Annotated in this window: 58 protein-coding genes, 2 pseudogenes and 1 riboswitch; of the genes and pseudogenes, 24 read left to right on the plus strand and 36 right to left on the minus strand. The window is 35.4% G+C overall.

Going from position 1 to position 57671, the window contains the following annotated elements; translation table 11 throughout:
• From M014_RS0116830 to M014_RS0116845, 4 genes are all read right to left on the minus strand, one after another.
• On the minus strand, positions 1-233 hold a 233-nt coding region (locus tag M014_RS0116830; protein WP_026592777.1), incomplete at its 3' end, for an IS3 family transposase.
• Positions 234-348: 115 nt separating this feature from the next.
• Positions 349-1353, minus strand: coding sequence for an ABC transporter permease (locus M014_RS0116835; protein WP_026592778.1), 1005 nt, complete (start codon positions 1351-1353; stop codon positions 349-351).
• 3 nt (positions 1354-1356) lie between these two features.
• Positions 1357-2217 (minus strand): ABC transporter permease subunit, encoded by an 861-nt coding sequence (locus M014_RS0116840; RefSeq protein WP_026592779.1) that lies wholly within the window; start codon positions 2215-2217, stop codon positions 1357-1359.
• 108 nt (positions 2218-2325) lie between these two features.
• Entirely contained in the window at positions 2326-3060 is a 735-nt protein-coding gene (locus M014_RS0116845) for a YwaF family protein (RefSeq protein ID WP_026592780.1), read from the minus strand.
• A gap of 233 nt (positions 3061-3293) precedes the next feature.
• Here M014_RS0116845 and M014_RS0116850 point away from each other — a divergent pair, with 233 nt between their 5' ends.
• The 3 genes from M014_RS0116850 to M014_RS0116860 are packed head-to-tail and all read left to right on the plus strand — an operon-like array spanning position 3294 to position 6252.
• Positions 3294-4397: an efflux RND transporter periplasmic adaptor subunit gene (locus M014_RS0116850; protein ID WP_026592781.1), complete on the plus strand. Its 1104-nt coding sequence runs from the start codon at positions 3294-3296 to the stop codon at positions 4395-4397.
• Positions 4394-5068, plus strand: a complete 675-nt coding sequence (locus M014_RS0116855; protein ID WP_026592782.1) for an ABC transporter ATP-binding protein — start codon at positions 4394-4396, stop codon at positions 5066-5068. Before M014_RS0116850 ends, M014_RS0116855 begins: the two co-directional genes overlap by 4 nt.
• Positions 5069-5070: 2 nt before the next feature.
• Complete coding sequence (locus M014_RS0116860; protein ID WP_026592783.1) at positions 5071-6252, plus strand: ABC transporter permease; 1182 nt, start codon at positions 5071-5073, stop codon at positions 6250-6252.
• Between the two features lie 67 nt (positions 6253-6319).
• Here M014_RS0116860 and M014_RS0116865 read toward each other — a convergent pair whose 3' ends face one another.
• Positions 6320-7408 carry a DUF871 domain-containing protein gene (locus M014_RS0116865; protein WP_026592784.1) on the minus strand — a complete coding sequence of 363 codons (1089 nt, stop codon included), beginning with the start codon at positions 7406-7408 and terminating at the stop codon, positions 6320-6322.
• A gap of 319 nt (positions 7409-7727) precedes the next feature.
• Here M014_RS0116865 and M014_RS0116870 point away from each other — a divergent pair, with 319 nt between their 5' ends.
• Positions 7728-8930 (plus strand): MFS transporter, encoded by a 1203-nt coding sequence (locus M014_RS0116870; RefSeq protein WP_026592785.1) that lies wholly within the window; start codon positions 7728-7730, stop codon positions 8928-8930.
• 21 nt (positions 8931-8951) lie between these two features.
• On the opposite strand, the gene M014_RS29715 is transcribed toward M014_RS0116870, so the two are convergent.
• Positions 8952-9860, minus strand: a complete 909-nt coding sequence (locus M014_RS29715; RefSeq protein ID WP_197030406.1) for an Ig-like domain-containing protein — start codon at positions 9858-9860, stop codon at positions 8952-8954.
• A 534-nt stretch (positions 9861-10394) separates the two neighbouring features.
• Between M014_RS29715 and M014_RS0116880 the strand changes: the two genes are divergently transcribed.
• Positions 10395-12050, plus strand: coding sequence for a Na/Pi cotransporter family protein (locus tag M014_RS0116880; RefSeq protein ID WP_026592786.1), 1656 nt, complete (start codon positions 10395-10397; stop codon positions 12048-12050).
• Between the two features lie 60 nt (positions 12051-12110).
• Here M014_RS0116880 and M014_RS28560 read toward each other — a convergent pair.
• The 5 genes and pseudogenes from M014_RS28560 to hblC form a co-directional block, all read right to left on the minus strand.
• A pseudogene (locus M014_RS28560) lies at positions 12111-12613 on the minus strand (zinc-binding dehydrogenase); the annotation flags it as partial.
• Positions 12614-12725: 112 nt separating this feature from the next.
• Positions 12726-14126 (minus strand): hemolysin BL regulatory component HblB, encoded by a 1401-nt coding sequence (hblB, locus tag M014_RS0116895; protein WP_026592788.1) that lies wholly within the window; start codon positions 14124-14126, stop codon positions 12726-12728.
• Positions 14127-14357: 231 nt separating this feature from the next.
• Positions 14358-15485, minus strand: coding sequence for a hemolysin BL binding component B (gene hblA / locus M014_RS0116900; protein ID WP_026592789.1), 1128 nt, complete (start codon positions 15483-15485; stop codon positions 14358-14360).
• A gap of 30 nt (positions 15486-15515) precedes the next feature.
• Positions 15516-16745, minus strand: a complete 1230-nt coding sequence (hblD, locus tag M014_RS0116905) for a hemolysin BL lytic component L1 (RefSeq protein ID WP_026592790.1) — start codon at positions 16743-16745, stop codon at positions 15516-15518.
• A gap of 70 nt (positions 16746-16815) precedes the next feature.
• Positions 16816-18135 (minus strand): hemolysin BL lytic component L2, encoded by a 1320-nt coding sequence (gene hblC, locus M014_RS0116910; RefSeq protein ID WP_026592791.1) that lies wholly within the window; start codon positions 18133-18135, stop codon positions 16816-16818.
• A gap of 835 nt (positions 18136-18970) precedes the next feature.
• Between hblC and M014_RS30675 the strand changes: the two are divergent.
• The 3 genes and pseudogenes from M014_RS30675 to M014_RS0116930 all read left to right on the plus strand — a co-directional run.
• Positions 18971-19057: pseudogene (locus tag M014_RS30675) on the plus strand (IS6 family transposase); the annotation flags it as partial.
• 252 nt (positions 19058-19309) lie between these two features.
• Positions 19310-20512, plus strand: coding sequence for an LCP family protein (locus M014_RS0116925; protein WP_026592792.1), 1203 nt, complete (start codon positions 19310-19312; stop codon positions 20510-20512).
• A 229-nt stretch (positions 20513-20741) separates the two neighbouring features.
• Positions 20742-21182, plus strand: a complete 441-nt coding sequence (locus M014_RS0116930; protein ID WP_026592793.1) for a hypothetical protein — start codon at positions 20742-20744, stop codon at positions 21180-21182.
• A gap of 64 nt (positions 21183-21246) precedes the next feature.
• On the opposite strand, the gene M014_RS0116935 is transcribed toward M014_RS0116930, so the two are convergent.
• The 9 genes from M014_RS0116935 to M014_RS0116975 form a co-directional block, all read right to left on the minus strand.
• Positions 21247-21726, minus strand: a complete 480-nt coding sequence (locus tag M014_RS0116935) for a DsrE/DsrF/DrsH-like family protein (protein WP_026592794.1) — start codon at positions 21724-21726, stop codon at positions 21247-21249.
• Between the two features lie 90 nt (positions 21727-21816).
• Positions 21817-22113 carry a rhodanese-like domain-containing protein gene (locus tag M014_RS0116940; RefSeq protein WP_026592795.1) on the minus strand — a complete coding sequence of 99 codons (297 nt, stop codon included), beginning with the start codon at positions 22111-22113 and terminating at the stop codon, positions 21817-21819.
• A 14-nt stretch (positions 22114-22127) separates the two neighbouring features.
• The gene (locus M014_RS0116945) at positions 22128-22496 is read right to left on the minus strand and encodes a rhodanese-like domain-containing protein (protein WP_026592796.1); all 369 of its coding nucleotides are present in this window, start codon (positions 22494-22496) and stop codon (positions 22128-22130) included.
• Positions 22497-22551: 55 nt separating this feature from the next.
• Positions 22552-22779: a sulfurtransferase TusA family protein gene (locus tag M014_RS0116950; protein ID WP_026592797.1), complete on the minus strand. Its 228-nt coding sequence runs from the start codon at positions 22777-22779 to the stop codon at positions 22552-22554.
• A gap of 228 nt (positions 22780-23007) precedes the next feature.
• On the minus strand, positions 23008-23271 hold the full coding sequence (locus tag M014_RS0116955) for a metal-sensitive transcriptional regulator (protein WP_026592798.1): 264 nt from the start codon (positions 23269-23271) through the stop codon (positions 23008-23010).
• A gap of 158 nt (positions 23272-23429) precedes the next feature.
• Positions 23430-25103, minus strand: a complete 1674-nt coding sequence (cdr, locus tag M014_RS0116960) for a CoA-disulfide reductase (RefSeq protein WP_026592799.1) — start codon at positions 25101-25103, stop codon at positions 23430-23432.
• A 345-nt stretch (positions 25104-25448) separates the two neighbouring features.
• Positions 25449-25868 (minus strand): hypothetical protein, encoded by a 420-nt coding sequence (locus M014_RS27595; protein ID WP_155924339.1) that lies wholly within the window; start codon positions 25866-25868, stop codon positions 25449-25451.
• Between the two features lie 174 nt (positions 25869-26042).
• Positions 26043-27458, minus strand: a complete 1416-nt coding sequence (spoVR, locus tag M014_RS0116970; protein ID WP_026592800.1) for a stage V sporulation protein SpoVR — start codon at positions 27456-27458, stop codon at positions 26043-26045.
• Positions 27459-27662: 204 nt separating this feature from the next.
• Complete coding sequence (locus tag M014_RS0116975; protein ID WP_026592801.1) at positions 27663-28223, minus strand: nitroreductase family protein; 561 nt, start codon at positions 28221-28223, stop codon at positions 27663-27665.
• Positions 28224-28470: 247 nt separating this feature from the next.
• Between M014_RS0116975 and M014_RS0116980 the strand changes: the two genes are divergently transcribed.
• Positions 28471-29067 carry a hypothetical protein gene (locus M014_RS0116980; protein ID WP_026592802.1) on the plus strand — a complete coding sequence of 199 codons (597 nt, stop codon included), beginning with the start codon at positions 28471-28473 and terminating at the stop codon, positions 29065-29067.
• Between the two features lie 36 nt (positions 29068-29103).
• Here the strand turns inward: M014_RS0116980 and M014_RS0116985 are convergent, their stop codons facing one another.
• From M014_RS0116985 to M014_RS0116995, 3 genes are all read right to left on the minus strand, one after another.
• Positions 29104-30033, minus strand: coding sequence for a proline racemase family protein (locus M014_RS0116985; RefSeq protein ID WP_026592803.1), 930 nt, complete (start codon positions 30031-30033; stop codon positions 29104-29106).
• An 85-nt stretch (positions 30034-30118) separates the two neighbouring features.
• On the minus strand, positions 30119-31141 hold the full coding sequence (locus M014_RS0116990; RefSeq protein ID WP_026592804.1) for a proline racemase family protein: 1023 nt from the start codon (positions 31139-31141) through the stop codon (positions 30119-30121).
• Complete coding sequence (locus tag M014_RS0116995) at positions 31138-32313, minus strand: NAD(P)/FAD-dependent oxidoreductase (protein ID WP_026592805.1); 1176 nt, start codon at positions 32311-32313, stop codon at positions 31138-31140. Before M014_RS0116995 ends, M014_RS0116990 begins: the two co-directional genes overlap by 4 nt.
• 390 nt (positions 32314-32703) lie before the next feature.
• Between M014_RS0116995 and M014_RS0117000 the strand changes: the two genes are divergently transcribed.
• The 13 genes from M014_RS0117000 to M014_RS0117060 all read left to right on the plus strand — a co-directional run bounded on the left by M014_RS0117000 (position 32704) and on the right by M014_RS0117060 (position 43543).
• A complete protein-coding gene (locus M014_RS0117000) occupies positions 32704-34401 on the plus strand; it encodes a sigma-54 interaction domain-containing protein (RefSeq protein WP_231503956.1) in 1698 nt (565 codons plus the stop codon).
• 248 nt (positions 34402-34649) lie between these two features.
• Positions 34650-34910 carry a (2Fe-2S)-binding protein gene (locus M014_RS0117005; protein ID WP_026592807.1) on the plus strand — a complete coding sequence of 87 codons (261 nt, stop codon included), beginning with the start codon at positions 34650-34652 and terminating at the stop codon, positions 34908-34910.
• Positions 34907-35239, plus strand: coding sequence for a (2Fe-2S)-binding protein (locus tag M014_RS0117010; RefSeq protein ID WP_026592808.1), 333 nt, complete (start codon positions 34907-34909; stop codon positions 35237-35239). Before M014_RS0117005 ends, M014_RS0117010 begins: the two co-directional genes overlap by 4 nt.
• Entirely contained in the window at positions 35236-36438 is a 1203-nt protein-coding gene (locus M014_RS0117015; protein WP_026592809.1) for an NAD(P)/FAD-dependent oxidoreductase, read from the plus strand. Before M014_RS0117010 ends, M014_RS0117015 begins: the two co-directional genes overlap by 4 nt.
• Positions 36439-36625: 187 nt before the next feature.
• Complete coding sequence (locus tag M014_RS0117020) at positions 36626-38143, plus strand: spore germination protein (RefSeq protein WP_026592810.1); 1518 nt, start codon at positions 36626-36628, stop codon at positions 38141-38143.
• Positions 38140-39222, plus strand: a complete 1083-nt coding sequence (locus M014_RS0117025) for a Ger(x)C family spore germination protein (RefSeq protein WP_026592811.1) — start codon at positions 38140-38142, stop codon at positions 39220-39222. Before M014_RS0117020 ends, M014_RS0117025 begins: the two co-directional genes overlap by 4 nt.
• Before the next feature lie 12 nt (positions 39223-39234).
• Complete coding sequence (locus M014_RS0117030) at positions 39235-40335, plus strand: GerAB/ArcD/ProY family transporter (protein ID WP_026592812.1); 1101 nt, start codon at positions 39235-39237, stop codon at positions 40333-40335.
• A 58-nt stretch (positions 40336-40393) separates the two neighbouring features.
• Entirely contained in the window at positions 40394-40909 is a 516-nt protein-coding gene (locus tag M014_RS0117035; protein WP_026592813.1) for a PCYCGC motif-containing (lipo)protein, read from the plus strand.
• 121 nt (positions 40910-41030) lie between these two features.
• Positions 41031-41279 (plus strand): YhdB family protein, encoded by a 249-nt coding sequence (locus M014_RS0117040; protein WP_026592814.1) that lies wholly within the window; start codon positions 41031-41033, stop codon positions 41277-41279.
• Positions 41280-41382: 103 nt separating this feature from the next.
• Complete coding sequence (locus M014_RS0117045; RefSeq protein ID WP_026592815.1) at positions 41383-42264, plus strand: LCP family protein; 882 nt, start codon at positions 41383-41385, stop codon at positions 42262-42264.
• A 142-nt stretch (positions 42265-42406) separates the two neighbouring features.
• On the plus strand, positions 42407-42826 hold the full coding sequence (locus tag M014_RS0117050) for a disulfide formation protein C (RefSeq protein ID WP_026592816.1): 420 nt from the start codon (positions 42407-42409) through the stop codon (positions 42824-42826).
• Positions 42827-42838: 12 nt separating this feature from the next.
• Positions 42839-43258, plus strand: coding sequence for a thioredoxin family protein (locus M014_RS0117055; RefSeq protein WP_026592817.1), 420 nt, complete (start codon positions 42839-42841; stop codon positions 43256-43258).
• A 72-nt stretch (positions 43259-43330) separates the two neighbouring features.
• Positions 43331-43543 (plus strand): DUF1540 domain-containing protein, encoded by a 213-nt coding sequence (locus M014_RS0117060; RefSeq protein WP_018782370.1) that lies wholly within the window; start codon positions 43331-43333, stop codon positions 43541-43543.
• A gap of 89 nt (positions 43544-43632) precedes the next feature.
• Here M014_RS0117060 and M014_RS0117065 read toward each other — a convergent pair whose 3' ends face one another.
• The 3 genes from M014_RS0117065 to M014_RS0117075 form a co-directional block, all read right to left on the minus strand.
• Positions 43633-43905 carry a hypothetical protein gene (locus M014_RS0117065; protein ID WP_026592818.1) on the minus strand — a complete coding sequence of 91 codons (273 nt, stop codon included), beginning with the start codon at positions 43903-43905 and terminating at the stop codon, positions 43633-43635.
• 269 nt (positions 43906-44174) lie between these two features.
• On the minus strand, positions 44175-44936 hold the full coding sequence (locus M014_RS0117070) for a L,D-transpeptidase (protein WP_026592819.1): 762 nt from the start codon (positions 44934-44936) through the stop codon (positions 44175-44177).
• A gap of 115 nt (positions 44937-45051) precedes the next feature.
• Positions 45052-45918 (minus strand): SDR family oxidoreductase, encoded by an 867-nt coding sequence (locus tag M014_RS0117075; RefSeq protein ID WP_026592820.1) that lies wholly within the window; start codon positions 45916-45918, stop codon positions 45052-45054.
• A 231-nt stretch (positions 45919-46149) separates the two neighbouring features.
• On the opposite strand from M014_RS0117075, the gene M014_RS0117080 reads away from it, so the two are divergent.
• Positions 46150-47451 (plus strand): NCS2 family permease, encoded by a 1302-nt coding sequence (locus M014_RS0117080; protein WP_026592821.1) that lies wholly within the window; start codon positions 46150-46152, stop codon positions 47449-47451.
• A 43-nt stretch (positions 47452-47494) separates the two neighbouring features.
• On the opposite strand, the gene M014_RS0117085 is transcribed toward M014_RS0117080, so the two are convergent.
• The 3 genes from M014_RS0117085 to M014_RS0117095 all read right to left on the minus strand — a co-directional run bounded on the left by M014_RS0117085 (position 47495) and on the right by M014_RS0117095 (position 49254).
• Positions 47495-47728, minus strand: coding sequence for a hypothetical protein (locus M014_RS0117085; protein WP_231503957.1), 234 nt, complete (start codon positions 47726-47728; stop codon positions 47495-47497).
• A gap of 84 nt (positions 47729-47812) precedes the next feature.
• A complete protein-coding gene (locus M014_RS0117090) occupies positions 47813-48667 on the minus strand; it encodes a patatin-like phospholipase family protein (RefSeq protein ID WP_026592823.1) in 855 nt (284 codons plus the stop codon).
• A 125-nt stretch (positions 48668-48792) separates the two neighbouring features.
• Positions 48793-49254 carry a MarR family transcriptional regulator gene (locus tag M014_RS0117095; RefSeq protein ID WP_026592824.1) on the minus strand — a complete coding sequence of 154 codons (462 nt, stop codon included), beginning with the start codon at positions 49252-49254 and terminating at the stop codon, positions 48793-48795.
• Positions 49255-49404: 150 nt separating this feature from the next.
• Between M014_RS0117095 and M014_RS0117100 the strand changes: the two genes are divergently transcribed.
• Positions 49405-50613 (plus strand): MFS transporter, encoded by a 1209-nt coding sequence (locus M014_RS0117100; RefSeq protein ID WP_026592825.1) that lies wholly within the window; start codon positions 49405-49407, stop codon positions 50611-50613.
• A 213-nt stretch (positions 50614-50826) separates the two neighbouring features.
• Here M014_RS0117100 and M014_RS0117105 read toward each other — a convergent pair whose 3' ends face one another.
• The 7 genes from M014_RS0117105 to M014_RS0117135 all read right to left on the minus strand — a co-directional run bounded on the left by M014_RS0117105 (position 50827) and on the right by M014_RS0117135 (position 57254).
• Positions 50827-51351 carry a cupin domain-containing protein gene (locus tag M014_RS0117105; RefSeq protein ID WP_026592826.1) on the minus strand — a complete coding sequence of 175 codons (525 nt, stop codon included), beginning with the start codon at positions 51349-51351 and terminating at the stop codon, positions 50827-50829.
• A 119-nt stretch (positions 51352-51470) separates the two neighbouring features.
• Complete coding sequence (gene kdpDN, locus M014_RS0117110) at positions 51471-52625, minus strand: KdpD-like non-kinase potassium sensor (RefSeq protein ID WP_170833698.1); 1155 nt, start codon at positions 52623-52625, stop codon at positions 51471-51473.
• Positions 52626-52681: 56 nt separating this feature from the next.
• Positions 52682-53263 carry a K(+)-transporting ATPase subunit C gene (gene kdpC, locus M014_RS0117115; RefSeq protein ID WP_026592828.1) on the minus strand — a complete coding sequence of 194 codons (582 nt, stop codon included), beginning with the start codon at positions 53261-53263 and terminating at the stop codon, positions 52682-52684.
• An 18-nt stretch (positions 53264-53281) separates the two neighbouring features.
• On the minus strand, positions 53282-55372 hold the full coding sequence (kdpB, locus tag M014_RS0117120) for a potassium-transporting ATPase subunit KdpB (RefSeq protein ID WP_026592829.1): 2091 nt from the start codon (positions 55370-55372) through the stop codon (positions 53282-53284).
• 13 nt (positions 55373-55385) lie between these two features.
• On the minus strand, positions 55386-57053 hold the full coding sequence (kdpA, locus tag M014_RS0117125) for a potassium-transporting ATPase subunit KdpA (protein ID WP_026592830.1): 1668 nt from the start codon (positions 57051-57053) through the stop codon (positions 55386-55388).
• A 19-nt stretch (positions 57054-57072) separates the two neighbouring features.
• Positions 57073-57153: a K(+)-transporting ATPase subunit F gene (kdpF, locus tag M014_RS27135; RefSeq protein WP_000972378.1), complete on the minus strand. Its 81-nt coding sequence runs from the start codon at positions 57151-57153 to the stop codon at positions 57073-57075.
• Positions 57150-57254, minus strand: coding sequence for a hypothetical protein (locus M014_RS0117135; protein WP_026592831.1), 105 nt, complete (start codon positions 57252-57254; stop codon positions 57150-57152). The genes kdpF and M014_RS0117135 overlap by 4 nt, the downstream gene beginning before the upstream one ends.
• A 101-nt stretch (positions 57255-57355) precedes the next feature.
• Positions 57356-57501: riboswitch (cyclic di-AMP (ydaO/yuaA leader) on the minus strand.
• Positions 57502-57671 lie beyond the last annotated feature (170 nt).

The raw sequence follows: 57671 nt of genomic DNA on the forward strand, positions 1-57671 counted from the left end.
GCATTTTCTTCTTCTATACTATTAAAATGCTTTCGCTTCCATATGCCACGTTGATCTTCAAACGATTGTCCTTTTTCGTAACGTTTCACCCATTCAACAATTTGAGCGTCACTTTTAATTCCTAACTGTGCTCGAATGAATTGTAATGTTTTTCCTTCCTCTAATCGAAGTCGAACGGCTTCTTGTTTTACTTCTTCTGTATATGTTTGAAATGATTGTCCTTTTTTCGCCATAAAAAAATCCCCTCCAGATAAACAATATTAAGTCCATCATACCAGATGGACTCTTTTTTACTGTCTACCTAAATGGGATAATACCACATTCTAACAAGTGCTTGCTTCTTTTCTTTTACATCGTATGTTTAAATGTAAATAACTCTTCTTTAGGAAGTGAAACCTGCTGCACCTCTTTTACTCCTTCTTGTTTTTTCCTTTCACCTACTCTTACTTTCGCGATTGCATCCTCTATACTTCGTGCAATCATATTCCCTGAAAAAATAGTAAGTCCAAAGAAAGTAATCGGTACGAGTGGAATCCACGGATGCACTGTTAGGGATCTAAAATAGACACCTATTAAACCTGACCATTCATGTGTATAAGAATCTAGTTCTTTATCCATTCCACCAAACTGTACCGTCCCTCCAAAAAATACTTCAAGTAATCCTAAATGAAGAAAAAGAATCAGTGTTTGAATAAACTGCTGCATAAACACAAGTACAAACGTCATATATAAGTGCGGAAAAACATGTTTCATAACAATATGCCGCTTACTTCCTCCTAGTATACGAGCAGCATCTATAAACTCTTCCTTTTGTAATTTCCGCACTTCATTCGCAATATAGAGAGAAATTGTAGGAATTGCAAGCACAATAAACAGTATGACTTGAAATGATGCTCTCTCAAAAAAACTTGATGTTTCTGCTCCATTTTCAAAGCTAGTCGCAAACCGAAGTAAAAAATATGCAATCATGACCGTTGGAATTACTGTAAAACTATCAAAAAAAGCTTCAATTTTTGAAAAGCCTCTTTTTATATAAGTTCCTAATATTATGCCAAAAAACACACCTATTATCATACGCATGATAGCAATAAAAGCAGATATACCAATCGTCCATTTTGCACCCTCAATAACTAAATTTAAAAGATCATAACCTTTTCGATCTGTTCCAAGTAAAAACTGCAATGAAGGCGAAAATGGTGGCACTTCTGGATTTCCTTGTGCATCATACTGCAAAGATACTTGCCGAATCTGTCCATCATTCCATATCGTATTTCCAATGCTTACGAGAACTAATACAATGAGAAATAAACTACTGATCCAAAACCTTCTATCACGCTTTATATATTTCCACATCTCTTACGCCCTCTCTTTCATCGCATCCGGAACGAAGTAATGAAACGACTTAAATAAAATAAAAATTGGGATGTAAATAAGTAAAACACCGATTGTAAACATCTCAATCGCTGGATAGTCTTTAATGAATATAAAAATACCGTGCGTATTAAAAAGCCATTCGATAATATATAAATTCGATAACATGAACCAAATATTCGTTTTCGCAAAAAACAGTGTACTAAGCAATACGTTTCGTACAACATGATGATTTAAAATATAAAAACGTTCCAATCCTTTTGCCTTCGCAAATAAAACATAGTCTTTTTCTAATTCTGTTTCAAAGCGAAGCAATAATAACTTGATAAACATAATCGTAGTTGGGATACTTAAACAAATAATCGGTAAGCCCCGAATTGATTCTCCCCCTAGTGCGGCAATTTTCACCGGTAAAAAACCTGTCTTTTGAAAAAACCATACGACAATAATTTGTGATCCAATAATAAGAAGAATGTCTGGAATAGACTCAAGAAAAAGAAGAAATGATTTGATACGATTTTGTATGTGCGAACGACTTCTAATTATGATATAAACAATACCAAAAGCCATACATAGAGAAATAAAAAATGAAGCTAAAAAAATAACCATTGTTTCTTTATAATGGATGAATAGTTGCGGAAATAACGGTTTATTCATCCCATATGTTAAGTTTGGAAGATCTATCAGTTTCATAGCTAACATCTTTACGGCCTGTACATACTGTGAAAAGTTAATATGCAATCCTTCAAATAATTTTGGAAGAGCACCTAAACAAATGATTCCTATAATGGAAAGGATCAATTGCACTGTAATATCTACCCCATTTGAAACGACCTTTCTTACCATTTTTCCCCTTCTCTCTATACAAATTTCCATTCTATTTATATTCTGTTCTATTTTATAAATAATTTTCAGAATTGTAAATATTTTCTACACAAAAAAAGAATCGCTAGATTAAGATTCTAGTGATTCTTTTTGTATCCGTTTTTCATTGCTAGCAAATGGCATATACAAAAGTAAACAGCCTATAAACGCAACAATTTCTAATGAAATAATATAGTATGGATGCGGTCCTAACATATCAAGTAATGAAGCTGTTTCAGGTTTATGTGCTAAAAACATATAATTGCCACCGGTTTCATAATTCACAAACGAAACGATTGGAATTAATAGATTTAAAAAAATCATCGTACGCTTGATTGAGTGAAAAGTCGGCCTATATCCTTCTACCCATGTCATAAAGAGCGGTGCCCATATTAATAATACATGTGCAATGAAAAATTCTATGAAGCGAAAATGCGGGAAAGCATACTGTAAGTTTGGCGTTAAGATTGCTTGTGATGCACCAATGATCCCCGTAAAAAAGACGATTTCGTATATTTTATAACTTTTTGTAATAACCATCATTGTTGCTAATAGTAAGCTAATCGTGCATAGTTCAAATGGTAATGATGTACTCGACTGAAAAATCCCAGCCTTCACTTGCCATACATCAAGCCCGATTTCACTTCCAATGAATAAAAAAGCTATCGCATAGCGAACCATCTTATTCCATTTCTCTTGACGAAGTAGATCTTGAAAATGATATAGAAAATACACTCCTATACCGATAAGAAGAAGTATCATAACATGTTGTTTTGAGTATGGAACAAACGGTTCTAATGGAGCTGCTCGAAAATAAGTTTCCATTTTTCTCCCTCCTTTCCTTCATAAAATATTATTGTAAGAAAGAAAAGGCTCGTCAATGAATTTGCTTACTTACAAAACAAACCTCGCTTATCCCATACAATCTCAGCCTAATTTTTATTAATCTGTAAACCTTACAAAACTGTAATGTTATTGTAAGCTAAAAAGATTTGTCATATTTTCCTTCTCTTCTATACTAAAAGTAGATACCAAAACGAGCGAAAGGTGATAAATAAATGAAAAAGAAAAATAAAGTAATCATTACTGGTTTAATAACAATTGGAATTGCCGCAGGTTCATATTTTGCTTTTGCTGGCGGTAGTTCTGATGTAGCTATGGCATACAGCAGTTATAAAGTAACAGAAAAGCAGATTGAAAATGCACAAAAATTTGGCGGCGAAGTCATTCCGAATGGAATAGAAACAATCGCATTTGATCCATCAAAAGGTACGTATGAGCTATCTGTTAAAAAGGGCGATGAAGTAAAAAAAGGGCAGCTACTCTTTAAATATAATGATCCTGCTATGAAATTAGGTGTAACAGAAGCAGAAATGCAAAAAAAAATGGCTAATAAAGAAGTGGAATTACTAAACAAACAACTAAATGCAGCAAAACAAAAGCTGCAAAAAGATAAAAATGCCGGTTCACCAGGGGAATTGTTAAAAGCAACTGAAACTGAAATCGGGCAACTTGAATCTCAGCTTGAAATGAAAAAATTTGAAGTTGAAAAAGCAACGCAAATGATTCAAGCAAGCAATGAAAAACTAAATACTCTTTCTGTAACAAGTCCTGCCGATGGCGTAATTGAAGATATTACAAAAAATGCAGATGAAAAAACTGGTATGAGCGGCATTACCCTTCGCACTGCTGGTCCTCTAAAAGTAAAAGGTCAGCTATCAGAATACGAATTAGCTCACGTTAAAGTTGGGCAAGAAGTAACCGTTACATCAAAAACTGTCCCTGGAAAAACATGGACTGGTAAAGTCACTGAAATCGGTACAACACCAGTAAAGAGCATGGATGAAAACAAGACAGTATCTAACTATCAATTTATTGTTACATTAGATAATAATGAAGAATTGCAAACTGGATTCCACGTATACGTAACAAGTAAATCAGGTGAAGCAACAGGTACAGTTGTTCCAAAAAGCAGCATTGTGAAAAAAGGCGATAAAAATGTTGTATTCATCGTGAAAGATGGAAAAGCAAAAGAACAAGCAGTAACTGTTGAATTCGAAACAGATAGCGAAGCAAAAGTGTCCGGCGTGAAAACAGGTGACCAAATCATCTCTAAACCAGAAAAAGACTTAAAGGATGGTATGGAGGTTAATGCCCAATGATTGATTTAAGAGGCATCACGAAATCCTTTCAAAACGGTGAAGAAACAGTTGAAATTCTGCATGGTATTGATGTAACGCTAAACCAGGGAGAATTCACTTCTATCATGGGGCCATCTGGGTCTGGTAAATCGACATTAATGAATATTATCGGGTGCTTAGATAAGCCGACAAACGGAACTTATTCATTAGCTGGACAAAACATTTCAAACATGTCTGAAACGGAGCTAGCTCATATTCGGAATAAAGAAATCGGATTTGTATTCCAAAACTTTATGCTGCTTCCTCGTCTCAATGCACTGCAAAATGTAGAGTTACCACTTATCTACGCTGGAGTAGACAAAAAGGAACGCCGCGAGCGTGCGTTAGCTGCACTAACAAAAGTAGGTCTAGCAGATCGTGCAACCCATTTACCAAATGAACTATCTGGTGGGCAAAAGCAGCGTGTTGCCGTTGCTCGCGCAATTGTAAATAATCCAAAATTCATTTTAGCCGACGAACCAACTGGTGCACTTGATACAAAGACAAGTAAACAAATTATGGACCTCTTTTACGAATTAAACAAACAAGGCTCAACAATCATTATGATTACCCATGATCGAGAAATTGGGGAAGCGGCAGCACGCCAAATTGTAATTCGTGACGGAAATATCGTCCAAGATTGGAGAGGTTAATTTTGAACATAAGTGAAAATATACGCATGGCCCTTTCCTCTATCTTCGCTCATAAAATGCGTTCTATTTTAACGATGCTTGGGATTATTATCGGAGTTAGTGCGATTATTACAATCATCTCTATTGGAGACGGAACAAACGCAAAGTTCCGTGAACAAATCGGGAAAGAAAAGACGGATCAATTTTCAGTAAACTATAAAACAGAAGATTATGCTGATATGGATGGAAAAATATCAGCAAGCATGTATGACAATGTCTCAAAAATTCCTGGTGTTCAAGATGTATACCCTGACGTTAGAGGAAAAGAAAAAGTGTATGCCGGAAAAAAAGAATTAGATATTGATATAATTGGTGCGAAAGGTGATTATTTTGAAGATGCTTCTAAATTTAAGCTTGAGCATGGCAGATTTTTAACAGCTGCTGATTTAGATAAACCAAAGCATGCAATTGTACTAAATAAAGATGCATTTGATAAATTGTTCCCTTCTTGGGAGGAAGGCTTATATCTTGATATAAAAGGTACTCCTTATAAAGTAGTGGGTGTATACTCTATCAAAGCAATGATGGGTGGCATGGAGTTTAAAGAAGGTATCATCTCTGCTGAAAACTGGCCTGTTCTATTTGGGAAAAATAATTATGACAGCTTAACAGTAAAAATTGCTCCAGGTCAAGATAAGCAAAATGTGCAAGATGCAGTTGTAAAATCATTAAATGATGCGAAAAAACCAGAGCATACTGGGAAATTCAAAGTACCAAATCCACAAGATGATTTAAAAGAGATTGATAACTTCACAGGTATATTAAAAAGTGTATTCGGTGGTATTGCAGCAATTTCACTTTTAGTTGGTGGTATTGGTGTTATGAATATCATGCTCGTTTCTGTAACAGAACGTACGCGTGAAATTGGTATCCGTAAAGCACTTGGTGCAACGCGCGGAAAAGTATTGATGCAATTCCTAATTGAATCTTGTATTTTAACAGCATTAGGCGGATTCATTGGATTTATGCTCGGTATTTTCTTCGCTTGGATTGTCGCAATTTTCGCGGGATGGCCACTTGTTGTTTCCATAAAATTAGGTTTAATTTCAGTAGCATTATCTATGTTAATTGGTATTCTATTCGGGTTACTGCCAGCTAACAAAGCTGCGAAACTTGATCCGATTGAATGTTTACGATATGAATAAACGAAAAAGGTTGCCTTATGATAGGAGGGCAACCTTTTTTAATTCAAAAAATTCATATTGATAGGGATTATTTTTTTAACACAAATCCAAACTTATCCCAAGCCTGTAAATAATCCAATAAGAAGATTTCCTCCTCTACTACACGGCCAACTACATTTGTCTTCCCTGTGTTTACCATATCTTTTAAAGCAATCTGTAATTCTCCTTTATATTGACCATATTGTTCGTTATCGATAAGAATGTCACCACGTTTAATCGCTCTTGTGTTATGCGGTTTAAACTCTTCTTTTTTATATTTCACACGGCTTTGTGTTGAACGAATCATATATTCAGACACATCCCCGCGGTAAAAATGTGGTTCTTCTAATATGATCTTTCTTTCTAATTCTGTTGTTGTTTCATAAATCTCTATATCAAACGTTTGCTTTTCTTTATTTACTTCTCCGAGCGCTTTTAATTCTTCTTCTGATGCATATGCATTCGCAATGATTACATCATCAATTAATTCTGTTGCAAATAAATGTTTTGCCTGCGTTGTCATCGGCAATTCACGATGTTGTTCAAGTGTACATAAACCTTCTGTTACCGGCCATGGACCATATGTCGCATCAAATGATGTAATAAAAGCAGCAGTTCTCATGCCGTAATCTTTAAATTGTTTTGAGCATTTTATAAAGTGATCATAAGAAATGCCCGAATAACGATGCGGATAAAAATTATGACAACCAATTAAATTTTCACGGTTCGGACGATGGCTCATAATATTATCAACATATTTCGTACCGTTACTCATATTAATCTCAATTTTCAATCCATACGGGTTATATGTCATAATAGATTCTTCTAATCCTGAGAAACCAACATCTAGACGAATACCATATGCACCTAATTTACTGAAGAATGAAAGATCGTTGTAAGAAATATCAAGCTGTTCAAAAACGGCCGGACTAATATCAACAAGTACTTGGAAACCTAATTCATTCGCATGCGAAATCGTTTCTTTAAACTCTTTAACAATTTTCTCTTTTTCCCCATCTACTGATAATAAACATGTAAACACACGTGTAAAACCATATCGATGCGCTAATGTTAAATATTCCTTATCTTTCTCTACTGTAGAATGTTCTGGATAAATAGAAATACCTAATCGTCTCATGCATATACGCCTCTTTCTTCTTCATCATTTTGTAAACCCTTTCAAATATGAATAGTAAAATAGTAGAAACCCCCATCTACTTCACTATTTATTTGAATCCGATTTCTTTTTAGAAAAAACATCTCTATCAATCATAACAACTAGCAGACTATACATCTATACTTTACCTTTTTTGCAGCAATTTGTGTAGTGATTACACAAATTTGTAAATTTTTTGGTCTCAAAATTGTTATTTCATTTCGATTCACCTTTCTTGACTGTTCGATTGGCCACTACATATACTCAAAAGAAGAGAGAAAAATATTTAGGGGATGAATATATGGGAGAAGCAGCACTCGTAAAACGAGAACCCTTATGGACAAAAGAATTTATGGCGCTCATCTTAGCAAACTTATGTATGTTTTTAGGTTTTCAAATGTTAATTCCAACATTACCTGTTTATGTGAAAGAAATTGGTGGTACAAGTTCAAACATCGGATTTGTTGTTGGAATGTTTACTGTGGCAGCTTTAATTATTCGGCCGCTCACTGGAAATGCACTACAAAAATTCAGTAAAAAGCTTATTTTAATGACTGGTACTGCAATTTGTCTACTAGCGATGGGCAGCTACCTATTTGCCTCCACTGTCTTCCTTCTTCTTGCTGTTCGCATTTTACACGGAGCTGGTTTTGGTATTACAACAACCACATATGGGACTGTAGTCTCTTACTTAATTCCTGCAGCACGCCGTGGCGAGGGTATGGGATATTTCGGCCTCTCTGGAACGATCGCGATGGCACTTGGTCCTCTTATCGGACTCTGGCTCATGCAGACTTATAGCTTTACGATTCTTTTTTTATGTGCGCTATCTTGCACAATAATTTCATTAATATTAACAAAGTTACTCAAAATTCAAGCAACTGAAAAACCAATTCCAGAAACACACGAAACGTTTTTAGATGGATTTATCGAAAGGAAAGCTTTACTTCCTTCATTATTAATACTATGTATTACATTAATGTACGGAGGAATTGGGAGCTTTATCACGTTATTCGCAGCGCAAGTCGGTATCGCTGATATTAGCCTTTTCTTCTTATTTAACGCTCTTGCCATCGCAGTAACACGTCCCTTCTCCGGAAGGTTATACGATGTAAAGGGCCATACATTTGTGATTATTCCTGGTGTTATCTTAACATTTGCAGGTATTATCCTATTATCATATACAACAACAATACCAAGTTTAATTATTGCAGCAAGCTGTTACGGAAGTGGATTCGGCGCCATACAGCCCGCCTTACAAGCATGGATGATTGACCGTGTAGCTCCGCATCGCCGCGGCGTTGCTACTGCAACATTCTTTTCTGCATTTGACCTTGGCATTGGAGCAGGTGCTATTATCTTCGGATTCATCGCACACTTTACAGACTATGCAACTGTATATCGTTATTCCTCTGTGTTACTTATCGCGTTTCTGTTTATTTACATTACAAATGTACGAAAGCAAAAACAGATGGATAAAAAAAATGAAAAGGCTGCTGGATGACCCAGCAGCCTTTTCTAACTCTTATTTATCACGATGATACTTTAAATTTGTTGTTACATTGTCTCCAAAATAAGTCTCAGACCCATTTTCTCCAGGAGCCAATATTTTCGTCGTTAACAGTACTTTATTTCCAGCTAATTGAATCGTTCCCTCTTGCAATACATTACTTCTTAGATTTGTAAATGTAAATGTTCCAACGCCATTATTATCAAAGGTAACAATAGCTCCTCCCTTTGCCCCATCCGGTCTCGCATTTGCACAATCTCTCGACTTTTGACCATGCATTTGTGCACCTAAATGAACTCTCGCTACATTTTTTTCACTAAACTGGAGTATAACAAAAATCCCATTTCCACAATAGTCATCTGAATCTGTCCATTTCCCATTGTATGATGTAAAGTCTTTTACTTGTACTACTTCTTTTTGGACATTTCCCTGCGGTTCAGATTCATTTTTCTTTTCAGTTTCCTCAGTTGTATTTTGTTTTTGACTCTCTTTCACGTTAAAAACTACTTTGAGCGGTTTTCCTATTTCTGAACCATCTGCTTTTCTCACTTTACTTGTTACAAATACCGTATATGTACCTTGTTTTTTCTCCTTATCCTTAGATTCAATAATAAGCTTTGTTCCATCTATTTTTAGCTTACTATCTACCTTCGCATTTTCTTCATCCATTACATAAACAGATTCAGGTGTCACCGTACCTGGATCAATTTTATGTTTCAAATCGATTTCCATTGGATCATTAGCAGTAATAGATGCCTGCACCGGAACTTCTTCAAATTGATCTTCCTTTGTAACCTTCTTTTCCTTCTCTTCCTTTTCCTTCTCTATTTTCGTATCAACTTGTTGCTTTTCAGAATTACAGCCTGATAAAATAGTTCCACATAAGATAAACATTATCATTAAAACCGTAGATCCATATTTCATTACTTTTTCCCCCTACTTAATTCTAAGCTAGATTATACAATCTTTATTTAACTATCTATTATTCTACTCCCCTCAACACTCTCACATTATACCAATTTTACAAAAATATAGAAATATCTATATTTATATGTTGTTTTATCACACCGGCTGCTTGTAATTCACAATAGCAGTTATGAAATTCGTAATTGTAAATGGAAATTCTTTCGTCAGGAACAATGCCTACTTTTTACAAATAGTGAAATGAGTTTACTGATACATATTCATGCTATTACTTTGCAAGACATAATTTATGTTTCATATTTCTCTAGCATTAACCCAAAACATATACAAAGGGCCTTTACATCCAATGGTATTCCTTTACAAAAACATCCTAAATACCACATTAAAACCAATTAAATCCAGGAGTTTCTTTAAATAAATGTAAACTTTTAACCCCTTTGTAAATTTAGTGTTAATTTTATCAGTAAATCGTTTACAGTACCTCAAATTTTAGTTGATAATTACACCGTACATGAAATTTAAGGAGTGAAATGTGTGGAATTTAATGTTCAAGACATGATCTTCCAGTTTATTGGTGGATTAGGTATTTTCTTATTCGGGATTAAGTACATGGGGGACGGACTGCAACAAGCAGCTGGTGATCGCCTCCGCGACATACTTGATCGCTTTACAACTAACCCACTTATGGGCGTACTAGCAGGTATGTTAGTTACCGTGCTCATTCAATCTAGTTCAGGAACAACTGCTTTAACAGTTGGACTTGTAAGTGCTGGATTTATGACGCTAAGACAAGCAATTGGTGTTATTATGGGGGCAAATATTGGTACGACCGTTACAGCATTTATTATCGGAATTAAAATCGGAGAATATGCTCTTCCAATTATGGCAGTTGGAGCAATCTTACTATTCTTCTTTAAAAATAAAAAAGTCCAATCTCTCGGACAAGTCGTTTTCGGATTCGGTATGTTATTCTTCGGTTTGGAATTAATGAGCACAGGTATGAAACCTCTTCGTTCTTTAGAATCTTTCCAAGAATTAACTGTTAGTATGAGTAACAGTCCAGTCCTAGGGGTTATCGTAGGTACAGTCTTTACATTAATTGTACAAAGCTCAAGCGCAACAATTGGGATCTTACAAGAATTATTTGGCCAAGGTGCAATCGATTTAAAAGCTGCTCTACCTGTACTATTCGGTGATAATATCGGAACAACAATTACAGCTGTATTAGCAGCGATTGGTACTTCTATTGCAGCAAGACGCGCAGCACTAGTACACGTTATCTTTAACATAGTTGGTACCATCATCTTTACAATTTTATTAGTACCATTTACAAATTTGATTCAATATTTCCAGACATCGTTAAACTTAAATCCAGAAATGACAATTGCTTTTGCTCATGGAACATTTAACGTAACGAATGCGATTATTCAATTCCCATTCATTGCAGTGTTAGCATGGATTGTAACAAAGATTATTCGCGGAGAAGATGCTGCAATTGACTTTAAACCACAGCACTTAAATCCAATCTTTATTGAACAATCTCCTGCCATTGCCTTAACAGAGGCGCAAAAAGAAATTATTCGTATGGCAGAGTTCTCATTACACGGACTAAAAGAAGCAACTCAATTTTTAAATACAAAAGAAAAGAAACATGCTAATACGGCAGCTCAATTAGAAGGTGCTATTAACAACTTAGATAGAAGAATTACCGATTATTTAGTATTACTTTCTGAAAAACCACTTTCACCAATGGATTCCGAAAAACATTCAGCCTTAGCATCTGTTGTCGGAGATATTGAGCGTATTGGAGACCATGTAGAAAACGTTGTGGAGCTTGTAGACTCTCAAATTTCTAATCGCATAACACTATCAGATGAAGCAATGGCAGAACTAAATGAAATGCTTGAACTTACAACTTCAACATTGCAAGATGCAATTGGCGCTTTAACAAACTTTGACACTGCACTCGCACAAACAGTCATTACAAAAGAACGTAAAATTGATCAAATGGAACGTGTGTTGCGTAAACGCCACGTACTACGCTTAAATGAACGTAGTTGCTCTGGTGATGCGAGTATCATCTTTGTTGATATGGTAAGTAATTTAGAGCGTATCGGTGATCACGCTGTCAATATTGCAGATGGAGTTTTAGGAGAACAAGGAAAATTCACATTAAAACAAACACTATAGTACAAAAAAAGACGTCCTGGATAAGGGCGTCTTTTTTCATATATTTAGATAGATCCGATATTATAACGCCTTCACAATTGTTCTTCCCTTTAATTTCCCTTGCAGTATAAGGTCAAATTTATCATTTACTTCTTCTAATGTGCATTCTGTCGTATAAGGTAATAAGTTTTGATTTTTCCACTCATCTCCTAATATTGAGCAAATCTGCTTTCTTAATATCATTGGACATTGTACAGAATCTACTCCGAGCAAATGAATGCCACGCAGGATAAATGGATATACGGAAGTTTTAAATTCATGTCCTGCAACGTTACCACACGTCGTTACACTTCCTCCGTATTGAAAGTGGTTGCTAATGTATTTTGGCCAACTGTGTCAATTACACCCGCATAAATTCCTTTAAACATCAGTTTTCCAGATTGATCATTTATTTCATCTCGATGAATAATTTCTTTCGCACCTAAATGAAGCAACATTTCTTTCTCTTCCACTTTTCCAGTCGCAGCTACTATCTCATATCCTAAGTGCGCTAAAATGCTAACTGCGACACTTCCCATTCCGCCTTTTCGACGTACAATGAACTTAAACAATTACTAGCCTCTTTCTAAACATTTCTCTTCATTTATCAACCTGTTTATACTTTTTTCAAACTTTGCAACTGAACCCTTTTCGGGTTCAGTTCATTATATTTTCTACTTTGTCTTTATATACAACGTATTCTTTCCCATCCACTACTGCTACCACCGCAAATTCATCTTTTGGATTGAATGAAAGCCAGTCAGCCCACATGTTTGTATTTGGTCCTCCACTCCACATATTATGAACAGTATTTTTAGTTAAATTCATAACTTTATAAGACGCATTTGGTGCATTTGTTCCAGTCTTTATTTCAAATGTGTATGCGTTATGAATTTTTTTATAAAAGTAGAAAACGTTTGATGGACGAAGCTGATTCATAAGATCCTGTTCTTTTTTCTCTGCAATTTTCATCCCTTCTTGTAATGTGACAACATCTGTTTTTAATGTTTTCCAGCTCTCTTTAGCTGCATCCAAGTTAGGTTTTAAGAATTTAAATTTATTTTGATCCGCTTTTTCAGATGCCTTATCAATATGTTCCAGCACTCCTGAATATTTAGAATCTAAATCATGCCATTGCGCGGACATATAAGTAAGAGAAGTAATGGCTTTATCAATTGCACTATGCATATCACTAATATTATGAAACGCAACTCCAACTACACGATTTAATGTTATTTTATAATCTACAGTCTGACGTAATTGTGATAATAAAGGCTCTAAACTTGATAACTTACTTCTTGCATCACCTATCATTATACCACCAGCAATCATCGTGGGGAAAAAGGGGATTTTCACCATTGTCAATCCTTTAGATTCTATGCCTTTCTGATAGTTTATATCCGCTAAAACTTCATCTAAACGCTTTTGGTCAGTCTCCACATCAGCACCTTGGTTTTTTAAAATCGATTGTAAAGTCTCTTTATGGCTTCCAAATGTTCTAACATCTTCTCCAATAGCGTCTTTTAATTTAGTTAATTCTTCTATTAATGCTTTTGCAGACTTTTGGTTTTGTTGAATTCCCCCCCATAAATCTGTAATCCCTTTTTTTAAAGTATCTCCATTCCCTGTATTAATCGCTTCTACTAATGTTCCATAATAATTTTCAAATGTTGTATCGTATTCAATAATGCCTGTTAATGTATCTAAAAGCTGTTTTTTTACTTTCGTATTCCATGTAACAGCATGTTCTCTAGCGTTCTTTTGATCTTGTGCAATTTTAATAGGTAAATCTGCATACCCATTAATAGTAATTCCTTCAAAACTCACATCTGGATTATTAATTAACAAATAAGAATATTCATTCATAGATTTTGCAAATAACCCAGCATCTTGCAAAGCTTTTTTCATCTGCTCTTCATTTGCTGAAAGAGATATATCTCCATTGTTCGTTTGTTCAATTTCACTTGCATAAGTTGCTACTGGTGTAACTGCATAAGTTGTTGTAATAGTTAAAAACGTCGATACAGCGAGTATTTTGTAAGGAATTTTTTTTATCATTTCATATTCCCCCTATGTAGGTTTTGATTATAGGTTCTATTCCTCTTTAAAAATAAAATGAGTTCTGCATCTTTATGAATATCATTCAAAGAGAATTTATAGTGAAAGGCGAAGTCCTTAATCAGACTCCGCCTTTTCGGTGTATTACAAATTGTTAAATTAATATTTAACGATTTGTCCCTAGGTTTTCTATGTTTTTTTAGGCGATTTTATAATAGAGCCGATCTTTCCCTATTGTTGCGGAGTAACAGATTCCACTTTTAATTCTTTTATCCCTTCTTTTAATGTGACAGCATCCGTTCTTAATGTTTTCCAACTGTCTTTAGCAGCATTCAAGTTAGGTTTTAAGAATTTAAATTTATTTTGATCCGCTTTTTGAGATGCAGTCTCAATATGTCCCAGTACTCCCGAATATTGAGAATCTAAATCATGCCATTGCGTGGACATATAAGTAAGAGCATTAATAGCATCATCAAGCGCCTTATGCATCTCATTAATATTATTATGCGCAACTCCAACTACACGATTTAATGTTGTTTTATTATCTACAGTCTTACGTAATTCTGCTAATAAAGGCTCTAATTTCCCTAAATTATCTCTTGCTACACCGACTATGATACCACCAATTATCGGTAGGCCTAAAATGGCACCTTTCATTACATTAAATCCATCAGACTCTAATTTTTTATAATAGTTTACTGAGCCTAAAACTTCATTTAAGCGCTTTTCATCAGCCTCAACATCAGCACCTTGGTTTTTTAAAATCGATTGTAAAGTCTCTTTATGGCTTCCAAATGCTCTAACATCTTCTCCAATAGCGTCTCTTAACTTAGTTAATTCTGCTATTAAATTTTGTGCACCCTTTTGGTTTTGTTGAATTTCACCTCGTAAATCTGTAATCCCTTCTTTTAAAGTATCTCCATCCCCTGTATTAATCGCCTCTACTATTGTGTCGTAATAATTATCAAATGTTGTATCGTATTCAACAATGCCTGTCAATGTATCTAAAAGCTGTTTTTTTACTTGCGTATCCCATGTAACAGCATGTGCTCTTGCATTCTTTTGATCTTGCACAATTTTACTAGGTAAATCTTCATACCCATTAATCGTAATTCCTTCAAAGTTCACATCTGGATTCTTAATTAACATATAAGAATAGGCATTCATAGATTTTGCAAATAACCCAGCCTTTTGCAATGTTTCTTTCATTTTCACTTCATTTGCTGAAAGAGACGTATCTCCATTGTTCGTTTGTTCAATTTCACTTGCATAAGTTGCTACTGGTGAGACTACAGAAGTTGTTGTCATAGTTAAAAGCGCCGATGCAACGATTAATTTGTAAGGGATTTTTTTCATCATTTCATATTCCTCCCATATAGGTTTTGATTTTTAATTCTTTGCTTCTTGTGTAAAAGCGATGTCTTTCGAAATGAATTCTGCATCTTTATGAATATCACTCCAACTTTGTTTAGCAGCTTTTAAATCATCAAGTATTAAAGAGAATTTATGTTCTTGCATAGAGTCGATATTATCATGTAAATCTGTATAATTAGCCCCCATTTTATTCCATTGTTGTTGGATATTTGTTAGAGACATTATCGCTTGATCCACTGTTTGATATAAATCTGTCAAAGTTGCTTTCGCGTTAGTAAGCGAAATAACTGCTTGGCTAGCAAGATCGGCTTTCGTACTTAGTTCACCGATTTTTTTAGAAATTTCGTTATAGGAGTTCATATGATTAGACGCCGTGACACCAGATGCTGTTCCTAAACCGATACCAGCTGCACCGAGAGCTGCAAGGCCACCAACAACAGCTGGTGTTGCTGTACCGCCAGTCACAACAATTACTACTCCTCCTGCGATGGCTGCAGCAACTAAAATGAATGCTCCCAATCCACCACCAATTGACCATGCTAATACATTGTTAAAATGCTCTGTCTGAGTAGAACGTAGCTTCTCAATTTCAGCTTGAAGTTGTGGAATCAGGGCATTATTTCCGGCTAATAGTGCCGTTAATCCACCTTGTCCATCTGGACCACCAACATTATTTTTAAACCCTGTAGAATTGTCATACAGTTTTGTTTTGAAGTCTTGTAACATCTTAATTACTTCTGTAACTTCTTTTGAATTTGTATTAATTGTAGTGATTAAATCATTTAAACCCTCTTTTAGCTCTGCTTTATCTTTCTTTTGTACAGCAGCTTCCAATATATCGTAATAATTTTTAAATTGTTCATCGTAATTTACAATATTACGTGCTGTTTTTTGAATCTTCGGCTTCGCTGTATCTAACCAATAATTTGCATTGATTCGTGACAGTTCCTGATTAAGGTGAATATTTTTAATTAATTCTGCTCCTTCTGAACCTAAATCAATATTGGATAAATTTATATTTGGTTGTTTAATCATTGTTTTTGCGTACAAATCCATTACAAGAATATGAGATCCTGTTTCAGCTAATGCTTTCTTCAGCCCTTCAGGTCCTAATTCATAATTCCCTACTTTTTGTTCTTGAGCGGTCTGTTCTTGTGCAAGTACATGAATAGTGTTACCGTTAGTAGTAGTTATAAGTGTTGCTAGAGTGGCTACAGCTAACACTTTAAATGGAAGTTTTTTCATAACTATTCTCCTTCTCAGTTTTTTGATAGATTCTTATAATCTTTAAATTATTTTCATTAAATTCATAATATTAAAACTTATTAGCTTGCTCTTCAAGGTAACTTGTTACATTTTTTAATTGTCTTAATGTATCTTTTTGAGACTGTTGATCAGTTGTATCAACATTAGTAGATAATTTTGTAATACTATTTTTGATTAGATTCAAATCTTCTTTATAGCGTTTTAGTAGGTCAAGTTCTACATCCACTTGATTTGCAAATGTATGTAAATCATTTTGCATAATAAGAAGCATTGATTTTTGTAAATCCGCTACTGTTAGGTTCTTTGTTAAATCATAAAATTTTTGGTTTTGTGTCTCTAAATCATCTAAATGTGCTCGCTGCTCGGCTGTTAGTTTATTTACTTCAGCGAAGGCACTATATGTGCTCTTAATTTTTTCAGGGTCAATAACTTTCGTAAGGTCATACTCTTTCGTTTGTGCAGCTGCTGCTGCTGCTATTTCACCTTGTTTGCTTTTTTCAATTGCTTCACGAGCTGCTTTTTTAGCCGATTCAATCTCTAGAGCAGATTTACCCTGTTCTTTCGCTTCTTGCTCTGCTTTTTTCTCTGCTTCTAAAATAGAGTTGTTAATTTCTTTTCCTTTGTTATACGCTGCCACCGCCGTTTGAGCAGCCGGTTCAATGATATCTTTTGCAAGACTATAGATCTCTTGGAATATCTTAAGTCCTTGTTCATTTAAAGCTCCTGGTAATAATGCTATCTGTTGTAAATCATCTTGAATTGATTTTTGGGTATTTAGTAATTCATTTTTTAGCTGGTCTATTTTCCCTGTTCCCTCTGAACTTAGTACACCCTGTGCTTTTGTCACGTCAGTATCGAGATCTTTAAGCTTTGTATCAAGCTGTAATTTAAGATCTGTTAATTCATTAATCTGACGTTGTACGTTTTCTTGGTTTGTCGTAGCTTTATCTTGAAGAACTTCAAGTCTATCCAAGAACCCTTCTTTATCTTCTTTATTGTCTACAAACTGTTTTAATGCTGGGTAATAGCTATTAAATTGCGTTACAAATCCTTTACTTTTTGAATTTAATAGAATTAATTTTGGATAAAGTTCCGATGACCATTCGTTCATATCTTGTTTGATTAGGGATTGGTTCGTATTTAAAGATGGAACTTCCTCTAGTTGTACATTAGGGCTCATTAAAGCTTTATCTATATATGTTTGAATTAATTTAGATTGTGCACCTAATTTTCGTAATGATGAGGAAATATCCATATTTTCCTGTTGCGTTTCTGCTTGAACGATTGGTGTTGCGAGAGTATTAATAGGAATATTCACTCCAGTAACAATGGATGTTATTAAAAACCCTGTAAGTATTTTATGTTTCATTCAGTACACCTCTTTACTATTGTCTTTTACAATTTTATTCATACATCTTGAACGACCTAGCGCTAGGGTCTCTTCTTGCACATGCTTGAGGAAGGAGAATTCTTTTGGATAGAGTGCTAAACTCTCGTTTCTCATAGAATGTAAGGACCTTACTTCCCCCTCATTTAAATACTATGTTTTTCACAAGTAAACAATAAAATTTCATCACCTAATTTGAAGTAGCTGCCAAATGAATAGTATAATATTTATTTTTCTCTGGAGTTGCTGTTTGACTTACAGAAGCCCAGATAGATAAACCCATTGCTTATACTTTCACCTCGGATTAAATAAGATTATTTTTGCTTTGTAGAGACTTAAAATTCCATTTTTACAAATGCGACACTTTTTTGATTCTAAATTATTACCAAACCTAATAAACTGAGTATTCCAAAAATTATTTTTAGCATAGTGTTACTTGAAACTTTATTGCACTTTTATTAGTACAACCCTCTCCTCTCCTTAGTGGTCATACCAATTACACCTTTATTAAAACATTAAATTTTTAATGCGTAAATAGTAGAATTTTGTCGACTATATTCAAAAATTTAGTTGTTGAATATTAATGCGAGTGGAAATATTATACTTATAAAATTATTTTTCAGTATTATTTAAGTAATTACAATAGTTACAACTTGATATATCCCGTTGAAAAATAACCATTTTAATTTTCAAACAACATTTAATTATTGTTTAATATAATTTAATCACACTCTGCATAGTAATCCCCCTTATTTAGATATGCAAAATTACATATCCAAATAAAGGCTTAAATAAGATGTGCTCTTATAAATAGCTAGCTGTAGAGAAAGAAAGGCGAAATCTTCAAATAGACTCCGCCTTTTCGACGTACAATGAACTTCAACAATTACTAGCCTCTTTCTAAACATTTCTCTTCATTTATCAACCTGTTTATACTTTTTTCAAACTTTGCAACAAAACCTTTCAACAAATCTTACTTCTCTATTGCTTATTCTCCTAAAATTTGGTTCGTAACCCCCAAAAAAATCTGACTTTTCGAAAAATAAATCGAATTTTTGTGAAATGTAAATGATTTGTAATGTTCTTTTCCACCAAATTTCATTATAATTAGGTGATATGAGTGTCGTATTTTAATCCAAATGAAGGAGTATATGAAATGGATCAAATCCCATCTTGGCAAAAAAATATACGAAATAATACGAAAAAAGGAAGGAAAAAAACAAAAATCGTTATAAGTGCTCTTTTAGTATTTTTAATAATAGGAGGCAGTTATACTTGGTTTTTAGTAAATAAAGCATCCTCTGCTGTTCGAAATGCTGCTCACGGTTTAGCACGGGGGGATAAATCAGATTTACGTGATAAAGCAGTGAAACCTATTTCTAATAATGTATCTGTATTAATCATGGGCGTTGATGAAAGCGATACACGTGGCAAAGAATACGGTGCTGCTATCAGAACAGATGCAATGTTACTTGCAACTTTTAATAAAGATAGTAAAACTGTAAAACTTTTGAGTATTCCACGAGACACATATACTTATATCCCAATAGAAAAGAAAATGGATAAAATTACACATGCACATGCATATGGTTCTGCTAAAAACGGGAAAAATGGTGGCCCGCAGGCTAGTATTGATGCAGTAGAAAAATTACTCAATGTTCCTGTTGATTACTTTGTAAAATTCAACTTTAAATCATTTATAAAAATTGTGGATGATTTAGGTGGTATTGAAGTAGATGTTCCTGTTGAATTTACTGAACAAGATAGTAACGATAACGCAGGTGCAATCCACTTGAAAAAAGGCGTTCAAAAATTAAACGGTGAAGAAGCTCTTGCTCTTGCAAGAACACGTCATATTGATAGTGATGCAATGCGTGGTCAACGCCAACAGCTTGTTATTGAAGCCATTCTGAAAAAGCTAGCAAGCGTTGATTCTGTAACAAAAGTAGGCGATATTATTGATCACATTGATGGACAATTCGTTACAAACTTAACATTTGATGATATGTTATCATTCTATAAATACGGTGTAGATTCTTCAATTGAAAATTTACAGATTAATGGTAAAGATTGTTATATGTCAGCTGGTGATAAAGAATGTGGTCGCGCAAGTGACGGTGGTACGTATTATTATGTTCCCGTAGAAGAAGATTTAGACAATTTAACAAAACAACTTCGTACTCATCTTGGACTATCTGAGTATAAGAAGGTTGATTCTGATAATAAAGAAGACAAGAAAAAAACAAACTCTGAGAAAACAAAAGATACAAATAACGATAGCGATAATCACCAAAATTCTACTACCAAAAAAAATAACAATAACGATGAAGATACAGAAACAACATCGAATGAGAATTAATAAAAAACCCAGCTCTATGAAGGTAGAGCTGGGTTTTTTATACTTTTAATTCCGCTATAAGATGTGACTTCTATCCGTGAGATATTCTTTGTTTTTCCAAATCAGATGGTTCCTGTCTGTTCATACACAATAACATTTTAAAAATTCTAACTTTTCATCTATCAATTTCCATATCTTTAAATTATAATAAAGGATAGGTGTATATTCCAATTAACAGGAGGTAAAACATATGAAAGCTGCGGTAAAACATAACGTTTCAGACTTTAAAGATTATCTAAAATCCAATGAAATATATATGGAAGAAAACATAGATGAAAATGATGGCTCTGTATTTTTTTCAGTGAACTTAGATACAGAGAGTGGCGCAAAAGTTCGGCTTATTGCTGCCTTTAATAGCGAGCATCCTACGGTCGATATATATTGCTTCAATGTCGCTCAAGTTCATGATTCAACTAAAAAAAGCGAATTATTGCATGTAATCAACGAACTAAATACAGCATATCGATTCGCAAAATTCACAATTAGTAATAGCGATTCTATCGACATTTCGACTTCCCTTGTATTTACAGAACCATACTTTAATCCTGCCCTTGTATTTGAACATACAAGACTATTATATAAAGCTGCAGATGATGAATATGGAAGATTAATGAAAGTTATTTGGGCTTAATCAATGAACGCCACTAGTTCTCCAATGGCGTTCATCGTTTTTTCTTAAGGAATCTATTTACTTATCAAATAAATAGATTCACATTTCCATCAGAAGCATCTGCTAAATAAGCTGCCACACCAGCAAACTCGGCATCTTCCATGATCTCTTCTTCTTTTAACCCTAATAAATCAACTGTCATTTGACAGGCTACAAGCTTAATACCTTGTTCTTTTGCCATATCAATTAAGTCTGGAAGTGGCATAGCGTTATGCTTTTTCATAACATGCTTAATCATTTTAGGACCCATCCCCGCAAAGTTCATTTTGGATAATCCCATCTTATCTGCACCTTGAGGCATCATCTTTCCAAACATTTTCTCCAAAAAGTTTTTCTTTACCTTCACATGTCCATCTTTCCGAAGTGCATTTAGCCCCCAAAACGTATGAAAAATCGTCACTTCCTGATCATATGCCGCTGCACCATTCGCAATAATATATGCCGCCATCGCCTTATCGTAATCTCCACTAAACAAAACGATCGTTGTTTTCTTCTTATTCTCCATGTTAACTCTCCACCTCTATATACCTATATGGGTATTACAAAAAATATACGAAACCCTTTATTTATAAAAAACACTGCCTTGTATACAGTATTATTCTGTTTTACCTTTCCACTCTAACATGCCACCAGTCATATTTATAACCTTAAAACCATTGCTTTCTAAAAACTGAGCAGCTCGTGAGCTTCTCCCTCCAGAGAGACATACCATAATATATTCTTTGTTTTTATCTAATTCATGCATACGAAATTCCAATAAACCAAGTGGAATATGAAGAGTTCCTGGAATTTTCCCTTCCTTTACCTCTTCTACTTCACGAACATCGATTATATTTAATACTTCGTGGTTCATCAATTTATTTTCTAATTCTTTTGCTGTCATTTCTTTCATTTTTTATTTCCTCCTTAATTCCAAGCATTCATACCACCTGAGACATTCGTAATATGTTGAAAGCCTAATTTTTTTAGCATTTTTGTTGCTTGTTTACTTCTCATTCCACTTTGACAAATAACAATTACTTCTTTGTTTTTATCTAAATGACTCGCTTTTTGTGCGAACTCATTTAAGGGGATATTTTGGAATCCTTGAATGTGATTCCCCCTAAATTCACCTTGTGTGCGAACATCAATCAATTGTTTGTTCTTTTTATGAAGTAAACCTCTTAGCTCTTTCCCACTTATATTTTTAACACCCTTAACCGGTAAAAAGCGAGAAATGATAAACGAAGCAACAAGTATAGTTAAAATGATATTGAATACTGTATTTGCCCCCATACACACTCTCCTCTAATCTTTCTCTATACGATTCGTATCCGTAGAACAGTCATTTTTACGCTTTTTTAATCCAGAATTTTAGTACACCGTTTTCTTCCGTATGATCTAGTACTTCATGCCCACCTGTTTTTGACCACGCTGGAATATCCTTTATCGCGCCTTTATCTGTTAAGTGAATCTCTAACACTTCTCCAGACTGTAAAGCTTCCATAGTTTTTTTTGTTTTTACGATTGGCATTGGGCATGCTAAGCCTTTCACATCTAATACTTGTTTTGCATTCATATTCTATACCTCCATCTTTTTCTTCTATTTTTCAATCCATATCATTTGCTTTACTACGAACATCTACATGAATATAACTTTCTCAGCACATCTATTGTTTGTAATGATAAGTCAATCGCTACCTTACCCCCTATGGTATATTTCCGTTTAAAAAAATTTAACATCCTATATACCTATAGGGGTATGAAGTGATGTTTTAAAAATCTGTCAACACATTCGTTTGACAGATTATCTACTTTTCACAAGTAATTGTACAGCCTCTTTAATCAAATCTTCATTTGATGTATCGCCTTTTTCAAATTGGTCTCGCAAACATTTCTCCAAGTTTGTCCCGACAATTAATCCGATTGCGCGATCCATAGCAGAACGTGACGCTGTTAATTGTGTAATTACCTCTTTACAATCCTTCTCTTCCTCAATCATTCGAAGAACACCACGAATTTGTCCTTCAATTCGCTTCAGCCTATTTTTAATATCTTGATTATATTCCAATGCCCGATCACCTCAATATTTTCTAAAATATGCTTTATTGAAAGAAATACTTACTGTAGTAAGATTTTGATTTGCATTTACAAACCATCTTATACCCTTAAGGGTATTTTGTAAAGCACTATTTTAGTTAGCTTTATCATAATGAATAGGGATTTACTTTAAACCTCTTTATAGACAATCTGGTCTGGCAAGGCAGTTGCATACAATTTAAAACCACCATCTACATTTTTCACCTTATATCCTTTTTCCATTAACATACGTGCAGCAACATAGCCCCTCATACCGAGCTGACATGTAATATATATTTCTTCATTTACTGGAATTTCATCCAATCTTTCACGCAATTCGTCTAATGGAATATTAACCGATCCCTTAATCATTCCTTGTTTCAACTCATTTGGTTCACGAACGTCAATCAAATATCCACCGTTTTGGACAATATGGTCAATCTCATGCCATTGCACAGTATCTACAAGCCCTTCGATTATATTACTTGCAGCATACCCCACCATGTTTACTGGATCTTTTGCAGAAGAATACGGCGGTGCGTATGCTAATTCTAAATCTGGTAAATCCATTACCTTTAGCTTCGCTTTCATTGCCGTTGCAATGACATCAATTCGTTTATCTACACCGTCACGTCCAACAGCTTGTGCACCATAAATTTCGCCTGACTCTTTATTAAAAATTAATTTTAATAAAATAGGATATGCATTCGGATAATAACCCGCATGAGAATTTGCCTGTACATGTGCTACCTCATAGGGTATATTCAAATGCTGCAATACCTTTTCATTTACTCCTGTTGAAGCAACTGTCAATTCAAATACTTTTGCAATTGATGTTCCCATCGTTCCTTTGTATACCGATTCTGTATGCCCATGAATGATATCCGCTAATAGACGACCTTGTCGATTTGCTGGCCATGCTAACGGAATCATTGTTTCTGTTTCCGTTACAAAATCTTTTACCTCAATCGCATCACCAATCGCATAAATAGACGAATCCGAAGTTTGTAGTTTTTCATTTACTTTAATTGTTCCTCTTACTCCAAGTGCTAATCCTGCTTCTTTTGCCAAACTACTCTCTGGCTGAACACCGATAGAAAGAATAATCATATCTGTATTGATTTTTGAACCACTTTTTAAACGAACAACTTTACCATCTTCTTCAAAAGCCTCTACTCCATCTTTCAAAATGAGCTGAACGCCATGCTCCTCCATGTGTTCATGTACATATGCTGCCATTTCATAATCGATTGGTGGCATTACTTGATTATTCATCTCAACAAGCGTCACATCTATTCCTTTTTCTCTCAAGTTTTCTGCCATTTCAACCCCAATAAATCCTCCACCAATAACAGTCGCATGGCGTGGTTTCTCCTCATCAATATACCCTTTAATGCGATCTGTATCTGGTACATTCCGTAATGCAAACAACGCCTTTGCGGTTTCAATTCCTGAAATAGGTGGCACAATTGGCTTAGATCCTGGTGAAAGAATTAAAACATCATAAGATTCTTCGTATGTTTCATTTGTCATTACATTTTTCACAATAATTGTTTTTTCTTCTTTATTAATTTTTATCACTTCACTTAATACACGTATATCTAAATGAAATCGCTTTGACATCTTCTCAACTGTTTGCACTAACAACTTCTGTCTCTCTTGAATCACACCGCCAATGTAATACGGCAATCCGCAGTTCGCAAACGAAATATATTCGCCTCGCTCAAACATAATAATTTCATCCTCTTCACTTAAACGACGAAGACGCGCTGCTACTGATGCTCCGCCGGCAACTCCACCGACTACGACGATTTTTTTACTCATATTTCCCTAACCTCCACAACTATTTTTTCTTACTGCTACAGATATATACAAAATTAAAATTACATATACCCGTATAGGTATATAATAACCGTAAAAAAATATAATGACAATATATAAAGCTCGAACTTTATACTTGTTCACTAAATTGAAACATACTTGGTATGAAAAAAGCCGCTGATTTATTCCAGCGACTTTACACATATTTCTATCATGAGAACATACTACGCTTGCTTTCAACTTGGCAAATTCAATTGCTTCAGCAGACGTTACATTCATTTCACCAAGTATGCGTTGATGCCAGAACGTAGTCTAACCTTTGTATTGCTAAGGTACTATTAATTTTATTTATCTTTTCAAATTCTCTTCTAACTTATCACCGATCTTTTGTTGCTCTTCAATCCAGTTTAATATTATTTCTTTTTGTTCTTTTTTAATTTCCCCTCGTGTATATCTATACTGTGTCAACTCTTCAAACCATACTAAGAGTAATTTTCTTAATTCTATTGTTTCAATTTCACACTGTAATGGATAATCTTCATCATCAGGGTACAGCTCTTCTATTACTGTTTTATATCGATCCATCTCAATGTCCGTTGCATTATAACTACATTCAAATTTTTCTTTTTTTCCATTAAGCACAGAATCCAATTCTCTAATTGTATCCTTAACAGAGCCGATAGACGGTTGTACATCACTTCCAAGAAACAAAGACATTAATTCACTATTTTTTAATTCTTGTTCATTTTCAAATTCTAATCTCACCAACTATTTTCCCCTTACTACCTTCCGCCCCTTCATAATAAAATCCTACTGCTTTTCTCTTTTTCTATACATCCTTTAACATTTAACTATTCTTATTAAACAAAGGATTATATCTTCTTCCCTTTTTTATTTGTAAATCATATCCATAAAAAAAGAAGCTACTGTTAAACAGTAACTTCACACATACTTCCGATGCACCATCTTCCCATCATAAGAAAAGACAACACCTTTATTCTCTACATTAGATTCCATATGCACCGTCCTTCCCCATAACTGATGAATGTATGGTAATACTTTCTCTAAATATTTTAAATCAAGCTCAATTCCTTCATAACAATGTTTAATGTACAATTCACCGTTCTTTAAATAATCTCCATCTTCCACCACTAAATATGGGAATCCACCATTTGTCCTCATATTAACGAGCTGATCACGAACGTGTTCCCACTCTTTATCAATTATTTTATATTCTTTTCCTTGGCGCTGAAATAAGTACATATCTTCTCGCATTACAAGCTCTTTATTTAAATAGTTTCTAAGGAACGATACGTCCCATTCAATTTCTCGCACTTCAAAGATTTTGTCACGGCCCGATCCTGGCTTCACACCGCGCCTTTTCATCTCTTCAGTTGGGTTATTATAACGTTCTTCAATATCTTCAAACACCTTTATACCGAGGTAATATGGATTAATACTTGTTTTGGACGGCTGAACGACTCCTGCATTTAACTTCGCAAATTCGATTGCTTCATCGGATGTTAAGTCCATTTCACGAAGGATGCGTTGATGCCAGTACGAAGCCCAGCCTTCGTTCATGATTTTCGTTTCTAATTGCGGCCAGAAATATAACATTTCTTCTCGCATCATCGTTAAAATATCGCGTTGCCACTCATCTAGTTCTCTACTATATTGCTCAATAAATAGAAGTAGATCTTTCTCTGGTTGCGGCGGGATTTTCTTTTTCTTCCGTATATTCGAACGTTCTCTTTTTTTATTTCTATCATCTAAATCCCACAAGTCATCGTACTGAGATACTCGTTTCTTTTCTTCTTCCTCTTCTAAATCATCAATACTCCAAGCAAGCTTCGGCCGCATAAGCGATGGATCAATATGTTCTTGAATAGCCAAAACAGCATCTAAAAATTCTTCTACTTCTGCTTTTCCATATTTATGTTCATACGCTTTAACTCGTTCTGCTGTCGCTGCCATGCTTTCAACCATATCACGCTTCGTGTTTGAGAAACGAATATTATTTTTAAAGAAATCACAATGTGCTAATACGTGTGCTACAATCAATTTATTTTGAATCAATGAATTGGTATCAAGTAAAAACGCATAACATGGGTCAGAGTTGATGACAAGTTCATATATTTTACTAAGTCCCAAATCGTAATGCAGCTTCATTTTGAAGAACTGTTTTCCAAAACTCCAATGTGAAAACCGAGTCGGCATTCCATATGCACCAAATGTATAAATAATTTCTGCTGGACATACTTCATAGCGCATCGGATAAAAATCCAGTCCAAACCCAGTTGCAATTTCAGTAATTTCGGCAATTGCATATTGTAGTGCTTTATCATCACTAGCTCTCATTATTTTCCCTCCTTACACTTTCCCTTAAGACAGTGTATGAGAGGAAACAAGCTTTCATGAGAAATGATGAAAAATAGATACTCTGTTATTCTCTTTTATCAGTAATCTTCATCATAAGATTACTAAGATATAAAAAACTCCAAAAAACAAAAAAGCTGAACACAAACTTTAAATCATTTGCATCCAGCTTCTCATCTTCAGCTATTACCCTTCAATAACTTCCATCTTCTTCGTAATCGGCGTACGCTCTTTTCCTTCTGGTTTCTTATCGAAATAACCAATATGAAGGATTCCAACAATACGTTGTCCTTTTGTTAATCCAATTCCTTCTATAAATAAAGGATTATAATTCAATCCACCTGATTTCCAAACACAACCTAGTCCACGTTCCCAAGCTAATAACTGGAAGTTCTGCATAAATGCACACACTGCCGCGTAGTCTTCATCACGTTGCACTTGACGTGGATCTTCATCCATATATACAACGATTTGAGCTGGTGTACTTAGAAAACGATCGGATAAAATTTTACCTCTTTTTGCTCGTTCTTCTTCTGTGAAAGAATGTAATACAGCATCTACTAATGTTTTACGACCTTCTCCAATAAATAATTTACATTTCCATGGCTCACGATGCTGATGGTTTGGTGCCCACGTTGCGTCATTTAATAATTCAATTAACAATTCTTTTTCTACTGCTTTATCTGTAAATGTACGAATGGATCGTCTTTCTTTAATGATATTTGCAATGGAAGTATATGTGATCATATGTTTCTCTCCCTTATTTTCATCTATATGTATACACCTTATAATTGATATTGATTTTCAATTTCGATTATAACGCAGTTTTCTACCATTAATCAATGTTTTGTGTTGTGAAACTAACAAAAATTTTTTTTTATTACATCGCGAAAAAAACTTGCAATGTTCACAAGTTCTTCACAACTTCTCCACAACTTCGGGAAACTCTATAGATACAGTTTTCCATTTTATTCAATTAGGAGGAATCAATGGTATGTACAGAAAATTAATAGCAAGCATTTTAGCAACAGGACTTTTATGTGGAATGGCAGTCTTCCCTGCTTCTGCGGCCTCACAAAAAGAATTCACGGCGCATCATCACAAACTAATCTCAGATGAACAAATACAATCTTTAGAAAAACTAGGTTATAAAAAACATGAAATTTGGAAGGCTGCACACATTGCGAAAATAAGTAAAAAAGATATCAATGATGTTTTATCGTACTATAAACAAACTAAATCTTGGAAAGAAACGGCGAAACATTTCGGTGTGGATCCAAAGAAAATGCATAAACATCATATGAGTAAAGAAATGAAAGAAGCTTTATTGCAAAAAGTAGCTGAAATACAAAAATCAACACCAGAACAAATGAAGAAAATAATGGAAGATAACCATATTCACCTGCATCATCTCGCAGTTTTAACCATCATTGCACAAAAAAGTAATACGCCGTTTAATGATGTATTAAAAATGAAAAAAGATGGTATGCATGTCAAACAAATCGCCGAAAAATTAAATGTGAAGAAAGAAGATGTAAGAGCCGAAATGATGAAATTAATGCAGTCTGTAAAAGAAAAAAAGACAAACTAAACATAAAGAAAAGGAAGAGACAACTCTTCCTTTTCTTTATGAACCTACAATAATAAAGCCGTCCGCTAACGGATCAGATGGGTCTAATAAAAATTGATGCATTCCCGTAATAAAGACCCTCCCTGTAATTTGTACCGTCATTTCATTTTGTGTGTATTTCATCAGTTTTGCTTCATATGTTCCGCCTGTAATATTTTCATGCTGGACACTTTCTCCTTCTTGTAACATACCTTCCTCTCTAAAAAGTGCCAAACATGCACATGTTGCCCTAACATATGGAGAACGGCTTACAAGTCCATTCTTCTTCTGCACCATCGTTTTGAATCGTTTCTCCTCAATCTGCTTGGCATCTATTAAAATACTACTACATTCGGACGATAATGAGGTTCTTGTCGTATGTGCCCAGCTCTTTAATTCTATGAATTCATCCATGTCTAATTTGACACCTAAATGCTTTGTATGGCTGATTACATAAGATTCATTTGGTCCAAATGAAATGGCCGACTGAGAGGCATTATATTGAAGTTCGTAGTGACAATCTTTCTGTAATGAAACAGCGTGTATCTCTCCATCTTCTATACAGATTTTCACAGGAAAAATTCCATCGATTGTTTCCACCGCTACTACATCATTTTTCATTTGCACATTTCCCATTTCAACCATAACGCCAGCAGCTATCATCACAAACTCTTCTGTACTAGAAATAAATTCATTTGCATCCATAAACAACGCCGCAAAATCTGCTTTTTCTGAACAAGGTGGTACAATCATACAACCGTTCATTGCTGCATGACCACGTGGTTCTTGCATGATAATTCTTCGAAATGCTTGATAGTTTTCAACTAGTTCTTTTTGTTTCTCTTGTAAAGTATGTCCCTTTAATAGAGGTACGCCGTTCATAATTAGGCGCAGTGGCTCTCCAGCTATATGTGCATCAACTGTTGTAATTGCTTTTACGAACTTCATACAATCTCCCCTTACCAATTTATAAAAACGTCTTCCATCTCTCTTGTTATTTAACTCATATAAACATAACTACTCCAACTCAGAATCAATGCCCCTCCATTGGTGGAATGAGAATAAATCCATCTTTCAAAATATCTTCCTCATGATATAAAAACTGGTGCATTCCCATAATCCATGCTGATCCAGTAATTTCTGTAATCACAGCTTCTATGTCCCCTATACTTGTTGTTCTAACAATTTTCCCTTTAAATAGCGAACCGACAATACTTTCGTGTACAAATAATTCCTCCAAATCAATTTCACGGTAGGCATACAATGTAGCCAGTTTGGCTGATGTTCCCGTACCACATGGCGAACGATCAATCCCTCCCGGTGGTACAATCACTGTATTTTTCACATCCGCATGTTCGTCCGTTGGATCACAGAAAAATTCAACGTGCGTCACTCCTTCGATAAAAGAAAATTCCGGATGTGAAATGGGTACCGCTGCATTAATGGCATCGCGAATCCGAATAGCTGTTTCTATAATTTGCGCAGAATTTTCCGTTGTTAGCTTCACGCCTAATTTTCTAGCGTCTGTAATCGCATAAAAATTACCACCATAGGCAATATCACATTGTACATTCCCTATATTTTCTATATGTACTTCCACAGACTTTAATAAAAAAGCAGGCACGTTACAAAATGTTACTTCTTTTGCTTTTCCATTTTCTACATACACTTTTGTTGCAACAAGCCCCGCTGGTGTATCTAATTTAATATAGGTATACGGTTCTTCCACCTCAACCATACCGGTTTCAATTAAAGCGGTACAAACGCCAATTGTATCGTGACCACACATTGGTAAGTACCCGCCTGTTTCTATATAAATAACACCAACATCAGCTTCTGGGTCACACGGTTCTGTTAATAAAGCACCAGACATTACATCATGACCGCGTGGCTCAAACATAAGAAATGTACGAATCCAATCATACTTTTCTTTCATAAATAACATCTTTTCTGACATTGTATTCCCTTCTAGCTTTGGAAGGCCATTTATGACTGTCCTTGTTGGATTCCCTCCCGTATGCGTATCAACTGTCGTAAACACTTTTTTTACGTTCACACTCGTTCCATCCTTTCTTGAAATCGATTGTGGCTTAGTGATTCAATCGGTACGGTTGTCTCTTGTCCCTCAATCATTTCTGCAATAAGCTTTCCTGTAATGGCCGCCAAACTAATCCCATCACCTTCATGACCGGCGGCAATATAAAATCCTGGTACTTCTTCGACATGAGAAATGATTGGCAAATGGTCTGCCGTCCACGGACGCAAACCTGCATATGTTCGAATAAGTAACATATCAGCCATCTTCGGATAAAAACGAATCGCTCGGTTTGCAATACACTTTATAACGCTTGTATCCACCTTCGTTTGAAAACCAACGAACTGCCTGCTACTTCCAATTAAGAAATTTTGACTTTCTGTCGGTTCAAATACAAGAGCAACTCCATATTTTTCTGTTTCCTCATCCACATGACGTGTGCCGCCAAACTTACTAATTAAATAGCCAAACTCCATTACTTTTCTCGTTCCCACTGGCTCTTGTCTTGAAGCAACAATAATATGACCTTTTCTTGGTTGAATTGGAATTTTCACATCCAACATCTCGCCAATAACAGGTGACCATACTCCTGCTGCATTTACGACTTTATTCGCTGTAAATGTCCCCTTATTTGTTTCAACAATAAACGCACCCATTATATCTTTTTGAATACTGGTTACTTCTGTATGAAGATACACATCTGTTCCTTGCCTTTTCGCTTCATCAAGCAAAGAAAATGATAATAAATATGGATTAACAGTCGAATCTGTTGCGCATTCTAATCCACCCAGTAAATCATCTGCAAAATACGGTGACTCCTGCCGAATATCTTGTCTGTCTAACATCCGAAATGGTAAACCCGCATCTTTTTGCCGCTTTACCCATTTTTCCGCAGCGATCATCTCTTCTTCACTTTCACATACGAGAATGCTGCCTGGTGCTCGGTATTCAAAAGAGTGACGTAATTCTTTCGCTAGTTGATCAACAAGCTTTTGACTTTCAAGAGACATTTGGCTATCAAACCCGGGATCTTTATCAATTGCCAAAATGTTTCCATCACATCTCGATGATGTACCGCTCGCTAATTCTCCTCTTTCTAATAACGTTACTTCTCTCCCGCATCTTGAAACGTAATAAGCAATTGCACTCCCAATAATACCTCCGCCAATGATAAGAACATCACAATGCTTTATCATAAACTCCCTCTTTTCTATTTATAAAGTGGAACTGATGGCTCACGCTTCTCTCTAAATTTTGAAATAATCTCTTACTACTACCGAATATCGAGATAAGCTTCTAACAAAATTTTTTTGCTGGATTATCACTTTTTCATGTTCACATTTTCTTTTACTTGCAATTAAAATGCCAACTTAACGTGCAACTGTAATTCCCAAGGATTTTTTCTCTCACCCCACCCTTTATCTTTACCATACTGAGAAACGAGATGCTCATTATTACCACATAGCCAACATAAAATTATTGAACTTTTCCGACAAAATATTTTACATTTCCTTTAAAAATGTGTAAAAATAATGAAATAGTGTATAAAAAACTTACAGTCAATCCAATAAGGAGGCATTAGCATGACAATCGAGCTCTCTTCTATAGACCAACTTATGAATAAAGATTTTCTCTTCTTTTCATCATTAGAAGAGTTACAACAAAGGAATCATACAAATCATGAAGATACAACCGTTCTAGTCAAAAGAAACAATGATCTATACATGCTTACTGCTTGTGGTACATATCAACCTTGTTATACAACTTCCTACTATCCTTCTATTTCACATATATTAAAGAAACTTAAAGACTATCATGCCGTTGTTTTTACGAATGCTTCCCATAAACCAATTGGTTTTATTACAGCTGTTATGCTAGCTGAAACAATCTTTCATTCTTATGAATATTTACAAGCTTATTTCGAAACTGTTATCAAAACAACAGATGCATCCGTCACTGTCATTGACGAGAACGAGAACGTCAATGTATGGACAAACGGGGCAGAAGCGATCTTTTCTGTAAGACGACAAGACATTTTAGGAAAACCCATCACATCATTTTTTCATGAAGATATGCTAGAAATATTAAAAACTCTACAAGAAGGTCGATCACTACATAAACACCAACATCAACCAAGAGAAGATTTAATTGTACTGATTAACTCTAATCCCATTTACTTGCGTAATGAAATTATTGGAGCTGTTGTATCCGAAACAGACATTACGAGCCAAGTTCGACTTAATCAAGAGCTTTTCTCCGTTTCTACAAAAATGCATCAATTAGAAAAACAAGTTGCTAAATTAACACCGCCAGTTGATCCTTTTCATGCTATTAAAGGAAGCAGCTCCGCACTGCAACAAACAATTGAAATTACGAAAAAGGTATGTACAACAAAATCAACTGTTCTCATTTTAGGGGAAAGCGGCGTTGGGAAAGAGTTATTCGCAAAAGCAATTCATGAAGCACGTGAAAGTGACCAAGCACCATTTGTATCTATTAACTGCGGCGCGATTCCTGAGTCATTATTTGAAAGTGAACTTTTTGGCTATGAAAAAGGAGCTTTTTCCGGAGCTGATCAGAAAGGAAAAAAAGGAAAAATTGAGTTAGCAAAAGGCGGAACATTGTTTTTAGATGAAATTGGTGAAATGCCGATGGAAATGCAAGTAAAACTGCTTCGTGTTTTGCAGGATAAAACGTTTTACCGCGTAGGTGGGGTAAAAGAATTGCATGCCGATTTTAATATTATTGCTGCTACGAATCGAAACTTAAAAGAACAAATTGCGAAAGGAAAATTTCGGGAAGATTTATTTTATCGTTTAAATGTGGTAAGCGTTGATATACCCCCACTTCGCGAACGAAAAGAAGATATTGTGGAGCTAATTCATTCTTTCTTATATGAATTTTCTATTCAATATAATCGTCCAATTCAAAGTATACCGCAAGATGTTATGTATGAATTGCTAGAACATAAATGGCCTGGAAACATTCGCGAACTACGCAATGCCATTGAACGTCTCGTTGTGTTTGCGACAGATGGGATCATAAAACGAGAAGACCTTCCCTTCTCTCCAAAAATACAACAAGAACAACCACCTGCCCCTCTTAGAATAAATATAACGGAAGGCGAATTACTTGATGACTCTTTAAACAAATATGAACGGAATATCATTCAGCATGCACTGGAATTAGAAAGTGGCAATAAACTCGCATGTGCGAAACGTCTTGGAATTACACGAGCTACCTTATATAATCGCATGAAAAAATTACATATCCCGTTTTAATCCTTCTCTCTATAAATACAAATTGAAAAACAATATAGCACCTTTCCTTTTGGGTGAGAAGAGAGCGCCCGCCATGCACAGAAGCGGTCAGTCCCTCTTCCTGCCCCATGCCAAGTAGAAATAAGTGAAGAGCCCATTTTATTTGTATAGCAGCGACTTATATGCATGCAAATCAAAATGGATATATAGATTGGCATGTATTTTGCATATAAATTAGCAAACAACCAATCTAACAAGGGGGCTTTGTCATGAACATTGCAAACGATTTTGTCATTTGTCGCTGTGAAGAAGTAACATACAAAGAGCTACTTCATACAGCGAACACATACAACTGTTCTACACGAGAATTGAAGCTACGTACCCGAGCAGGCATGGGATTTTGTGGGGGCCGAACATGCAGATGTGCACTAGAGAGTTTTATATCATCACAGGAGCAAAACCGTCAGCCATTAAAGCATCAACCACCAGTTCGTCCCGTTACCTTTGACTTGTTAGGTGATAGATCATGAGTAATCGTATCATTCACCACCCAATTCTCGGTAACTTATCAGACAGCAAAACAGTCTCTTTTACATTTAACGGAACGAAGTGCGAAGGAATAGCTGGCGAAACAGTCGCTGCTTCCCTATTCGCTAATAACATTCGAACGTTTCGTGTTCATGAAGAAACAGGAGCACCGCGCTCTATTTATTGTAATATTGGCCATTGCTTTGAGTGCCGCGTCACAATAAATGGCAAGCAAAATGTGCGTGCATGCATGACTGTAGTTGAAGATCAAATGGTTGTACAAAGCGGCTTGCAACAACCTACTCCTTTAAAAAAGGAGGATCACAAATGATTGATGTCATCATTATCGGCGCTGGTCCTGCGGGATTATGTGCAGCCATCGCCTGCAAAACATATGGATTATCTGTTAGAATTTTTGACGAATTTATAAAACCTGGTGGTCGCCTTCTTGGCCAACTTCATCAAGAACCAAACGGAACATGGTGGAATGGTATAGAAGAAACAAAGAAATTACAAAAACAGTTGCAGGATTTAGCACTCCCTATTGAATGTGGTGTAACCGTACATGATTTAGAACAAAACGGAAATGAATGGGCTGTTCATACGAATATCGGTACCTTCCAAACAAAGCATGTTCTTCTTGCAACAGGAGCAGCTGAGTTCCCAACGCCGCTTCCCGGCTGGACCTTGCCTGGTGTTATGTCCATTGGAGCTGCACAAGTTATGACGAATGTACATCGCGTCAAAGTCGGTAATAAAGGAATGATTATTGGAGCAAATATATTATCATTTGCAATTATGCATGAATTACAGCTTGCTGGGCTAGAAATTGACAGCGTCGTTTTACCACCTAAGCATACAGTAACAAAACAAAGCGCACAGCCGCTTCACGTTTTGAACTCTCTACTTCATGTTGCTCATATCGCTCCCTCGCCTTTATTAAAAATTGGGAGCCGTTTTATGAAACATCCTGCGATGCGGAAATTAGCCATTCAATTTTATCCAAAGCGTGGAATGAAAATTTGGAGCACACCGCTTCATTTGCGAAAGGCTGCTATTGAAATCATTGGTGATAAACAAGTAGAAGCTGTGAAAATTGCTACTATCACGCCAGATGGAGAGATTATTCCTGGAACAGAAGAAATACATGCTGTTGATTTTGTCTGTATTGCTGGCGGTCTCTATCCACTAGCAGAATTAGCAGCTGTCGCTGGATGTCCGTTTCATTACATTGAAGAACTTGGCGGGCATGTTCCACTTCATAATGAGAAAATGGCTACACAGCTTCCTGGCTTATATGTTGCTGGTAATATTACAGGAATTGAAAGCGCGAAAGTTGCGATGGCACAAGGAACTGTTGCTGGAACTGCCATTGCAAAAGAACTACAACCATCTCATTCACATCTTGATTCCTTGTTACAGCACGCGATTCAAGATGTGAAAAGAACACGTGAAAATGCAACAATCCAATTTCACCCTCATATTTCTAAAGGCCGCGAGCAACTGCTTGCACTTTCTCAAGAAATATGAGGAATCACTTATACCCCTGTTCCAAAATAAAAATTATCCTTTAACTTTTATAAACAAATATCAAAAAGCTGTTCAAAAGATACACAGTGTCTAACTTTTGGACAGCTTTTTTATGTTTCCTGCATAAAATTTTGTCTTCCCCAAAAACTAATAAGAGCATTCCATATAAGGGAAAGGAGTGAAAAACATGTTTGGCTTACCAAGAAAAAATTCTATAGCTAAAAACAAAAAAACGAGCTGTACCATTGCAGAATTTATTCATACGATGAAGGAATCTACTGATTTTGTTTCTTACAACATTACAGAAAACGATACACTATGCCTTTTTTATTATAAATCTGTCGTAGAAGCAGTCATAATTAAACAATTTATTTTAACACCTATCAAAGACCAATTAGAACAGATTCAAGGTATCACTGACTTAACTAACATCGTCCCCATTGAAGACATTGTTATCTCGCCTTCCATTGACGATATTCGTGAAAAGCTATTGGATGGATATGTACTCGTTAAACTACAAAATATATCACAAACAGTACAATATGCTCTAGTTCGAGCAGAAAGTACTGTTCTTGGTAAGCGTTTATATAATGATACAGAAAATGAATATAGCGTAATTGGTCCAAAAGTTGGTTTCGTGGAGAATATTGACACGAACCTACATTTATTACGTCGTGTTATTGTAACAGAGCAACTAGTTTTTAAAGAAGTTGTTGTAGGATCTATATCCAAAACAACAATTGTAGTGGCCTATATAGAAGGAATCACAAACGAACAATTTATTAATACTGCTACACAACGTCTAAAGGATATTGATTTCGACGTCCCCTTCGACGCAACAATGATTGAACAATTTATTAGCGATAATAGCAATTCACCTTTTCCACTACTCTTACCAACAGAGAGAGTTGATCGAGCTGTATTTGCTTTAATCAATGGTGAAGTATTAATTTTAACAGATGGTTCTCCCTATGCATTAGCTGGACCGACAACACTATTAGATTTTTTCATTTCACCAGAGGATTACTATTTGCCATGGACGATCGGCACATTCTTTAGGTTGATTCGCTTTTTTGGGGCTATATTTTCTCTATTTTCCTCAGCAATCTATACAGCTGTATTAACATTTCATTATCAGATGATTCCAGCAGATTTGCTTGGACCCATTATTTTTTCTAGAGCAAATGTACCCTTTCCTCCAATCCTAGAAGCACTTTTTTTAGAAATTACAATTGAATTATTGCGCGAAGCTGGCGCCCGCTTACCTACAAAAGTTGGGCAAACAATCGGTATTGTTGGTGGAATTGTAATCGGACAAGCTTCTGTTGAGGCAGCTTTAACAAGTACAATCCTATTAATCGCTGTGGCTTTATCTGCACTTGCTTCTTTCACGACACCAACTGTAAAAATGTCTACTACCATTCGTTTACTCCGATTCCCACTCATCCTTTTAGCGGGTGCCTTCGGAGGACTTGGTCTTATTGTGGGATTTGTTTTTATATTGGTACATCTACTACATTTAAAATCACTTGGATCACCTTATTTATTACCTTTATATCCATATCGTGGTTTCGGTTCAGCGGAAGGTTTCATTCGCTGGCCATTTAGTCAGACGGCCCAGCGCCCTTCTTTTCTGCGACCAAAAGCAAATTGGCGCTATAACCCAAACAAAGCAAAACAAAAACGTGATGGTGAGGAAACATGAGAAACGTTCTATTTTTATTAGTAATTGTTGGTTTATGCTCCCAATTTGGTTGCACGCAAACATCCATAGTAGATACGCAAAGAATTATTCACGTAGCTGGATTCGATATAGCAAAAGATAAAAAAATTCAAGGTACTATCTTATATCCTGACTACACGCTTGGCGTAAAAACAAAACCAAAAACTCAGTCAACCACTGCAAGATCCCTTGAAACGATTGCTTCTCATTTAGATGCAAAATCACCTCACAATGTTGTTTTAGGACAAATGCGTGTCATATTATTTGGAAAGCCTATTGGTTCATATGGAATTGGTGAAATCATCAGTAATTTACAACGTGATCCTAATATTGGGCGAGATGTACAATTAGCACTTGTAGATGGTTCAGTCGAAGAACTTCTAAAATATATCGCACCAAACGGTTCATTGTATCTAGTTGACTTACTTGAACAAAATATACGGAATGAAAATATCCCTCGGACAGCTTTGAATATTTTTTTATATGATTATTATTCATCTGTATGCGATCCATTTCTTCCTTACATTCAAATCGCTGATGATCACGCGGTTTCCGTAAAAGGTCTTGCTTTTTTAAAAGGAGACAAAGTGGTGATGTATACCGATAAACAAGACTCTTTTTTAGTAAAGTTGCTCCTGAATCCGACTAAAAATGGTCGTTATGAAGCACAAATAAAAAAAGATAATCATGAAGGTCTTGTCGTAACACAAAATTTATCAGGAAAAAGTGTCTATCACGTTGATCAAACAGGTAATATTCCTAAAGTAACAATCCGTTTAAAATTAAATGGATTAATAAAAAATGCCCCTAGTTGGATTGATTTAACAAAAAAGGGGAATATAAAATATGTCAAAAATCAAGTAGAACAAAAGATTAAAAATCAGTCTCAAAAATTGATTCAACAATTTCAGCATAAAAAAATAGATCCTTTAGGGATACGCGACCAAATTAGAAGTCGATCAAGAAAATGGAGCATACAACAAATTCAAGCAATGTATCCATCTATAGATATTAATATTGACGTCGATGTTAATGTTGTACAATCTGGTATCGGAGAATAGTGAGGTGATAAGGTGGGTACGAATAGTAAAGAACTAACTGTCTCCCCTTACTTGATGTTTTTTTTAATTCACTCTCTTCAAGTCGGAGTCGGAATTTTAGGCTATCAACGCATTATTGTAAAAAATGCCGGTTATGACGCTTGGATTTCCCTTATTCTTGCGGGAATTACAACTCACTTTGTATTATTTTGTATGTTAAAAATGTTGGAAAAAGATAACGACCTAATCAATATTCATACAACATGCTTTGGAAAATGGATCGGCTCCTTATTTTCTTTGCTTTTTACAATTTATTTTTTATTATTTTGTCTCACCGTCCTTCGTACATATATCGAAGTAATTCAAGTTTGGGTATTCCCAACCATTAAATTATGGCAACTAACTTTAATATTTTTATTAGTCACTTACTATATTATAAAAGGTGGGTTCCGTTCTGTAACAGGAATGTGTTTTTGGGGAGTTGTACTACCTATATTCGTAATGTTCTTTTTAATTTTCCCAATGGAATATGCACATGTTCGTAATATTCTGCCCATTTTCACTCATTCACCTTTAGATATTGTAAAATCTGCGAAAGACTCTACATTAGAATTTCTAGGATTTGAAGCGCTACTTTTCTTTTATCCACTGATTGAAAAAGGAAAATCTTTAAAGAGGTGGGCACATGGTGGTGCTGCTTTTACAACCATTCTTTATGTAGTTTTAGCGCTTATCTCTTTTATGTACTATAGTGAAGGACTATTGAAACATACAATTTGGCCTACGTTAACGATGTTAAAAATTATTAAAGTTCCCTTTATTCAGCGGTTTGAATATATTATTATTTTTGTATGGTTTATTATCATTTTACCAAATCTCTGTTTAACAGTATGGTCCTCTTGTCAGTCGATGAAGCGTTCATTCCGTATCCCATTTAAAATCACACTACCTTTTTTTATTTTTGTCGTATACATCGCTTCCTTATTTTTTACAAATCGAGAAAGTATCGACACATTAAATATGCTTGTATCCCAAACAGGTATGTACATTTTATATGTTTATATCCCTCTCCTGTTTCTATGGCACTCTATTCGCTGGCGATTGAAAAATAAACAAAACAAAACTTCTACATAGGAAATCACCAGAATATTTGGTACAATTTCACTATCACGAAAACAAAGGAGAAATGCAGGTGAAAAAATATCTATTCTCTTTACTCGTAATAAGCAGTCTTGTACTTTCTGGATGCGGTGCAGCCGAAAAGAAAGAATCCTCCGAGCACAAAGAATCTTCCGAACACAGCGAAGAACACGCTTCTCATACTCAGCAAGGTGACATCCAAGAAACGACAAAAGGAATTGACACACTACCAACATTTTTGGACAAACTAGATCCACAAATGAAAGAGATCTATGCAGTTGCAGGGAAAAATGCCGAATTATTAAACTGGATTCCTTGTTACTGTGGATGCGGAGAAAGTGTGGGGCATAAAAACAACAAAAACTGTTTTATTCGTGAAATTAAGAAAAATGGAGAAGTTGTTTGGGATTCTCACGCAACGACCTGTGTAAACTGTTTAGAAATTGCAACCGAATCTGCATCTATGAAGAAAAAAGGAAAATCCACTCTTGAAATTCGAAAATACATTGATAATAAATATAAAGAAGGCTACGCAAAGCCAACACCTACTCCAATGCCAAAATCGTAAAAACGAGGAAATTCCTCGTTTTTTATTTTTCACTCAACATTTTCCATAGCAAATTCTTTCAAGTGTATTTCCTTCTTCTTGTCATACACTATATATAACTCCTCAGTAAGGAGGGTACACAATGCACACATATAACGACTATGATAAAGCTCTCTATTACACGTATTGTTGTAATTGGGACAAGTTGCTTGTTCTAATGGTACAAACTAATGATCATCTATTTTCTAAACGAATTGAGCATTTTTTACATGCTTACCAATATGGAAAAGAACTATCCGAAGTAGATAAACAACTTCAGCTTCTATTTCAATATATCGACCATGCTTCACAAAAATCACATATAGAAGAAATAGATCAAGTGCAAATGTAAATGAAGCGCTATTCTCCTTCCCGAGAATAGCGATTTTTTTGAATAATTTTCCACATCCTTACTCATAATACATATATCAATAATAGTGGATGGACGTGATCATTTGCATAAATCCTGGTACTTATTTCTCTACATGTTTATACTGCTTATCGGCTGTGAAAAAACAAATAACACTCAATCATTTCAAAGCGCAAAACAAGAAAAAGACATATGGAATATCCTAATTATCGGCAGTGATTCACGAGGTGAAAAACAAGCCCGTGCTGATACCATTATGATTGCCCAGTACAATAAAAAAGAAAATACAGCAAAGCTTGCTTCAATTATGCGAGATAGCTATGTAGAAATTCCCTCTTATGATAAAAAATATAATAAAATCAACGCTGCCTATTACTATGGCGGCCCTGAATTATTACGAAAAACAATTAAACATAATTTTGGAATCGATGTTTCCCATTACGTTACGATTGATTTTGAAGCATTTGTTAAAATTGTGGATACCATTGCACCTGAAGGAATTAAAGTGAATGTTACACAAACCATAATCGATGATATGGGGCTGCATGTAAAGCCAGGTTTACAACCTCTTCACGGGAAAGATTTACTAAAATACGCACGTTTTCGCCATGATACTGAAAGTGACTTTGGCCGTGTGAAACGACAACAAGAAGTACTCCAGGCATTGAAACAAACCCTTACTGATAACGTTCACTCTATAGATGGCGTACTAAATTTACCGATAATGGCACACGAACTCTCTCCATATATAGAAACGAATTTAAATATAAGAGCGCTATTTACACTTGGAAATAGTATTTTTTCTAAGCCTATTGATAAAATGGAAACAATGCGAATTCCCATTGATAAAGCATATGAATCGGCTCTTACCAAACATGCTGGTTCCGTCTTAAAAATAAATCAAGAAACAAATAAAGAAGCTATTCAAAACTTTTTTAATGTCACAAAAGTCGTAAATCGCCCTTAAAAACAAGGTTTATACACCTTGTTTTTTTTATTCCCAAGTTTTCTTCTTATAAAACTTACCTTGATAAAAATATTTTCTCTTTATTTTCTTGTCCTCTTCATACTATAATTTAGTATGTAACTATTATAAGAGAGGTAAAAACATGAAACGTGAGAAAAAACAAGAATATGCTTTGTTTACCGCTTGGGGAGCTTCGTTTATCGCTACACTTGGAAGCCTATATTTTTCCGAGATCATGAAATTTGAGCCTTGTGTACTTTGTTGGTATCAACGCATCTTTATGTATCCATTTGTTTTATGGCTCGGTATTGCAGTTGTAAAAAAAGACTACCACATTGCTACATATTCTTTACCAATTGCAAGTATCGGTGCCTGTATTTCGCTCTATCATTATGCGATTCAAAAAGTTCCCGCATTCTCAGAGGCAGGAGCTGCTTGCGGACGTGTACCTTGTACGGGAGAATACATAAACTGGTTTGGATTCGTCACAATCCCGTTTTTAGCACTTATCGGATTTATCACGATTGCAATTTGCAGCTTTATTGTAATCAAAAACAAATAGGGGGCTGAAATTATGAAAAAAATGCTTATCTTCGGCGGTATCATTATCGTCTTATTTGCAGCTATTGCCGCTGTCACACAAATGGAAAGTGGCAGTAAAGAAAAACAAGAAAAAAATTACTACACAAATAAAACTACTTCTTCAGACATCCGTAAAAATAACGAAGAAAAAAAAGAACAAACCGTTTACTTCTATCAAACAGGTTGTCACTATTGTGAGAAAGTCTCACCTATCGTTGTTCCAATGGCTAAAGACATGAATATTGATATGAAAGTAATTAATATTTTTAATGATGAAAAAGCTTGGGATGATTATAAAATTGAAGGAACACCAACAATTATTCATTTTAAAGATGGACAAGAAGTAAATCGTATTAAAGGTGAGCAACCAAAAGATGCTTTTGAACAATGGTTTAAAGAAAACAAAAAATAAGAAGAAAAGGAAACTCCTTCTATACATGAAAGCTGTGTAAAATCCCACACTAATGTATAAGGAGGGGATTTTATGCCAGAGGTACGCTGTTCTGTGTCCAATTGTTCATTTTGGGGACAAGGGAACTTTTGTCAAGCGAATTCAATCTTTGTCCAGCCTGATGATCAAAACACGAATCAATCAAATGAGTCTTATACAAACTCGGCCTTAACAGGTGAAACACTTGAAAGCTCTGCGTCAACAAGCGTTGAAACATGCTGCCAAACATTTAGACCGAAATATTAACACGCAAATCTCCATCTCCTTTGAGGTGGGGATTTTTCTTTCATAATATGTATCTCTAGGTGTAGGAGCATACGATGAATCATATGCCCCTACATCATAGCAAATCCATATTTCCAAGTATCATGCATCAAGATCATATACACAATCAATATAAAAACGCTTCCAAACATGGTTATCCTGCGGTATATTCCAGGTTCCCCTTCTCTCGCTTCAACAAAGGACCAAATAAAACCAATTAAAAGCACTAAATCAATAAAAGTAATGTAAAAATCAAACATAAATGATACATACAAATAAATAATAAATAAACAATTCGTCAATAAAAAGATTTTAAATGCAAACTGGCTATTCCCTTTCCCCATAACACGCCCGCCCCCAATCTGTACTGTATTATATTCACAAGAACATAATAGTTGCGATTGTATCAACTAATAGAGCCTCTTTAATTTTCCAACGCATACATCGCGGCTATGAAAACGAATAGAGATTCCACTCATTTTCTCGATTTGTTTTAAACACAGCAGGGGGTGGGGCGAAAAAAGCACTGACCGCTTCTCCCCTCTCTATCCTCCAAAGCGGACGGGTTTTATATTGATATAACAAATAAGCTATCGTCTATTTACGATAGCTTTTACGGTACATTATACTTTCGCTTATATATATTACTTAAAATGGAATAAGGCACTTGATCATAACGAACTTTTTCACCTGTTTCATCCAAAATATACAAATTATTACCTATATAATAGTTTCCATTCTTCCCTCGAGAATAAACGGCGTATCGTTCATTCGGCAATACCGTTTTTACTTTCGTAAATTGACCGTTTGGTTCTTGCCAATATATATGCATACGATCCACAAGTGTTAATGTTCCAATTTGTTCTTCTTCTATTATACGTCCATTCCAACTTATAACACGATATCCTAGCTTATGCGCTGCATATTCTGGAGATGTGTAAAACCGAGAAATAATTACTTTTGTCTGTAACGATACCCGATCGTATAACCATTGTATATCTCGATCGTGCATACGAATGCAACCATTTGATTCCCTTCCTCCAATCGTCCCTTCTCGATTTGTACCATGAATTGCATACTCTTTTTCGTTTAAACCGAGCCATCTTGTTCCAAGCGGATTATTCGGCGCACCACCTGGAATATTTTTACGATGATATTCTTTATTTTTATATTTATTAATGATACAAAATGTACCTTCAGGAGTTGGTGTATTACGCCTTCCAGTTGTAACAGGAAACGTTCTTACATAGTTTCCATTTTCAAAAAAAGATAATTGATTTGTCGTAAGATTAATAAGTATTAAATGGTCGCTACTGGCAAAAGTACTGATTGGTAGACAGAAAAAGAGTATTACAACGAAACATACTTTTTTCATTCATATCCCCCCAAGCATCCCCTTTAAAATTGCCCATAATATATGATGGTACAATTAGCTTTTACTATGAGTTCTATTCTTATGAATGAAAATATAAAGCTCTCCCCCCTTATTTTTATCCATTCACAATCACCCCACCATTTATGTGAATCATTTGCCCAGTAACATATGTGGAGTCCTCTGAAGCTAAGTATACATAAGCAGGGGCTAATTCATATGGTTGTCCTGGCCTTTTCATCGGTACATTACTTCCAAATTCCGATACCTTCTTCTTATCGAAACTCGCTGGAATAAGCGGTGTCCAAATCGGGCCTGGCGCAACACCATTTACACGAATTCCTTTTTGAACTAAAGATTTTGCAAGTGAACGTGTAAAAGCCACAATCGCTCCTTTTGTTGCCGAATAATCAATGAGCTGTTCATTCCCTTCATACGCAACGATTGAAGCTGTATTTATAATCACATCTCCCTGCTTTAAATATGCAAGTGCTGCTTTAGTAACGTGAAAATAAGAAAAAATGTTAATACGAAATGTTTTTTCAAGTTGCTGCGCCGTAATGTATTCTAAACTTTGCTGTGGATATTGCTGCGCAACATTATTCACAACAATATTCAGACCATCCAGTTTCGAGGCTGCTTCCTTTACAACTTGCTGACAATGTTGTTCATCGCTTAAATCTCCTGGAAGCAATATGCATTTCACTCCTTGCTCCTCAATAATTCTTTTTGTCTCATTTGCATCTTCCGTTTCATCTAAATAAGCAATAGCGATATTTGCCCCTTCTTTTGCAAACGCAATCGATACCGCCCTTCCAATTCCACTGTCTCCCCCTGTAATAAGTACATTTTTCCCTTTTAACTTTGCACTTCCACGATAATTAGGGTCTTCGTACTTTGGAAGAGGATTCATCATCGATTCAATTCCTGGTTGCCTATTTTGATGTTGTGGTGGTAACGTTAAAAACTTTTTCTGCTCAGACATACGTATTTCAGCTCCTTTTCATTTCTCTTTCTTATGATGTACACAATGCTGAAAAGTACTTATACATGAAAAGCCGAAACATAAAAGTGTTGGTTTGATTAACATTCGAAATTAAGACATAAAATATGGATTGTTATAAACTTTTTTTACGAAACTCTTGCATTACACTTAAAAAACGAATATTATATATAACTGTTGTGACAATCATTCGTAAACAGAAAGGATGTTTATATGTTTAACCTTTCAAAACATAAAACTTCTATTAAAACAGAAATTATGGCTGGTATTATTACCTTCTTAACAATGGCATATATTATCGTCGTAAACCCAGTCATCCTTGGTGATGCAGGTGTTCCATTTGAACAAGCATTTACAGCGACAATTATTGCTGCTGTTGTCGGAACATTATGTATGGCATTCTTTGCAAATTTACCAATTGCAGTTGCACCAGGGATGGGATTAAATGCTTACTTTGCTTACTCAGTTGTAAAAACTCATGAAGGTATGACATTTGCAATTGCTTTCTCTGCTGTATTCGTAGCAGGTATGATTTTAATTTTGCTATCATTAACTTCTTTCCGTACAAAATTAATGGAAGCTATTCCTGAAAACTTAAAGCATGCCATTACAGCTGGTATCGGTTTATTTATCGCATTTATCGGCTTACGTCTAACAGGGATTGTTACGAAACACCCTTCGAATCTAGTTGGGCTTGGAGATCTTCATTCTCCGCCTGTTTTACTTGCATTAGCTGGACTTGCGATTACGTTAGTACTGATGTCTTTAAACGTGAACGGTGCATTATTTATCGGGATGTTATTAACAGGAATTATCGCTTACTTTACTGGACAATTAACGTTTTCAAACGGCGTTACCTCCCTGCCTGGTTTACCAGAAGGCGTAATTGTTTCTAATCCAATTACAGCAGTGTCTGATGTCATTCACTACGGATTATACGGCGTTGTCTTCTCACTCTTCCTTGTAACATTATTCGATACAACAGGTACACTACTTGGAGTTGCACAGCAAGGCGGCCTTATGAAAGATGGCAAGCTTCCAAATTCCGGACGTGCTCTTCTTTCCGACTCTATTTCAGCAACGATTGGTTCTATGTTCGGGACAACACCAACAACTGCTTATATTGAATCTTCTGCTGGTGTTGCGGCTGGTGGTCGTACAGGCTTAACAACATTAACTGTTGCGGTATTATTTGCAGTAACTGCATTCTTCGGACCACTTGTTGGTGCGGTATCTGGCGTTTCCGCTATTACAGCTCCATCATTAATTATTGTTGGTAGCTTAATGATGGGCGCAGTTCGTCACATTGATTGGGATGCATTTGATGAAGCTTTCCCAGCATTTTTAGTCATTTTAAGCATGCCACTTACATCAAGTATCGCAACAGGTATCGCGCTTGGATTCATCTCATATCCACTTATGAAAATGGCAAAAGGACAATTCCGTGCTGTTCATCCGCTTGTATACGTGTTTGGTATTTTGTTTGCTTATCAGTTGGTTTTCATACCACATTAATAAAAAAGCCTTGTTTCACAAAAGTTGTGAAACAAGGCTTTTTCTAATATTCCTTATTCATTTGTAATTCTTTACTATACTTCTGAATCAAAAACGAAGAAATAAACATCACCAGTCCCGCGCTAAAACCAATTAGTTGATCTAATAAAACTTCATCATGAATCATAAAGCGTAATAGAAATACTCCACCAAAAATAATCATTGCCAAATATCCAGTATACCGAAGTCCTTTATATACATTGTCCATATGGATCATTCCTTTAAATAATATATCCATATTATACCACATATTGAACCGTAATAGATTTTATATTCAATCTATTTCAAAAAACCAAAACCTCTTGAAGAGGTTTCACATCTATTAACTTTGTAAAAACGCCTGTAAATCAGCAAATTGTCTCTCTGCATCTTTATATCCTTGTTCATATAAATTTTGCAGTTTTTTTTGGTCTTTTTCCATTCGATCCACTTGAAGTGGTACTTCTGGACGAATGACAAATAGATTGCCAGCTAGCTCTTCTTTCTCAATATAATGAAGTGTCTCATTGTATACTTCATAACGAAATAGCATCGTATTGACAAGATTAGGATATTTCTTATAAGCCTTTGCTGCAATCCATCCAAATTTTGATTTTTTCTTAGAATATCCATGATTTCTCGTTAAAATAACAACTGATTTTTCACAGCCATCTTTTTGTGCTTTACGAACTGGAATTGGATCAGAAATTCCGCCATCCAATAATTGTTTACCACGGTAATTTACAACTGGTGCGATAAATGGCAATGAGCTAGAAGCCTGTAATAACGTCAATGCCTCTTCATTCGTACCTTCCTTTTCAAAGTAAACGGGCTCTCCAGTTTCACAATCTGTCGTTCCTACAAGAAAACGTCCTGGACTATTAAAATATATGTCAAAATCAAATGGGACATGCTTTTCTGGAATTTCACGAAAAATGAAATCCATATCAAATAATTGACGTTTTTTCCATAGATTCTTGTATGATAAATATCTCGGATGTGTTGCATAATCAATATTCACTGTTTTATTTCGATTTCTTTGTCTTGAAAGATACGACGCCGCATGGCACGCTCCTGCTGAAACACCAATAACATATGGAAAATATAAATCCTGTTCCATAAAGTATTCCAGTATTCCACCCGTATATACGCCGCGCATACCGCCGCCTTCTAATACTAAACCCGTATTTTCAAGCATTGTTTCCTCTCCTCTTGATACATATACTCTTTAACTATTCACATCGTTAAGTATCTCTTTCTATTATATATGAGTCTTTACAAAATCCATATTCAGAAGGCTTAATGCGAGCAAAAATTATTTCTCTACTTTTCTAAATGCGCTCCGACATCCTTTACAAATCTTTGAATCAATGATAATTCCGCTTCTGTATACTGATTCAAAAGGAGCAACAACTTCTCCTCAGCTTGTTGATGAAGTGTCTCATGTGCTATATAAATTTCATTCCCTTTATCTGTTAAACGGAAAAATATTTCTTTTTGATTATCTAGCATTTTCATCTTTTCAACAAATTGTTTATTAAACAGTTTTGTACAAATTTTAGAAATTGCTCCCTTTGTCATTCCCATATCTTCCGTAATCGCTGTCACATTCATTAAAGCTTTTGTTCCTATGCATTGGATTACGTGTAGTTCTGATAGAGACATACCGCTTACACCTGTCTCACGAAGAAAACGCTCATCATTTTCCCTCATATGCTCTTCTTTTTTATGAACAAGTGTACGAATATCCGAAAGTATTTCTATCTGCCTTAATGTACGGTCCAAATCAAATCCCCTCCATAATACTTTTTAAGTTTCCATAGAAACAATTTAAACTATACACCATTTTAAAATCATTTTTTTATCTTTACAAGTAAGAAAATAATGTTAAAATTATTTTAGTTTCCAAGGAAACTAAAATAAGGAGGTTTTACTATGAAACATTCATTATCTTCATCTAAATTAAAATCCATTTTATACATTGTTTGCATGAGTGCTCTATTAGGATCTTTCGCACAAAATATTTACACCCCTATCTTACCAATGATTCAAAATTCCTTTCACACCTCTCTTTATCATGCAAATGTAACTGTTTCAATTTTCACTTTTGTCCTTGCCATTATGCAGCTTATTTACGGACCATTCATTGATACAAAAGGTCGAAAATATATTTTGATCCCCAGCCTATTCATCAGTATAATCGGTGCCATTGGCTGTGCTTTCACAACAAATATTTACATATTTCTTATTTTCAGAGCCGTTCAAGCATTAGGGATAGCTGCCATTCCTATTGTAGCTGCCACTATTATCGGCGACTTATTTGAAGGGAAAGAACGCGGCAAAGCGATGAGTCTTTATCAAATGATACTTGCCCTCGCTCCTGCTGTAGGTCCTCTCATAGGTGGCTATCTTGGAAACATAAATGGTCACGTATCTATTTTCCTATTCTTATCTACAATTGGTGTATTCCTTTTAATTGCCAATATGACATTGCTACCAGAAACAAAACCCGCTATACCTAAAACGGCTAAAAAAGCAAATCATTATTGGAGTATTTTAAGAAATAATACTGGATTTTCTATCACGGTTATTGGCTTTATGCAGTTTTGTATTTATTTTTGTTTCCTCGTTTTTTTACCTAGCATACTCACAAATTTATTTCATCAAAATACAGGTGAAATTGGACTTATGTTTGTACCAATGTCCTTATTTATTATGCTAGGAAGTTATTGCTACAAGTTTTTACAAATATTACTCTCAACAAAACAGGCTTTACTTATTACTAGTTTTTTTAATATCGCATGCGTTATTCTATTCTCTTTCATATATCATATGAGTATACCAATGCTTATCGCGGCTACATCCCTATACGGTTTTAGCATGGGATTATCTATGCCAACTCATACAACTTTATTAACAGAAGAATTTATAGAAGAACGAGCAACTGCCATTGGAATCTATAACTTCATTCGTTATATTGGCATGGGTACAGGACCAATTGTAGGTGGTTTTCTATTATTTAATCAAAATTACTTTTGGATTTTCTTTACAGTGGCAATTCTTTTTCTAATCGTGGTGTTATATGCGATAAACAAGCTAGCTCCTCATCCTGCAAGAAACGCAGAAACTCAAAAGGCTAAATAACAGGCAAAAAAAGAATGTCTAAAAACAGCTCTTCAACTGCATTTAGACATTCTCTCTTATATGTAGTCTTGGAATACAGTTTGATTAAAAACACCTCACAAACTCTTATTTTAAAGTACATAAGAAGAATTCATTTTGAAAAAGTTGATCAAAATGAATTCTTCTTCAGATGATTTTATCCAAGATGATAATTTTTAATCGATGAATTATTAATTAGTAATAGCGGTGTCCTTCAGTAGACATGGCAATTGCTTTTGTTTCATGAACTGTACCATATGGATGCTCTGGCGGCGCATAAATAGCGTAAATTTTAAGTGGTATATTACCCATATTGGTTACATTGTGCCATGTTCCAGCAGGTATCATAATCGCATAACCATCATAGGCCATTTCTTGAAAATCTAATTTATCTTTGCTATCACCCATTTGAACAAGTCCCTGTCCTTCTTCAATACGTATGAATTGATCAGTTGTCGGGTGAACCTCTAAACCTATGTCATCTCCAACATTAATACTCATCAGCGTCACTTGCAAATTTTTCCCTGTCCATAAAGCGGTGCGGTAGGTATTGTTTTGCTTAGTAGCTTGGTCAATATTTACTACAAATGGCTTTGGTCCATAATCTGTTAATCTGTTGCTTCTGTAATAAGGATTCCAATTATAAATCCAATTGTTGTTACTCCAGTTTCTATACATTGGATTTTGCCATTGATAGTGATACCATGATTTATGGTACATATTCATGCTCCTTTCATGATTTCATTTATCTTTTATCCTATTCCATTTCCTAATTATGGGGATGCAAAATGGGGGAAATGGGCGTAATACATTATCAAACTTTATTTCAAAGAAACACTTTATCCTCTCTGATCAGCCACAATATGAATATCAATATGCTTCGTTTCCCTCATAATTTCATTGACAATTGATCCTTTTCGAATTTCTTCCCATCTTGTTCTTGCTGATTGGCCAAGTAAAATTTGTGTGACTTGCAATCGTTTCGCTACTTCAATAATGACATCTGCAGGCTTTCTTCCTTTCGCTTCTTCTAACAAGAAAGTAGCATGAAATTGATTCGTCAACGACTTCCACTCATCAATTGTTTGCTTTTTACTTGCCGATAAGGATTCTATATTTTCTCTTTCAACGTTGAATACATATAATTCAGCGTTTAATCGATCTGCCATACGCCAACCACGCCGTATTAATTTCTCTGCTGTTGAGCTATATTGCACACAAACGAGGATTTTTTCTTTTACACCTATTGGCTCTGTCACCGACTGACTCATTTTATCGTCCATATCGTCTGCAACTTCACGAAGAGATAACTCTCGTAAAGCTCCTAAATTATTAACTGTAAAAAAATTTTGCAAGCTTTGCTGAATTTTTTCTTCTTTATATATCTTTCCATCTATCAATCGTTTTCTCAAAACTTCAGGGGTCACATCAACAAGTTGAATCTCATTTGCTTTTTGTAAAATAAAATCAGGAATACGCTCTCGTACTTTTACATTCGTTATCTGCTCCACAATATCATGAACACTCTCTAAATGTTGAATATTAAAGGCTGATAATACTGATATTCCTGCCTCCAATAGCTCTTCTACATCCATATAACGCTTTTTATGTTTTGATCCAGGTATATTACTATGTGCCAATTCATCTACAACAACAACTTGGGGTGCTCGTTTTATAATCTTATCTACATCAAGCTCATAAAATATCCTCCCTTTATAACTCATTTCTTTTAAAGGGATTTTCTCTAAATCTGAAATTGCTTCTTCTGTCTCTTTTCTTCCATGTGTTTCAATTAAACCTATTACAATATCAATCCCCTCTTTTTTCATCTCTTGTGCATCAAACAACATTTTATAGCTTTTTCCTACTCCTGGAGCAGCACCTACATACAGCTTTAATTTCCCGCGATTTTGCTCTCGAATATACGCTAAATACTCCTCTGGCGTTCGTCTTTGAAATGTTGGTTTATAATCATCTGCATACATTACGCGCACAACCTTTCCTAGTAAACAGCAATACCCCAATCGATTAGATTGAGGTAGCAACGGTACTATTTCATTATTTTCTGTAACTCCAAATTTAGTTTCAAGACGTTTACACGATCCTCTCCAAATAAACCTAGTGCAGCGCCTTCTGTTTGATCTTTAATTAATTGATTCAGCTTTTCTTTCGTAATATTCGTTAATTTTGAAATACGATCAACCTGTACGTAAGCTGCCTCTGGGCTAATATCAGGGTCTAATCCAGAACCTGAATTTGTCACTAAATCCATCGGTACTTCTGTAACTGGAACAGCCCCATTTTTCTCCTTCCAATCCGCTACACTTTTTTCTACACGTTTTACTAAATCAGGATTAGATGGTGCATAGTTATTTGATCCTGATGCTTCTGCTTTATATTCTATACTAGAGACACGCCCATGAAAATAACGCGGGTCTGTAAAGTTTTGACCAATTAATTTTGAACCAATCACTTCATTTTTCTCATTATATATAAGACTTCCATCTGCATTATCCTTCATCACTGCTTGTGCAATTCCAGTTACCAGTAGCGGATATAAAAGCCCACATAGAACAAGAAATGTAAAGGTAACACGAATGACCGGTGAAAGTATACTTTGTTTTTTAGCCATCTTCTTTTCCCCTCTTCCTTATATAAACAGCCCTACAATTAGATCAATCACTTTAATCCCAATGAAAGGAACAATTACTCCCCCAAGCCCATAAATCAATAAATTGCGACCAAGTAATGCATTAGAACTCATCGGTTTATACGCAATCCCCTTCATTGCCAAAGGAATGAGCAGTGGAATGATAATTGCGTTAAAGATTAATGCTGATAAAATGGCTGAAAGCGGTGAAGTTAATTTCATTATGTTCAGTGCTTCCATTTGTGGAATTGCTAATGTGAACATCGCTGGGATAATCGCAAAATATTTTGCTATATCGTTCGCGATACTAAATGTTGTTAATGCACCACGCGTCATTAATAGCTGTTTCCCAATCCCTACAACCTCAATAATTTTTGTTGGGTTGGAATCTAGGTCAATCATATTCGCCGCTTCTTTCGCAGCTGTCGTTCCACTATTCATCGCTAATCCAACATCAGCTTGTGCTAGCGCTGGCGCGTCATTCGTACCATCACCTGTCATTGCCACAAGTTTTCCTTTATCTTGTTCTGCTTTAATAACTGCAATTTTATCTTCTGGCTTACATTCCGCAACAAATTCATCTACTCCTGCTTCTTTCGCAATTGTTGCTGCTGTTAATGGATTATCACCTGTACACATCACTGTTTTGATCCCCATTTGGCGAAGCTGTTCAAAGCGTTCACGCATACCAGGTTTTACAGTATCTTTTAAATAGATCAATCCATAAATGCGACTATCCACTGCAACTACAAGTGGCGTTCCACCTTCTTTTGAAATGAAATCTGCTTTTTGATTCAAATCTTTTGGAATCGTACCACCTTGTGCCTGCACCCACTCAATAACTGCATTAACTGCTCCTTTTCTTACTTTTGTCCCGTCAGGTAAGTCCACACCACTCATTCTTGTTTCTGCTTTAAATGGAACAAATTCACCTTGTTCTGCAAGCTCACTGTTGTATGATAAAGCTTTTGATTTTACATATTCAATTACAGAGCGACCTTCTGGTGTTTCATCTAACACCGATCCGAGTGCAGCCCATTTTCCCAATTGTTCGATCGTTTCATTTCCTACTGGGAGTAATGTATGTGCCATCCGATTCCCAAACGTGATCGTACCTGTTTTATCTAGAATAATTGTGTTAATATCTCCTGCAGCTTCTACCGCTTTCCCTGACATTGCTAACACGTTAAATTTCGTTACTCGGTCCATACCGGCAATCCCGATAGCTGATAATAAACCACCAATTGTTGTTGGAATTAAACAAACAAGTAGTGCAACAAGTACGGCTGTATCAATCTTAAACCCTAAATAATTTGTAAAAATCGGTAGTGTTACAACTACAATTAAGAAAATAAGAGTTAAACTTGTCAGTACTGTATTCAGAGCTATCTCATTCGGTGTTTTTTGGCGAGCAGCCCCCTCTACTAACGAAATCATTTTATCTATAAACGACTCACCTGGATTACTTGTAATTGAAATCGTAATTTCATCACTAACAACCATTGTACCGCCTGTTACTGAACAAAAGTCTCCACCTGCTTCTTTAATAACAGGAGCGGATTCCCCCGTAATAGCAGATTCATCAACTGACGCTAACCCTTTAATAACCTCGCCATCACTCGGGATCATTTCCCCTTGTTTTACAATTACAACGTCACCTTTTCTCAGTTCAGTCGCTGATACTTGAACGATTTTCCCATTTTCTTTTACGACGTTTGCAAATACATCTTTCTTCGATTGCTTTAGAGAATCAGCCTGTGCTTTCCCACGTCCTTCTGCTAATGCTTCTGCAAAGTTAGCAAATAAAACTGTAAATAATAGAATGAAAGAAACTGTTATATTAAACCATCCTGGTATACTACTAGAACCATTCGGAAGAAAGGATAAAATCAAAGTGATTATAAATCCAATTTCCACAACGAACATAATAGGGTTCTTTACCATTACTTTCGGATTCAATTTCGCAACAGATTGCTTCATCGCATGTTTCACAATATCACGATCCATTGTTTTCGCTTGTCTAACCTCATCTTCTACAACATGTACCCGTGATTGATTCACTTGTTTTTCTTTTACCACTACAGGTCTCATCATTTACCCTCCATTACTTCAATGTAAGAAATTCTGCAATTGGACCTAATACTAACATTGGGAAGAACGTTAACGCACCGACAATTACAATTGTCCCAATGAAAATTCCACCAAATAAACTATTATCTGTTCGGAATGTTCCGACTGTTTCCGGCACTATCGTTTTCTCTTTCAATGAAGCTGCAACAGCTAACATTGTAATTAAGCTGAAATAGCGTCCTAAAAACATAACTAAACCAGTAGTAATATTCCAAAACGGTGTATTATCTGCTAAGCCTTCAAATCCAGATCCGTTATTCGCAGCAGAAGATGTGTACTCATATACAACTTGCGTTAAACCGTGGAAACCTGAATGGGAAATTGCATCTGTTCCTAGATTTGTTGAAAGTGCTAAAGCCGAAAATCCTAAAATAAGCAATGGATGAAATAATATCGTTACTGCAATTAATTTCATTTCCTTACCTTCAATTTTCTTACCTAGAAATTCTGGCGTCCGTCCAACCATCAATCCAGATATAAAAACAGCAATAATTGCGTACATAATGATATTAACGAAACCTGCCCCGACGCCGCCAAATACTGTATTTAACATCATATTTACAAGTGGTACCAATCCACCAATTGGTGTTAACGTGTCATGCATCGTATTAACTGCACCTGTTTCCGCTGCTGTTGTTACAGTCGCATACAGTGAAGAAAAAACTGTTCCAAATCGTACTTCTTTGCCTTCTGTACTTCCTTGTACATGTTCTATACCCATTTGATTTAATGCTGGATTTCCGTGTAATTCTGATGAAACAATAGTTCCAAATCCAATTAAAAACACCATAAATAAAGAAACGAAAAGGATACGTCCTTGTTTTTTATTCCCAACCATTCTTCCATACGTAAATGGTAAAGCTGTTGGCAATAACATCATGAGCATCATTTGTAAAATGTTACTGATTTGTCCTGGGTTTTCAAATGGATGCGTGGAGTTGGCCCCGAAGAATCCACCACCATTATTACCAAGTTCCTTAATGGAAACAAATGAAGCTACAGGCCCACGTAAAATATTTTGTTTCACGCCTTCAATCGTGTGTGCTGTAACCGCTCCGTCTAAAGTTTGCGGTACACCAAGCGCAACAAAAATCAGCGCTGCCACAAATGCAATTGGAAGGAAGACCCTTGTTAGAGCTCTTGTAAAGTCTACGAAAAAATTGCCAAGTTCCTTACCTGCTAACCCTCTTATAAAAGCCATTACAAGCGCTAATGTTGTTGCCGGTGCAGCAAACATTAAAAATGTAATTCCGATTAATTGTGATAAATAAGATAATCCATTTTCACCGCTATAATGCTGCAAGTTTGTATCTGCCATAAAGCTGATTGCTGTATTAAAAGCAAGCGTTGGCTCCATGCCTTCAATATGTGCTGGGTTTAACGGTAATACACCTTGTAACCTGAAAATGAAATATACGACAACAATCATAAAACCGTTAAGTGCAACTAATGATAATGCATACTGTTTCCAAGTTTGATTGTAATGCTTAACACCCGTAACTTTGAAAATAAGCTTTTCAAAAGGTCCAAATACTTTATCTAGTTTTCTACTACCTTGAAAAGCTTTTTCTAAATAAATCCCCGTTGGCTTTGCTACAAGAATAAATAATAGCATTGTGATGACAACTGCAATCCAAATCATAATGAATGATTCCCCCTAATTAAAACTTTTCCGGATTTAATAGCGCATAAACTAAATACACAGTAATCGCTGCGACAATAACTGATAAGGCAATCATCATGATTGCTTCCCTTCTTTCACAACTTTATCTGACCAGCTTGCAAGCCCTATCATAGATGCTACTAATACAACAAAGATTCCGATCATCACTACATCTAGCATTCCAATCCCTCATTTCAAAATGTTAAATTTTACCATTTAACCATCAAAAAAAGAACACTGAGGCTCTACTCAGTGTTCAAAAATGAACAACACAAAAGTAAACCTCCTCTCCAAACGCTTACGAGGTTAGCTGTCGGATTCGGGCCTAAAGAGTAGCCCTACTTTCTTAATGAAAGATTCACCCCAAGTGACAATGCACAAAATTGGTTCCCCCGCTCCAAATACTTGGACTCAGCGATATCAGGTTGTTTTTGGAAATTTTTATAAACAATTTATGAATGTAAATATACTCCTCTATATTTAACTTGTAAAGAGGAGTATTTCCTAAAATAAGAAAAAATTCAATTATTTAAACGCTTACATTGGTTAATATTAATATTTTATCACCTGTTTCCTTGTCTTTTCTTTCTTTTTCAT

It is taken from the genome of Bacillus sp. UNC437CL72CviS29 (assembly GCF_000482345.1).
In the GTDB taxonomy this organism is placed as follows: Bacteria; Bacillota; Bacilli; order Bacillales; family Bacillaceae_G; genus Bacillus_A; species Bacillus_A arachidis.

Bases quoted from the DNA above. Each gene is read 5' to 3' on its own strand.
- M014_RS0117055 (WP_026592817.1), top strand. From the start codon at position 42,839: ATGAAAAAAATGCTTATCTTCGGCGGTATCATTATCGTCTTATTTGCA.
- M014_RS0117090 (WP_026592823.1), bottom strand. From the start codon at position 48,667: ATGCTTGAAAATACGGGTTTAGTATTAGAAGGCGGCGGTATGCGCGGC.
- M014_RS0117050 (WP_026592816.1), top strand. From the start codon at position 42,407: ATGAAACGTGAGAAAAAACAAGAATATGCTTTGTTTACCGCTTGGGGA.
- M014_RS0117100 (WP_026592825.1), top strand. From the start codon at position 49,405: ATGAAACATTCATTATCTTCATCTAAATTAAAATCCATTTTATACATT.
- M014_RS0117010 (WP_026592808.1), top strand. From the start codon at position 34,907: ATGAGTAATCGTATCATTCACCACCCAATTCTCGGTAACTTATCAGAC.
- M014_RS0117005 (WP_026592807.1), top strand. From the start codon at position 34,650: ATGAACATTGCAAACGATTTTGTCATTTGTCGCTGTGAAGAAGTAACA.
- M014_RS0116950 (WP_026592797.1), bottom strand. From the start codon at position 22,779: ATGAATGCAAAACAAGTATTAGATGTGAAAGGCTTAGCATGCCCAATG.
- M014_RS0117085 (WP_231503957.1), bottom strand. From the start codon at position 47,728: ATGGATATATTATTTAAAGGAATGATCCATATGGACAATGTATATAAA.
- M014_RS0116985 (WP_026592803.1), bottom strand. From the start codon at position 30,033: ATGAAGTTCGTAAAAGCAATTACAACAGTTGATGCACATATAGCTGGA.
- M014_RS0117020 (WP_026592810.1), top strand. From the start codon at position 36,626: ATGTTTGGCTTACCAAGAAAAAATTCTATAGCTAAAAACAAAAAAACG.
- hblC (WP_026592791.1), bottom strand. From the start codon at position 18,135: ATGAAACATAAAATACTTACAGGGTTTTTAATAACATCCATTGTTACT.
- M014_RS0117000 (WP_231503956.1), top strand. From the start codon at position 32,704: ATGACAATCGAGCTCTCTTCTATAGACCAACTTATGAATAAAGATTTT.
- M014_RS0116935 (WP_026592794.1), bottom strand. From the start codon at position 21,726: ATGGAGAATAAGAAGAAAACAACGATCGTTTTGTTTAGTGGAGATTAC.
- M014_RS0116845 (WP_026592780.1), bottom strand. From the start codon at position 3,060: ATGGAAACTTATTTTCGAGCAGCTCCATTAGAACCGTTTGTTCCATAC.
- M014_RS0117075 (WP_026592820.1), bottom strand. From the start codon at position 45,918: ATGTCTGAGCAGAAAAAGTTTTTAACGTTACCACCACAACATCAAAAT.
- M014_RS0116865 (WP_026592784.1), bottom strand. From the start codon at position 7,408: ATGAGACGATTAGGTATTTCTATTTATCCAGAACATTCTACAGTAGAG.
- M014_RS0117060 (WP_018782370.1), top strand. From the start codon at position 43,331: ATGCCAGAGGTACGCTGTTCTGTGTCCAATTGTTCATTTTGGGGACAA.
- M014_RS0116840 (WP_026592779.1), bottom strand. From the start codon at position 2,217: ATGGTAAGAAAGGTCGTTTCAAATGGGGTAGATATTACAGTGCAATTG.
- M014_RS0117040 (WP_026592814.1), top strand. From the start codon at position 41,031: ATGCACACATATAACGACTATGATAAAGCTCTCTATTACACGTATTGT.
- hblD (WP_026592790.1), bottom strand. From the start codon at position 16,745: ATGAAAAAACTTCCATTTAAAGTGTTAGCTGTAGCCACTCTAGCAACA.
- M014_RS0116980 (WP_026592802.1), top strand. From the start codon at position 28,471: ATGTACAGAAAATTAATAGCAAGCATTTTAGCAACAGGACTTTTATGT.
- kdpF (WP_000972378.1), bottom strand. From the start codon at position 57,153: ATGATGATTGCCTTATCAGTTATTGTCGCAGCGATTACTGTGTATTTA.
- hblA (WP_026592789.1), bottom strand. From the start codon at position 15,485: ATGATGAAAAAAATCCCTTACAAATTAATCGTTGCATCGGCGCTTTTA.
- M014_RS0116925 (WP_026592792.1), top strand. From the start codon at position 19,310: ATGGATCAAATCCCATCTTGGCAAAAAAATATACGAAATAATACGAAA.
- M014_RS0117025 (WP_026592811.1), top strand. From the start codon at position 38,140: ATGAGAAACGTTCTATTTTTATTAGTAATTGTTGGTTTATGCTCCCAA.
- M014_RS29715 (WP_197030406.1), bottom strand. From the start codon at position 9,860: ATGAAATATGGATCTACGGTTTTAATGATAATGTTTATCTTATGTGGA.
- M014_RS0117065 (WP_026592818.1), bottom strand. From the start codon at position 43,905: ATGGGGAAAGGGAATAGCCAGTTTGCATTTAAAATCTTTTTATTGACG.
- M014_RS0117080 (WP_026592821.1), top strand. From the start codon at position 46,150: ATGTTTAACCTTTCAAAACATAAAACTTCTATTAAAACAGAAATTATG.
- M014_RS0117135 (WP_026592831.1), bottom strand. From the start codon at position 57,254: ATGCTAGATGTAGTGATGATCGGAATCTTTGTTGTATTAGTAGCATCT.
- M014_RS0116870 (WP_026592785.1), top strand. From the start codon at position 7,728: ATGGGAGAAGCAGCACTCGTAAAACGAGAACCCTTATGGACAAAAGAA.
- M014_RS0116945 (WP_026592796.1), bottom strand. From the start codon at position 22,496: ATGGGGGCAAATACAGTATTCAATATCATTTTAACTATACTTGTTGCT.
- M014_RS0117015 (WP_026592809.1), top strand. From the start codon at position 35,236: ATGATTGATGTCATCATTATCGGCGCTGGTCCTGCGGGATTATGTGCA.
- kdpC (WP_026592828.1), bottom strand. From the start codon at position 53,263: ATGGCTAAAAAACAAAGTATACTTTCACCGGTCATTCGTGTTACCTTT.
- M014_RS0116975 (WP_026592801.1), bottom strand. From the start codon at position 28,223: ATGATCACATATACTTCCATTGCAAATATCATTAAAGAAAGACGATCC.
- M014_RS0116855 (WP_026592782.1), top strand. From the start codon at position 4,394: ATGATTGATTTAAGAGGCATCACGAAATCCTTTCAAAACGGTGAAGAA.
- M014_RS0116940 (WP_026592795.1), bottom strand. From the start codon at position 22,113: ATGAAAGAAATGACAGCAAAAGAATTAGAAAATAAATTGATGAACCAC.
- spoVR (WP_026592800.1), bottom strand. From the start codon at position 27,458: ATGAGAGCTAGTGATGATAAAGCACTACAATATGCAATTGCCGAAATT.
- M014_RS0116850 (WP_026592781.1), top strand. From the start codon at position 3,294: ATGAAAAAGAAAAATAAAGTAATCATTACTGGTTTAATAACAATTGGA.
- M014_RS0116930 (WP_026592793.1), top strand. From the start codon at position 20,742: ATGAAAGCTGCGGTAAAACATAACGTTTCAGACTTTAAAGATTATCTA.
- kdpA (WP_026592830.1), bottom strand. From the start codon at position 57,053: ATGATTTGGATTGCAGTTGTCATCACAATGCTATTATTTATTCTTGTA.
- M014_RS0117070 (WP_026592819.1), bottom strand. From the start codon at position 44,936: ATGAAAAAAGTATGTTTCGTTGTAATACTCTTTTTCTGTCTACCAATC.
- cdr (WP_026592799.1), bottom strand. From the start codon at position 25,103: ATGAGTAAAAAAATCGTCGTAGTCGGTGGAGTTGCCGGCGGAGCATCA.
- hblB (WP_026592788.1), bottom strand. From the start codon at position 14,126: ATGATAAAAAAAATTCCTTACAAAATACTCGCTGTATCGACGTTTTTA.
- M014_RS0116835 (WP_026592778.1), bottom strand. From the start codon at position 1,353: ATGTGGAAATATATAAAGCGTGATAGAAGGTTTTGGATCAGTAGTTTA.
- M014_RS0117105 (WP_026592826.1), bottom strand. From the start codon at position 51,351: ATGTACCATAAATCATGGTATCACTATCAATGGCAAAATCCAATGTAT.
- kdpB (WP_026592829.1), bottom strand. From the start codon at position 55,372: ATGAGACCTGTAGTGGTAAAAGAAAAACAAGTGAATCAATCACGGGTA.